Below are 54,847 nucleotides of genomic sequence, written 5' to 3'. Positions count from 1 at the left end.
GGACCTGATCGTCGGCCTGATCGCCTTCATCCCCCTGGCCCCGATCATGGCCCTGATCGCGGTGGCCGTCCGTCTGGACAGCCCCGGCCCGATCCTGTTCCGCCAGCGCCGCCACGGCTTCAACCAGGAAGAGATCGTGGTGTGGAAATTCCGCTCCATGCGGCAGGAGACGGCGGACGCCACCGCCAGCCGTCAGGTCACCCATGACGACGACCGGGTCACCAAGGTCGGGAAATTCATCCGCAAGACCAGCCTGGATGAACTGCCGCAGCTGGTGAACGTGATCACCGGCGAGATGTCGCTGGTCGGGCCGCGGCCCCACGCCATCGGCATGAAGACCGGCCACGTCGAGTCGGCCCGCCTCGTCGCCGAATACGCCCACCGCCACCGCATCAAGCCCGGCATGACCGGATGGGCCGCCGTCAACGGCTCGCGCGGTCCGCTGCACACCGCCCAGGACGTGCGCCGCCGGGTGCAGCTCGATATCGACTATGTCGAGCGCCAGAGCCTGTGGATGGATCTGTGGATCATGGCCGTCACCATTCCCGTCCTGCTGGGCGACCGTTCGGCGATCCGGTGAGCCGCTAGATGTTCTGGAAAGGCGTCTGGGGCTACCTGCCGGCCAATATCGTGCAGGGCGTGGTCGGCTTCCTGACCATCGTCCTCTTCACCCGTCTGCTCAGCCCCGAGGACTTCGGGCGCTACGCCCTGGCCTTCTCGGTCATGACGCTGGCCCATGTGGCCGTGTTCAGCTGGCTGGAAGCCTCGATGGCGCGGTTCTGGGCCGCCGAGAGCGGGGCCTCGCTGCAGGGCCATTTCGCCAGCCTGTACCGCACCGCCTTCGGGCTCAGCGTCGTGTTCCTGGTGGTCATCGGCGTGGGCCTGTGGCTGTGGCCGACGGACCTGCTGTTCAAGACCGCCCTGGCCGTCGGCCTGGCCGGCGCCCCCGCCCGCTGCCTGATGAAGCTGGGCCAGGAGCGGTTCCGCGCCGCCGGAGAGGTGCGCAAGGCCGCCGGCTTCGACATGGCGGTGTCCATCGGCGGGCTGGTCATCGGCGTCGGCTTCGCCCTGGCGGGCGCGGGCGGCGCGGCGCCCCTGCTGGGCCTCGGCCTGGCCCCGCTGGCGGCCCTGCCCTTCGTCCTGCCGGGTGAATTGAAGGAAGCGCGCGGCGGCCGGTTCGAGCCCGAGCGGATGCGGAACTATGCGCTGTACGGCTACCCCATCGCCATGTCGCTGGCGCTGACGGTGGTGCTGTCCTCGACCGACCGCTTCCTGCTGGCCGCCTTCATGGACGAGGCGGCGGTGGGCGCCTATCACGCCGGCTATTCGATCGCGAACCGCACCCTCGACGTCCTGTTCCTGTGGCTCGGTTCGGCGGGCCAGCCGGCGCTGGTCATGGCGCTGGAGCGCGGCGGGGCGGACCGGCTGAAGATCGCCGCCCGCGAACAGCTGTCCACCTTCCTGCTGGTCGGCCTGCCCGCCGCCGCCGGGGTGGCCCTGGTCGCCCGTCCGCTGGCCGAGGTGCTGATCGGCCAGGACCTGCGCGCAGCCGCGGCCTCGATCACCCCGTGGATCGCCCTGTCGGCCCTGCTGTACGGCCTGACGGCCTACTATTTCGGCCAGGCCTTCACCCTGGGCCGCAAGACCAAGCACCTGCTGATGGCCATGGCCATTCCGGCGGGGGCCAATGTCCTCCTCAACCTGATCCTCGTGCCCCGCTTCGGCGTCATGGGCGCGGCCTGGGCCACCGCCGCCAGCTTCGGCCTGGGCCTGCTGGCCACCATGGCCCTCGGCCGCCGGGTCCTGCCGCTGCCGGTGCCGTGGGAGGCGCTGGTCCGCTGCGGCGTCGCCGCCGCCGTCATGGCCGCCGCCGTCTCGGTCCTGCCCCCCATCGGCGGCGTGTTCGAGCTGGCGCTGGACGCCACGGTCGGCGCGGTCGTCTACGCCGCCGTCGCCCTGACCATCAACGCCGCCGGGGTCCGCGATGTGGCCCTGCGCCTGATCGCGCGCCGCCACGCCGGAAAGGTCGCCGCATGACGTCTCCCGCTCCCAAGGCCTCCGCCTCCAAGGCGAAGATCACCGACAACGCCGCGCGCAAGGCGGCCCGTCCGGCGGTCTCGGTGCTGATCCCCTTCCTGCGCGACGATCCGGCTGAGCTGCTGCAACTGCTCGACGAGGAGGCCGCCTCGGTCGACGGGGCCGTCGAAATCGTCGTGCTGGACGACGGCACCGCCGACGCCGATCTGACCGCCCGGCTGGTGGCGCAGGTGAAGGCCATGGCCCTGCCGGCGCGGCTGATCACCCTGCCCGCCAACGAGGGCCGCGCCATTGGGCGCAACCGGCTGGCTTCGGCGGCGCGCGGCGGCAGCCTGCTGTTCCTCGACAGCGACATGCGGCCCGACCATCGCCGCTTCCTGCGCGACTGGGCCGATCTGGTCTCGCGCGAGGATCCGGCCGTCGCCTTCGGCGGCTTCTCCCTGCTGCAGGCCCCGACCGACGCGAAATTCCAGGTCCACCGGGCCATGGCCGCCAAGTCCGAATGCGTGCCCTACACCGAGCGGGCGAAGCAGCCTGAGAAATACGTCTACACCTCCAACCTGCTGGTCCGCCGCGACGTGTTCGAGGCCGAGGCCTTCGACCCGGGCTTCACCGGCTGGGGCTGGGAGGATGTGGAGTGGGCCATGCGCGTGTCGCGCCGCTTCCGCGTCGTTCACCTGGACAACCCGGCCACCCATATGGGCCTGGACACCGTCCAGGCGCTGGCGGGCAAGTATGAGCAGTCGGCCCCGAACTTCGCCCGCATGGCCGCCCGCCATCCCGAGATCGTCGCCGCCTATCCCAGCTACAAGGCCGCGAAACTGCTGAAGACCCTGCCCGTCCTGCCCCGCCTGCGCGCCCTGATGCGTCGGGTCGCCGGGATGGAGCGCCTGCCGGTCGCCGCCCGCGCCTTCTCCCTGCGCCTGTACCGCGCGGCCCTGTACGCGGACGCGGTGTGATGGGCGACGTCGCCGTCATCGTCCCGACCCTGCGCCGGCCCGAAAGCCTGGAGCGCGCCCTGCGGTCCCTGTTCGCCCAGACCGGCGTCGAACAGAAGATCTCGGCCATCGTGGTGGTCGACAACGATCCGACCGCCTCCGCCGCGCCCCTGATCGAGGCCCTGAAGCCGCAGAGCCCCTGGGCGCTGGTCTATGTGTCCGAGCCGACGCCCGGCGTCGCCCGCGCCCGCAACGCCGGGCTGGCCGCCACCGACGCCCCCCTGATCGCCTTCCTCGACGACGACGAGGCCGCCTCGCCCGGCTGGCTGGCCGCCCTGCTGGCCGCGCAGGTTCAGACCGGCGCCGACGCCGTCTTCGGCCCCATCACCGGCCGCGCGCCCGAGGCCCAAGAGTGGTTGAAGCCGTATCTGGAGCGCTTCTTCGGGCGTGAAGGACCGGCGACGACCGGCCTGGTCGATCACCCGTGGGGCTGCGGCAACTCCCTGCTGGTGCGGACCACGGCCCTGCCCGGCGATGCGCCGTTCAGCGCCTCGGCGGACCATACGGGCGGCGAGGACGACGTGCTGTTCGCGGCGCTGGCGGCCCGGGGCGGCCGGTTCGGCTGGGCCGCCGACGCCTGGGTCGAGGAGTTCGCCCCGGCTCACCGCGCCACCCTGACCTACGCCCTGACCCGCGCCTTCGCCTATGGCCAGGGACCCAGCCAGACCGCCGCCGCCGCGCGCGACTGGCCCGGCGTCCTGCGCTGGATGGTGATCGGCGCGGCGCAGACCGTCGTCTGGGGCGGGGCCTCGCTGGCCCTGACCCTGATCGCCAGCCCGAAGCGCGCCGAGATGTACGACCGCACGGCGCGCGGGATCGGCAAACTGTTCTGGATGAAGGGCTTCGAGCCCCAGTTCTACGGAACCGCCGAGGTCGCCCGGCTGGACCGAACGGCCTAGCCCGTCAGGCGCCGCAGGAAGGCCGGCGGATTGTAGGTCGAGCGGTTGACCACCACGCCCGCGATCTTGCCGCCCACGGCCTCGATCTCGTCGCGCAGGATCAGCGGATCGCCCGCCGAGGTGCTGCCCGCCGCCACCACCAGCACCGTCGCGTCGACGAAGGGCGCCAGGGTGATGGCCGTGTCGCTGCGGTCGGCGGCGGGGGAATCGATCACCACGGTGTCGGCATGGCGGCGCAGGGCGTCCCAGTAGCGGGCGTCGCCCAGCACCTCGGCCCGCTGGCCCGATCGCAGGTGTTCACCCGCGAACCGCGTGCCCCACAGCCGCCCGCCCAGGAAGGGCCGCGCCGTCACCAGCCGGGCGGGGTGCACCGGCTTGCCCTCGCGGTCGGTCACGCGCGGGGCGATGGCGAAGAAGATGGAGCCGTCGGGCGTGGCCATGGCGGCCTTGCCGGCGCGGCCGAAGCGGTCGGGTTCGGCGGCCATGGCCTCGACCTGCGCCTGCTGGGCCAGGTCGGCGTCAACCAGCCAGACCGGACGGCGGGCCCGGACGGCGGCCAGGCGGGCGTACTCGCGCGCGACGGTGGAGACGCCCTCGCCGGTGTTGGCGGCGGCGATCTGGATCACGCGGCCGCGATGGCCCGGCGCCGGACCCAGCGCCGCCCAGAGAGCCGCCATTTCGGACGTCAGATCGACCATCGAATCGTTACGCGCCTGTCCTCAGCCTGAACGCTACCACGGCTCCCGCCCGCCTCATCGGGCCTTCACCGGGGCCACGGCCAGAACCGGCATGTCCAGCGTGCGGCCGGTCGACGCGGGGGTGACGTAACCCCGGCGCATGAACACCCGCAGCAGGCCGACGCACAGGGCGGTGAAGCCGGCGAACAGGAAGACAGCGGCCAGCAGCGGAACCTTCAGGCTCTTGCCCTTGGTCGGGGCCTCGGCGCGGGCGATGACGGTGACGTTGTCGGCGCCGGCGGCCACCAGGGCGCTGTCGGCGCGGGCCTCGGTTTCGCGCTGCTGGAACTCGCGCACCTTGGCGGTCAGCACTTCCCGGCTGCCGGCCAGGGTCGAGTTGGTCGATTCCAGCTGGGTCAGGTGGGACTGACGTTCGCGCAGGGTGTTCAGCTGACCCTCCAGCACCGACAGGCGGGCGGCCAGGGCGTCGCGGTCGGCGGCGGCGTTGATCCGGGCGGTCTCGATCTCGGTGAAGATGGTGCTGGGGCCGGTGCGGACCTCCTTGGCCCCCACCGTCGTACCCGTGGCCACATAGGCCTGCAGCTGGGCGATGCGCTGGTCGATGTCGCGCACCGGCTGGGCGTCCTCGGTGTAGCGCGCCAGCAGGTTCTCGCGCTCGGTGCGCAGCGTCAGGATCTGGTCCTGGGCCGAGATGTTCAGGTCCTGCTGCAGCACCACCTCGGCGGGCTGCTGGGCCAGCTGGGCCTCCAGCGTCCGCAGCCGCTGCGAGGCCTGGTTCAGCTGGGCGCGGACCGACAGGGTCTCGGCGAAGGTGGTCTGGTAGGTCGCCGCCAGGGTGACCTTGGCCGTCGCGAAGTCGCCGATGTCGTTGGACTGCAGGAAGGCCTCATAGGCGTTGTCGGCCTCGCCCAGCTCGTTCTCGAAGACCTCGCGCTGGGCGGTGAAGGCCGGGCTGGCGCGGTCGCGGAACACGGCGCGGCGCTGGATCAGATACTGGTCGATCACCGCGTTCAGCACCCGCGCGGCCCGATCGGGATCGCCCGCTTCATAGGAGACCGAGATGATGGCGCTGGCCGGGGTGGTGCCGACGCCCAGTCCGCCGTCCAGCGCCTTCAGCGCGGCGGTTTCCTTCTGGGCCGGCGTTCCCTTGGCGTCCGGCCCCAGGATGGCGTCGGCGCCCAGCACTTCAACGGTGCGTCGCTTGACCTCCAGACTGCCGAGGATCCGCGCCTCGGCCTGGGCCACGGCGGAGGCTTCCAGCGGCTGGCCGGTGCGGTCGCTCAAGCCGACGCGCGGCTGGTACACATATTCCTGCCCCGCGCCCGCATAGACCGTCGAGGTGGCCGTATAGGTCTTCTTGAGCGTCAGCACCGCCGCCGTGCCCAGCGCGAACACGGCCAGGAAGATCACGATCATCAGCAGCAGTTCGCGGAACAGCAGGCCGACGATGTCAGCGAAGCCGTAGCGCGGCCGGACTGTCGTGTAGGCCGTCGTGCGCATTCGGGCGGACTGATTCCATCAAACGGGACTGTGAGTCTCAGACTTCGCCTACCCGCGTTAACCATGGGTTACCCATAACCCCTCACCTTGCCGCCAACGCCGCTTTCGGGAGCGATTCCGCCATGTCCATTGACCGCCGCCTGATGCTTCTCGGCCTGCTCGGCGCGAGCGGCGCCCTGGCGGGCTGCGGCGGGATGTCGGGCGGAGACGATTCGCGCCTGCCCCTGCCCGCTTCGTCCGGCGCCGGCGGCCGGGTCGAGCGGGTCAGCCGCACCTCCTTCCCGGAGATCGGCTTCTCCGACTGGTCGGACGACGAGCCGGAGTACGTCCTTTATCCGGGCGACGAGATCGAGATCGCGACACCGACAGCCGTCGAACTGACCCGCACCCAGCGGATCGGGCCCGACGGCCGGATATCGCTGCCGCTGGTCGGCCAGCTGATGGCCGCGGACCGGACCATCGCCGAACTGGAGGCCGACGCCTCGACCGCCTACGCCAGCCAGCTGCGCCGTCCGACGGTCGAGGTGACGCTGAAGACGGCGGGTCCGATCCGGGTCTGGGTGGGGGGCGAGGTCCGCACCCCGGGCATGATCGAGATGAACGGCGACCTGGACGCCTATCAGGCGATCATCCAGGCGGGCGACTACCTGCCCGGCGCCAAGCAGGACCGGGTCGCCCTGATCCGTCGCGGCCGCGGCGGCGTGCGCATGCTGCGGGCGGTCGATCTGAGGCCCCGGCGCGGCGAGGTCGTGGCCCTGCGGCGCGGCGACATCATCTATGTGCCCCGCACCGAACTGGCCGAGGTCGCCAACTGGGTGACCCAGTTCCGCAACGCCCTGCCTATCGGGTTCACCTACGCGATCGGCGGGCAATACCAGAACTTCTAGGGCCCGATTGAGGGCAGCGCGAAAACCCTCAAAGGTTGTGCGGCGAAGTGATTAGTGGTTAGTGATTGGTGGATCGCAGCCGCAAACCTCCGCACCCATGACGCAAGGAATCGCAAGCTACCGCGACCTCGAAGTGTGGAAGCAGACCCTGAATTGGGCCGAGGCAATCTATGAAGCGACCGCACATTGGCCACGCGACGAACGCTTCGGGCTGATCAGCCAGGTTCGACGAGCCGCCGTTTCGGTAGCTTCCAATATCGCAGAAGGCTCCGCGAGACAGAGCACGGGAGAGCTCGTGCAATTTCTTGGCATCGCCAAGGGATCGCTGGCGGAAGCGGAAACCCAACTCTTGTTGGCTGAAAGGCTGTCCTATTTGGGCAGAGCGGACGCCCGGACGCTGCTACTCGCCTCATCGGACATCAACCGCATGCTGGTCGCGCTGTCCGCGTCGCTGAAGAGGCGCACGGACGGCTGACCCAGCCATCCACTAATCACTATCCACTAACCACTAGCGACCCCGGTGGTCAGTCGTAGCGAGCGCGATCAGGCAGCCAGCTTGACCACGCCGGCGTCGATGTAGCGGCGCGCGGCCTTCTGGGCTTCGCTGATCTCTTCCTGCTCCATCTCCTGGCTCATCTCGCGGCGATAGACGCGCGCTTCGACACTGCCCTTCATGGCGGCGAGGTTGAAGATCATGTGAGCCGAGACGCGGTCCATCGGGCAGCCGTTCTGGCCCGTGGAATACATCATGCCCAGCCGGAACAGGTCGTCCCCGTTCATGTCGGCGGTCGGCAGGGGCAGAGCCTCTTCGACCATTTCAGGCGCCGTTTCTTGCGCGTTCATCACCGTGTCTCCGGTTCGCAGGCCGTTCTGGCCTCGTCCTGTGACCCGAGTGAAAGACCCGCGGTTTGAATACAGAGTTAACAACGCGCGCCTGAAGCGCCTTTTCAGACGAATCCGCCGAACTTTCTGCGCCCCGTAAAGACCTCTGAAATCTCTCGATAATCTCTGATTCAGAGGCCCTAACGAGACGTGACTCGCGTCCTTACAGAGGGTTACCGCGCGCGCTGCCCGAACAGCACCTTGCGGGCGTCCTCGGCCGCCTTTCCGGACGCCGCCAGGTTCCTGCGCAGCTCTTCGCCGAGCGCGCGGCCCTTCTGCACCGCGGGCCGATCGCCCACTCGCGCCAGCCAGGCTTTCAGGTTCGGGAACTCGTCGACGTTCTGGCCCTGCAGCTCGGGCAGGATCCACGGCCAGGCCGCCATGTCGGCGATGGAGTACTCGCCCGCGAGGTAGGCCCGGTCCGCCAGCCGGCGGTCCAGCACGCCATACAGGCGGTGGGTCTCGTCGGTGTAGCGGCGCACGCCGTAGGCGATCTGGCGCTGGTCCTGGACGATCGCGGGCGCGTACTGGCGGAAGTGATGCGTCTGGCCCGCCATCGGTCCCAGGCCGCCGACCTGCCAGAACAGCCACTGGTCGACCTCGGCCTTGCCGCGCAGGTCGTGCGGATAGAATTTGCCCGACTTGGCGCCGAGGTACTGCAGGATGGCCCCGGACTCGAAGATGGCCAGCGGCATGCCGTCCGGGCCGTCCGGATCGACGATGGCGGGCATGCGGCCGTTGGGGCTGATCTTCTGGAAGGCGGGCGCGAACTGCTCGCCCGTCCCGATGTTCACCGGCTTGAGCGTGTAGGGCAGCCCCATCTCCTCCAGCGCAATGGACACCTTCCAGCCGTTCGGCGTGGGCCAGTACCAGAGTTCGATCGGGCGGGTCATGACGGCTCCTGTGACGGTTACGGTCGAGGTGGGCGCCGCCCCTCCCGCGCGCAACCGGCAAGCTGACAGCGATGTTCAGCGGCAGTTCATCGGCCCGGGACGAACCTCGCTCCATGCTTAACGGACGGGCCCCCGCCCCGCTCCGACAGGGAGAAGAAGGATGAACCGTTTCACCAAGGCCGCCGTGATCGGTCTCGCGCTGGCGACGACGGCCGCGCCCTTGGCCGCCGAGGCCCAGAGCCGTGGCGACCGCCAGGAGCGCCGCGACGACCGTCGCGACTATCGCCAGGATCGCCGCGATGACCACCAGGACTTCCGCCGCGAACGCCGCGATGACCGCCGCGACTGGCGTCAGGGCGACTACGACAACCGTCAGGACTACCGCCAGGACCGCCGGGACGACCGTCGCGACTACCGGGCCGAGCGCCGCGATGACCGGCGGGATTACCGCCAGGACCGCCGCTGGGACCGCAACAACCGCGACTGGTGGCGGGGCCGCGACGACTTCCGCGACTATCGCGGGGCGCGCAGCGGCTACTGGTATGCGCCGAGCTACGGCTACTACCGGGTCGAGCCGCGCTATCACGGCTATCGCTGGCAGCGCGGCGGCTACCTGCCGTCAGCCTACCGCGGCTACTATGTGCGTGACCCGTACGTCTACGGCCTGCGCCCGGCCCCGCGCGGCTATCGCTACGTCTACGCCAACAACGACATCGTCATGATCGCCATCGCCTCCGGGCTGATCGCCAGCGTGATGTACGACGTCTTCTAGAACGCCCGCGCCCCGCGCGATGACCGACGCCCCGTGGATCCGTCCACGGGGCGTTTTTCATGACCGAAGCTTAACGTGACGACGCCGTTCGTTCAGTCACCGTTCAGCATGAAAGCACGACCGTGAGACCAAGCCGCCTGACAGGGGCGTGCGGAGAAGCAAACGAGAATGAAACGCTCACTTATGGTCGCCGTGACCCTCACGGCTCTGATGGCGCCGCTGGTCGCGCCCGTCGTGGCGGCGGCGCAGGATCACGGACGCGGCGGCCGCGACGGCGGAGAACTCCGTACGTCCGAGGGGGAGTCCGGCAACCGGGCGGAACGACCGATCTCGGAGCCGCGACCCGACCGCCCGGATCGACCGGAGCGCCCCCCGCAGCCCGACCGTCCGCAGCAACCGCGCCCTGACCGCCCGGACAGGCCCGACCGTCCGGATCGGCCGGATCGACCGGACCAACCCCGCCCGGACCGTCCCGACAGACCGGACCGTCCGGATCGCCCTGACCGGCCGCAACAGCCGCGCCCCGACCGTCCGGATCGTCCGGACAGGCCCGACCGGCCTCAGCAGCCCCGTCCCGACCGCCCGGACCGTCCCGGCTGGCCGGATCGTCCGGGGCAACCCGGCAGGCCCGACCGTCCGGACAGGCCTGATCGTCCGGATCGTCCCGGTCGTCCGGATTGGCCCGGCCAGCCTGGCCGTCCTGATCGGCCGGACCGGCCCGACAGACCCGACAGGCCCGATAGGCCCGACCGGCCTGGACGCCCGGATCGCCCGGATCGGCCCGGACGTCCGGATCGCCCGGACCGTCCCGACCGCCCCAACGGCGGCTGGAACCAGGGCCGGGACCGCGACCGGGACCGCGACGACTTCCGTCGCCGCTTCAACGGCGACCAGTGGCGCCGGGACTGGAACCGGAACCACGGGCGTGACTGGTGGCGGAACGACCGTCGCTGGCGCGACTATCGCGGCGTCCGCTTCGGCTTCTATTTCGCGCCGGGCTACGGCTACTACAACGTGCCCCGCTCGTACTGGAACCAGCGCTGGCATGTCGGCGACTTCCTGCCGTCGATCTTCTGGCGCTACCAGCTGAACGACTGGCGCACCTATGGCCTGGGCTATCCGCCCGCGGGCACGCGCTGGGTGCTGGTCGACAACACCATCTACCTGATCGACGAGTTCGACGGGTACATCATCGACGTCATCTACGACGCCTGGGCCTGGTAAGGGCCCGTGCACGGCGGCGCCGGTTGCTCTCTGAGCGGCCGGCGTCCGCGCGTGGCAAGTGGTTAGTGGCTAGTGATTAGTGCGCAGCTTCGTCGTTAGCGGAAGGGCGGCGCGGACGGCGCGGCCGCACCCCGTCGGCCAGCCACTAATCACTAGCCACTAACCACCCGTCTCCCCGCTCCAAGTCCAAGTGTCATCCCACGAAGGTTGCAGCAAGCCGCGCGGCGCGTCAGAACCGGCGCATGACCGATCCGGCGATCAGCGACAGCACCTCCGGCGAGGAAGTCCCTTCCTCCCGCGCCCCGCAGTTGCACCTGTCGGAAGAGCTGATGGCCTCGCCCGCCCGGTTCTTCAATCGCGAGACGTCCTGGCTGGCCTTCAACGGCCGCGTTCTGGAAGAGGCGGCCAACCCGGCCCACCCGCTGCTGGAACGCCTGCGCTTCCTGTCGATCTCGGCCAACAACCTGGATGAGTTCTTCATGACCCGCGTGGCGGGCCTGAAGGGCCAGGTGCGCGAACGCGTCCGGGTCGTCTCCCCCGACGGCCTGACCCCGGCCGAGGCGCTGGAGCAGGTCAATGTCGCCGCGGGCGGGCTGATGGCCGAGCAGCAGCGCCGCTGGCGCAAGCTGCGCCGCGAGCTGGCGGTCGCCGGGATCGAGGTGGTCGACGCCGCCCGCATCACCAAGACCGAGCGCGACCGGCTGGAGCCGGAGTTCCTGAACCAGCTGTTCGCCGTGCTGACGCCGATGGCGATCGACCCGGCCCACCCCTTCCCCTTCCTGCCCAACCTCGGCTTCTCGCTGGCGTTGAAGCTGAAGCGGCGCTCGGACCGCCGCACCCTGTACGCCCTGGTGCCGGTGCCGACCCAGGTGAAGCGCTTCTGGCCGCTGGCCACCGACGGCCGCTCCACCCCGGGCCGCAGGCGGTTCGTGACGCTGGAGAGCCTGCTGATGCTCTTCATCGACCACCTGTTCCCCGGCTGCGACGTGCTGGAGCGCGGCGTCTTCCGCCTGATCCGCGACAGCGACATCGAGATCGAGGAAGAGGCCGAGGACCTGGTCATGGAGTTCGAGGAGGCGCTGAAGCAACGCCGCCTGGGCTCGGTCGTGCGCATCAAGATCGAGGCGTCCATGCCGGACGACCTGCGCACCTTCATCACCGACGAACTGGACGCCGCGCCGCAGGACACGGTCCTGGTCGACGGCATGCTGGGCCTAGCCCAGCTGTCCGAACTGATCCCGGCCGGCCATCCGGACCTGAAGTTCCCCGGCTATGAACCGCGCTACCCCGAACGGGTCCGCGACAACGGCGGCGACATCTTCGCGGCCGTGCGCGAGAAGGACATGCTGATCCACCACCCGTTCGAGAGCTTCGACGTGGTGGTCCAGTTCCTGCGTCAGGCCGCGCGCGACCCCAACGTGCTGGCGATCAAGCAGACCCTGTACCGCACCTCCAAGGACAGCCCCATCGTGGCGGCCCTGATCGAGGCGGCCGAGAACGGCAAGAACGTCACCGCCCTGGTCGAGATCAAGGCCCGCTTCGACGAGGAGGCGAACCTGAAATGGGCCCGCGCCATGGAGCGCGCCGGGGTCCACGTGGTCTTCGGCTTCGTCGAGTGGAAGACCCACGCCAAGCTCAGCGTCGTCGTCCGGCGCGAGGGCGACGGGTTGAAGACCTACTGCCACTTCGGCACCGGCAACTACCATCCGGTCACCGCCAAGGTTTACACCGACCTGAGCCTGTTCAGCTGCGACCCGGTGATGGCCCGAGACGCCTCGCGGGTGTTCAACTACATCACCGGCTATGCGCCGCCGGACGAGCTGGAGGCGCTGGTCGTCTCGCCCCTGAACATGAAGAAGACGCTGATCGACCTGATCTCGAAGGAGATGTCGGCGGCGGCCCAGGGCAAGCCGGCGGCCATCTGGGCCAAGATGAACGCGCTCGTGGATCCGGAGATCATCGACGCCCTGTACCGCGCCAGCCAGTGGGGCGTGCGCATCGAACTGGTCATCCGCGGCGTCTGCTGCCTGCGTCCCGGCGTGGAGGGGCTGAGTGAGAACATCCGGGTCAAGTCGATCGTCGGCCGCTTCCTCGAGCACAGCCGCATCGTCGCCTTCGCCAACGGCCGCGACCTGCCCAATGACAAGGCGAAGGTCTTCATCTCCTCGGCCGACTGGATGCCGCGCAACCTCGACCGCCGGGTCGAGCTGATGACCCCGGTCCGCAACGCCACCGTCCACGACCAGGTGCTGGACCAGATCATGGTCGCCAATCTGAAGGACGACGCCCAGAGCTGGGTTCTGACCTCCGACGGCGGCTACACCCGGGTGACGCCCGCCGATCCGGAGCGACCGTTCTCGGCCCACCGCTACTTCATGACCAACCCCAGCCTGTCGGGCCGGGGCCGCAAGGTGAAGACCCTGCCAGGCCACCTCAGCTACGTCCGCCCCGAGCGGAAGAAGCGCTGATGCCCAAGGCCCTGCAGGAGGCTATCGGCGCACCCCGGGACGTCGCCGCCATCGATATCGGCTCCAACTCGGTGCGTCTGGTGCTGTACCGGCTCGAAGGCCGGGCGATCTGGACCGTGTTCAACGAGAAGGTGCTGGCCGGCCTCGGCCGCGACCTGTCCGCCACCGGCAAGCTGTCCGTCGAGGGCGCGGCCCAGGCCCTGACCGCCCTGAAGCGCTTCGCCGCCGTCATCGACGGGGTGAAGCCCGCCCACACCTTCGTCGCCGCCACCGCCGCCGTGCGCGAAGCCGCCGACGGCCAGGCCTTCTGCGATACGGTCGCCGCCGAGACCGGGCTGAAGATCCGCGTCCTCTCCGGCGAAGAGGAAGCGCGGTATGCGGCCCTGGGCGTGCTGGCGGGCATTCCGGACGCCGACGGCGTCGCCGGCGACCTGGGCGGCTCCAGCCTCGAGCTGGTCCGGCTGGGCCAGGGCAAGGTCGAGCGCGGCGTCACCCTGCCGCTGGGCCCCTTCGCCCTGATCGATCCCAAAGGCTTCGATCCCGACCGCCACCGCGCCGCCATCGCCAAGCGGCTGAAGCCCGCGGAGGATTTCGCCACCGACACCCTCTACGCCGTGGGCGGCGCCTGGCGGACCCTGGCGCAGGTGCACATGGACATCAGCGGCTACCCGCTGCACGTGGTCCACCAGTACCGGTTCAGCGCCGCCGACGCCCAGGACACCGCCCGCCTGATCGCCCGCCAGTCGAAGGCCTCGCTGGAGAAATGGCCCGGCCTGTCCCGCAAGCGCGCCGAGACCCTGCCCCACGCGGCCCTGGTGCTGGAGGGGCTGATCGACCGGCTCGGCCTGAAGTCCATCGTCCTGTCCGCCTGGGGCGTGCGCGAGGGCCTGCTCTACGAGGCGCTGGACGCCGAGACCGCCGCCGCCGACCCGCTGCTGGCGGGCTCATCGGCCCTGGGCGCGCGTCAGGGCATTTCGCCCACCCTGCCCGCCGCCCTGCGCGCCTGGATCGAACCGGTTCTGGCCGCCCTGCCGCCGTCCTTCGAACGCGGGCGCGACGCGGTGCTGGCCGACGCCGCCTGCCGGCTGGCCGACCTCGGCGCCCGCCTGCATCCCGATCACCGGGTCGAGCTGGCCTTCGACCAGGTGCTGCGCGCGCCGGTGCCGGGCCAGACCCATGCCGAGCGCGCCTGGCTGGCCTGCGCCGTCAACGCCCGCTACGGCGGCCCTTCGGCCACGCCCGAGCCCGCCACGGTCTCTCGCCTGCTGACCGAGGAACAGCGCCTGGGCGCCCGCGCGGTCGGCCTGGCCATCCGGCTGGCCTGCGACCTGTCCGGCCGCTCGCCCCAGTTGCTGGTCAACGCCCGCGCGATGGTGAAGGACGGCGCCCTGCTGCTGACCGCCGCCCAGGGCTATGCCGACGTCCTGCTGGGCGAGCAGACGCGCCGCCGGGGCAAGGCGCTGTCCGAGGCGATGGGGCTGAAACTGCAGATCGACGGCAGGGACTAGGTCAGTCGCCCATCCACCAGCGCAGGCGCACGGCCTGGGCCGGGGCGTCGCCGACCTTCAGCGATCCGGTCAGCACGGCGCCCTCGTCGCCGAGGTTGCGCCGCGCCGTGGCCAGCGCGCCCTGGTCCAGCCGGCCGCTGAACTGGACGACGCCCAGTTCGGGCGAACGGCCCTCGAAGCGGATCTCGGCGTCATTGACGCTGTAGGAGGTCGGCAGCACCCGGGCGGTGACGCTGCGCGCCTCGCCGATCTCGGTGGCGACCATGGGGCTGGTCGTGTCGTCGAACTGCAGCATCACCGGCGCGAACGCCCCCTCGCGCTGCCCGGCCTTCCAGCTTTCGAACTCGGCGGCCTGACCGACGAAGACGTGGTCAAGCGACCACTTGCCGACCCGCGCCTCGTCCATCGGCATGTAGAAGCCGGACAGGTCGCCCGACGCCGTGTTGGTGAAGACCGGAGCCGCCGGCGCGGCCGGACCCGATCCGCCCCCGCTGTCGCACGAGGCCAGGGTCAGGCCCGCGAGGGCCGCGGCGATCAGAAGACGGCGCATAGGGGAAACCTCAGGGCAGATGGAAGATCGGAGCCAGCCAGCCGATGGTCTGCAGCTTCTCCACGGATTCGAACAGCGGCACGGCCAGAATGAACACCAGGCCGTCCCTCAGGGTGGTCAGGAAGAAGCGGGGCCGGATCTCCAGCGTGCCCTCGTCGCGCCACTTCGAGAAGTCGGGACCGAAGCGCGGGGTGCGTGCGACATAGTCAGCGTAGGTCTGACCGAACGCCTCGGCCAGCCAGGCCTCCTCGCGCTTCACGGTGAACCAGAAGACTGCGACGGTCAGGGCCAGGAAGAGCACGGCCAGCGAAATGCTGCCGGTCTGCGCCCCGACGCCGAACGCGCCGATGAAGCTGAACACATAGAGCGGGTTGCGGCTGACCGAATACGGGCCGCGGTTGACGATCTCGTCCTTCTTGCGGCCGCCGATGTAGAGCGAACACCAGGCCCGACCGACGATGCAGATCGCGATCAGCGCCAGGCCGAAGGCTTCCAGCCCCTCATGGAAGCCGGTCTCGCCGCCCAGCGACTGGGTCAGCACCGCCACCGCGACCACGGCCAGGATGCCGAGGCCCATGACCAACTTGCGGATTCTCTGCACCCGACCGAGGTCGAAACTCGCCGTCGCCATCACGCCCACTCCGTTCGAAACCGCATGCTTCGATGCGTCGGCGGAGTCTTGCAACGGCAATCTTGGCGAAATGACGCCGTCAGCGGTCCAGCGCGCGGTCCAGCGCGCGGTCCAGCGCCCGGAACGAGGCGATCGACAGCGTCGTCGCGCTGGTGAACACCGCCGGCGTGATGCGCTCGAAATCGTCCGACGGGCGGTGATAGTCGGGGTGGTAGTTCACGCCCAGGTACAGGAACGGCACCTGCGCCCGGAAGAAGGCGCCGTGGTCCGAAGCCTCGACCCAGTTGTCCTCGCCCTTGTCCTCCGGGGTGTCCTTGCCGAAGGCCAGGGCCACCGAACCGTCCGCCGGAATGGCTTCCAGGATCGGGCGGAACGACGGGTTCTGATAGGTGCCCGTGACCCAGAGCTTACCGTCGGTCTCGGCCCGCGCGGTCATATCGAAATTCAGGTTCATGGTGATCGAGCTCAGCGGCACCGGCGGAGCCTCGACGAAATGCTTGGCCCCCAGCAGCCCGCGTTCCTCGCCGTCCAGGGCGACGATGATGACGCTGTGCTCGGGCGCCTGGCGCTTCAGTTCGGCGGCCAGGGCCAGCATGGTGGCCACCCCCGAGGCGTTGTCGTCGGCGCCGTTGAAGATCTGTCCGTCGTTGGCGCCGACGTGGTCGTAGTGGGCGGTGACGACGATGTATTTGTCCGACACCCGCGTGCCCGGGATCACGCCGATGACATTGACGCCGTTATAGGTCTTGGGACCCGCGCGGGTGCGGCCCGTGGCCTCCCACGGCTGCAGGCGGCCCATGGCCGGCGCGGCGACGCCCAGCGCCTCCAGACGGCCGACGATATAGGTTCGGGCCAGCTCGCCCCCGGCCGAACCGGTGTCGCGCCCCGCCATCTCGTCCGAGGCCAGGATGCGCACATCCTCCAGCAGCTGCGCCTGGAAGGCCGGGACCGCCGGCGTGACCGGCGCCGGGGGCGCGATCACGGTGGGCGCGCAGGCGGCGAGCAGCAGGCTCGCGGCGGCGCACGACAGGAACAGACGGTTGAAGCGGGCCAAGGGATTCTCCTGAGGAACGATCGACGCTAGCGGTCCGCGGACGCGGCGTCAGATTAACTTCCTGTCATGGCGGGGCGACGGACGCCGCCGGAATGCTAGAACGGCGCATCGATTCCGGAGCGACCCATGTCTGACCTGCCCGTCGACCAGCTGAGCGAAAGCGACGCCCGCGCCGAGCTGGATCGTCTGAGCGCGGAACTGGCCCGGCACGACGCCCTGTATCACGGCGGCGACGCGCCCGAGATCAGCGACGGCGAATACGACGCCCTCAAGCGGCGCGCGCTGGAGATCGAGGACGCCTTCCCCGACCTGACCTCGGCCAGTTCGCCCTCGCAGGTGGTCGGCGGTCCGATCTCCAGCCAGTTCGCCGAGGTCCGCCACGGCGTGCCCATGCTGTCGCTGGACAACGCCTTCTCGCCCGAGGAGGTGACGGACTTCGACGCCCGCATCCGCCGTTTCCTCAAGCTGTCGGCGGACGAGCACATCGCCTTCGTCGCCGAGCCCAAGATCGACGGCCTCAGCGCCAGCCTGCGCTACGAGCACGGCAGGCTGGTGCGCGGCGCGACGCGCGGCGACGGCAAGACCGGCGAGGACGTGACCGCCAACCTTCTCACCCTCGACGACATTCCGCAGACCCTGTCCGGCTCCGGCTGGCCCGAGGTCATCGAGGTGCGCGGCGAGGTCTATGCGCCCAACGACGAATTCGACGCCTTCAACGCCGCCGCCGAAGCCGCCGGCCAGCGCACCTACGCCAACCCCCGCAATTTCGCCGCCGGCTCGCTGCGCCAGAAGGACCCGGCCGTCACGGCGACGCGCCCCCTGCGCTTCTTCGCCTATGCCTGGGGCGAGATCTCCGCGCCGTTCGCCGACACCCAGGCCCATGCGCTGGACGCGCTCAAGTCCTGGGGCTTCAAGGTCAACGGCCGCTCGCAGCGGGTCGAGGACGCCGCCGGGCTGATCGCCCTGTACGACGGTCTCCAGACCGACCGGGCGACCCTCGGCTATGACATCGACGGCGTGGTCTACAAGGTCGACCGGCTGGACTGGCAGTCGCGCCTGGGCTTCGTCTCGCGCACCCCGCGCTGGGCCATCGCCCACAAATTCCCGGCCCAGCAGGCCCAGACCATCCTCGAAGGCATCGACATCCAGGTCGGCCGCACCGGCTCCCTGACCCCCGTCGCCCGCCTGCATCCGGTCACGGTCGGCGGGGTCGTGGTCCGCAACGCCACCCTGCACAACGAGGACGAGATCGCCCGCAAGGACGTGCGCATCGGCGACACCGTGATCCTGCAGCGCGCCGGCGACGTCATCCCGCAGATCCTCGGCGTGGTGCAGGAGAAGCGCCCCGCCGACGCCGTCCCCTATGTTTTCCCGACCCACTGCCCGGTCTGCGGCTCGGAGGCCGTGCGTGAGGGCGACGAGGTACGCCGCCGCTGCACCGGCGGCCTGATCTGCGACGCGCAACTGGTCGAACGGCTCAAGCATTTCGTCGGCCGCCGCGCCTTCGACATCGAGGGCCTGGGCGAGAAACAGCTCGTCGCCTTCCATGAGCGCGGCTGGCTGCATGAGCCCGCCGACATCTTCCGCCTGGCCCGCGACGAGGCCCGGCTGGAGGAACTGCGCAACGAGGACGGCTATGGCGAGACCAGCGTCCGCAATCTGATCACGGGCATCGACGCCCGCCGGATCATCGCTCTGGACCGGCTGATCTTCGCCCTCGGCATCCGCGACATCGGCGAACAGACCTCCATCCTGCTGGCCCGCCACTTTGGATCGTGGAGCGCCTTCCACGCGGCCTGCCTGGATGCGGCCGAAGGCATTCCGTCGGCCGAATGGACCCAGCTCAGCGAAGGCCACGGCGTCTCCGAGCGCACCCTGTCCGTCCTCGCCGCCGCCACGCCGCCGGCCGACGATCCCTGGCCCGAGGCGCCCCTGGACCAGAAGCTGTCCCTCGCCTTCCCCGGCGTCGCCTCCCCGGCCCGCCGCGCCCTGGCCCTGCTGGCCCCCGACTGGCCCGCCATCGTGCGCCTGGCCCAGATCGCGCGCGAGGAAGGCCCCTCGATGACCCTGGGCGAGATCGCGGGCATCGCCGGCGTCGGCCCCGTCGCGGCGCGGGCCCTGGCCCAGTTCTTCCACGAGCCGCACAACCGCACCGTGGTCGACGCCCTGATCGCGCAGCTCGACACCGTCGAGGACGCCGAGAGGCCGAAGACCGACACCGCCGTCGCCGGCAAGACCGTGGTCTTCACCGGCGCGCTGGAGCGCTTCACCCGCGACGAGGCCAAGGCCCGGGCCGAGAGCCTCGGCGCCAAGGTCTCGGGATCGGTGTCGAAGAAGACCGACTACCTCGTCGCCGGTCCGGGCGCGGGGTCAAAGCTGGCCGAAGCGCAAAAGCACGGCGTTGTGATTTTGACCGAAGACGAATGGCTGGCCCTGATCGGCGGCTGAAACCTGTTCCGGAGTTCCCCATGCGCCTCGCCCTCCTCGCCGCCGTCCTGACCGCCTCCGCCGCCTTCGCCTCCCCCGCCCTGGCGAGCGATCCGACCGGCCTGTGGCAGACCCCCACCAACGGCGGACAGGTCCGCATCAGCCGCTGCGGCCAGACCCTGTGCGGCGTGCTGGTGACGTCGGATCATATCCGCGCCGAACCCGGCGCACTGGACGAGAACAATTCGGACCGGTCGCTGCGCACCCGCCCCCTGCGCAACCTGCCCATGCTGCGCGGCTTCACCGGCGGCCCGACCGAATGGACGGGCGGCAGCGTCTACAACCCCGCCGACGGCCGCACCTATCGCGGGACCATCACCATGCAGGGCGACAACACCCTGCGCCTGCGCGGCTGCGTCGTCGCCCCCCTGTGCCGCAACCAGACCTGGACGCGGGTTCAGTAATCGCCGGGCGCCAGCGGCCGCATGAAGGTCCGGTCGTATCGGATCACGCAGCCGCTCTCGTCACGGATGCGGTCGGCCGCGATGAAATCGGGATCGCGCCCGAACAGCGCCCGATAGGCTTCATAAGCTGCGAGGCTCGGAAAGCTGAACAGGGCCAGCGCACGATCGCTGGCCCCCTCGCCCGGCAGGAAGTAGCCGTGATGCTGTCCGCCATGGCGGTTCACCAGTTCAATCCATCGCGCGCCGAAGCGCTCGAACGCCTCGATCTTTGATGGATCGATCACATAGTCGATGACGCACGTGATCACGGGACCGACCTCCTCAGCGGTTCAGCGCCGCCCGGCCCGCCGGCGCATAGCGTTCTCCCTGCGCCGCGCCCTTGGGGAAGACCGCTTCGATGCGGCTCAGGTCTTCCGGCGTCAGCACGACCTCCGCCGCGGCGATGTTGTCCTCCAGCGTCGCGATGCGCCGGGTGCCGGGGATCGGAACCAGATGGGGCCCCTGCGCCAGCACCCAGGCCAACGCCAGTTGCGCCGCCGTCACGCCCTTGTCGGCGGCGACGCCCTTCACGGCCTCCACCAGGTCGAGGTTCTTCTGGAAATTCTCGCCCATGAAGCGCGGGTTGGAACGGCGGAAGTCGTCCGCGGCCAGGTCGTCGATCGACCGGATGTCGCCCGACAGGAAGCCCCGGCCCAGCGGGCTGTAGGGCACGAAGCCGACGCCCAGTTCCTCGCAGGTCGCCAGGATCTCGTCCTCGGGCTCGCGGCTCCACAGCGAATATTCCGTCTGCAGGGCGGTGATCGGGTGCGCCGCATGCCCCCGGCGCAGGGTCTCCGGCGCGGCCTCGGACAGGCCCAGGAAGCGCACCTTGCCCTCCTTCACCAGCTCGCCCATCGCGCCGACGGTCTCCTCGATCGGCGTGTTCGGGTCGACGCGGTGCAGGTAGTAGAGATCGACGTGATCCATCCCCAGGCGCTTCAGGCTGCCCTCGATGGCGCGGCGCACATTGGCGGGCGAGCCGTCCACGGTCAGAGCGGTGCGGTCGGCGTTGTAGCCGATGCCGAACTTGGTCGCGACGAAGGCCTTGTCGCGCCGGTCGGCCAGCGCCTTGCCGACCTGGATCTCATTGGTGTGCGGGCCGTACATCTCGGCCGTATCGAAGAAGGTCAGGCCCAGATCGAGCGCGCGGTGGATGACCGCCGTCGCCTGCGCCTCGTCCGACGCCTGCCCGTAGAAGGCGGCCATGCCCATGCAGCCCAGGCCGATGGCCGAAACCTCGGGGCCCGAACGGCCCAGCGTGCGCGTCTTCATCACCGCGTCTCCTGAAATGTGAGGAAGCCGGCGGCCACGCCGCCGGCCCTCAGGAGATGGGCGCCGTTCGGCCTTATTTCAAGTCGGCGATCCGCCAGTCATCCGCCACGCACTCGAAGGTTTCATCCCTGAGGTAGAACAGGAAGTGCCGACCAGCGCTCGTGTCCGCCCCGATGATCTGCCAGTCCTCCGGAGCGTTTCGTTCGGGATCATCTCCGATGATCTCGTAAAATTCACCCCATCGCGGGGCCACATCCGAATACCGGCACTGACCTTCAAACCAGCCTTGATCGTTGGTCATGCCCAGCCGCCAACGGGTGCACCCGGAAAAGGTGAGAACCGCTTCATCGCCTTTGCTGACGCCCTCGTAGGCGAAGGGATTGAGTTCAAAACGGAAGGTCAGAGTGTCGCCGACCCGGTCGACGATTGATTCCGAGCCGTTCGGATACGCGTTCCATCCCTTGTTGAGCTGCTCGAACACCAGCGTCATGGCCGGCCTCAAAGCGCCGCGCAGGCCGTCTCCAGCCACGCCTTCGCCTCCCCGTCCATCAGCGGCCCGACCTTGGTCCACACCTCGGCGTGGTAGGCGTCGACATAGGCGCGCTCGTCCGGGGTCAGCAGGGCCGTATCGATCAGCTTGCGGTCCAGCGGGGCCAGGGTCAGTTGCTCGAAGCCGTGCATGGGCCGCTCGCCGCCGGGGATCGGCTCCGGCGCCGTGACCACCTGCAGGGTCTCGATGCGGATGCCCCAGTGGCCCTCGCGGTAATAGCCGGGCTCGTTGGACAGGATCATGCCGGTCAGCAGCGGCTGGCTGTTCACCGCCTTGGCGATCCGCTGCGGCCCTTCGTGGACGCCCAGATAGCTGCCGACGCCGTGGCCGGTGCCGTGGTCGTAGTCGAAGCCCTGCATCCACAGCGGCAGGCGCGCCAGGGCGTCGATCTGATGCCCGGTCGTCCCGGCCGGGAAGCGCACCACGGCCATGGCGATATGGCCCTTCAGCACCAAGGTGAACATGCGCTTCTGGTCCGCCGTCGGCGTCCCGACCGCCATGGTCCGGGTCACGTCCGTGGTGCCGTCCAGATACTGGCCGCCGCCGTCCACCAGCAGCAGGGAGCCCTTCTCGATCCGGCGGATGGTGCGGGTCACCGGCTTGTAGTGCGGCAGGGCGCCGTTGGGCCCGGCGCCCGCGATGGTGTCGAAGCTCAGGTCCTTGAGCGCGCCGGTCTCCTCGCGGAAGCGCTCCAGCGTCTCGGCCACCTCGCGCTCGTCCGGCAAGGTCTGCTGGGCGACCGTGTCGATCCAGTGCAGGAAGCGGCTCAGGGCCGCGCCGTCGCGGATGTGGGCCTGACGCGAGCCCTCGATCTCCACCGGGTTCTTCTGCGCGCGCGGCAGGGTGCAGGGATCCATCCCGCGCACCACGGTCGCGCCCGCATCGGTCAGCCGGTCGAAATACCAGGCCGAGGACTGGCCCGGATCAACCAGCACCTTCTGGCCCGCCAGCGCGTCCAGCGCCCCGTCAAGCGCCTCGGGCGCCTCCAGCGTCACCGCGTCGCCCAGCCAGGCGGGCAATGCGTTGGTCACCTTGCGCGGGTCCATGAACAGTTGCGCCGTCCCGTCGGTCTTCACGATGGCCTGCGACAGCGGCAGCGGCGTGCGGATCACATCCCCACCGCGGATGTTGAACAGCCAGGCGATCGAGGCCGGGGCCGTCAGCACCGTCGCGTCCGCCCCCGCCTTGGCCACGGCCTCGCCGATGCGGGCGCGCTTGGAGGCGCTGCTTTCGCCGGCGTATTTGTCCTCATGCGGCACGACCGGCGCCATCGGCTGTTCCGGGCGCTCCTCGGCCCAGGCCTGATCAACCGGATTGACCGTCACCGGCGTCAGCTCGGCCCCGGCCTTGACCGCCGCCCGCTTCAGCACCGCCAGCGCGTCCGGGCTGTGCAGCCGCGGGTCGTAGCCGATCACTGAACCCTTGGGCGCGCGCGCCAGATAGGCGGGCACCCCGCCCTCGACGAGGTCCAGGATCTCGAACTGCCCGGCGTCGACCTGGGCCCGCACCTGCACGGTGTAGCGGCCGTCGGCGAACACCGCCGCCTTGTCCTTCAGAACCACGCCGGCCCCGGCCGAGCCGGTGAAGCCGCTCACCCAGGCCAGCCGGTCGTTGGCGGCGGGCAGGTATTCGTTCTGGTGCTCGTCCTCATGCGGGACCAGCATCCCGTCGAGGCCCTGTTCGGCCATCTTGGCCCGCACGCGGGGGAGATGCTTGGCCCCGAAGGACGGATCGGTCGTTTCATCATAGGTCTGGCGCATGGCCGGAGGCATAGCACCGGGCGCGGGCGTTTGGGGAGGGGCGGCATGGTCTCCCTCCCCTCATGGGGAGGGTGGCCGAGCGAAGCGAGGTCGGGTGGGGAGCGGCCGCGCGGACGAGCGTCGTCAAACATCCCCACCCTGTCGTCGCTGACGCGCCGACATCCCTCCCCACTTCGGGGGAGGGAGAGTTCTGCTGCTAGTTCTGCGGGGCGGTGGGGCTGACCACCGCGGGAGCCGTCGGGGCCGACGCGGCCGGGACGGTCCGTTCGATCACCACCGGTTCCGCCGCCTGGGCCTCCGCCGTCCGCGCTTCGGCAGCGGCGCGCGCCGCGTCCGCCCGGGCGATATCGACGCTGGCCTGGGCGCCGGCGACCTGACCGGCGACGGCGGCGCGATCGGCCTGGGCCTGGGCGGCGACCGCGTCCGCCTGGGCTTCCAGCAGGGCGTCCTCCGTGGCCGGGGCCGGCGCGCGCGAGAACAGGATCCACAGCACGGCGATCAGCACGAGGCCGCCGAGGATGCCGGCGATCCACCAGCCGGCGTTCGACTCCCTGACCACGACCGTCTCCACGGTTTCGATCACGGGGCCGCGCGTCACGACGGTTTCGCGGACGGGGTCTAGGTCAGGGTCGTGCTGGGTCACAGGGGCATCCTCCGGTTATGTGACCGGAACACCCCCGCCGGGCGGCTGTTCCGCCGTTAACCCACCCGTCTCAACACCAGCGCGCTCCACGCATCGCGGTGGATGCGGCGCTCCAGCACGAAGCCGCGCGACAGATAGGCCGCCGTCACCCGGCGTTCCTGCGTCCGCAGCAGGCCGGACAGGATGGCCACCCCGCCCAGCTTCAGCGCCTCCTTGATGTCCTGCGACAGGCTGACCAGAGGCGGGGCCAGGATGTTGGCGAAGACCAGGTCGTACGGCCCCTGCCCGCGCACCTTGCGGTCGTTCAGGCCGAAGGCGTGCACGAAGCGGGCGTCGGCCTGGTTCAGCTTGGCGTTCTCGTTGGCGATGCGGACGGAGGGCGCGTCGATATCGGTGCCCACCGCGACCTTCGATCCGGCCCGGGCCGCCGCGATGGCCAGCACGCCGGTGCCGCAGCCGACATCCAGCACCCGTTCGAAGCTTTCCTTCTTCAGCAGCTCGTCGAAGGCCAGAAGGCAGCCGACGGTCGTGCCGTGGTGACCCGTGCCGAAGGCGGCGCCCGCATCGATCTTCAGATTGATCTTGTTGACCGGCACGCGGCCCTGATCGTGGGCGCCGTAGACGAAGAAGCGCCCGGCCTCGACCGGCGGCAGGCCCGACAGGGACATGGCCAGCCAGTCGGCGTCGGCCAGCTTCTCGACCACGACGGTCAGCCCGTCATGCGCCGACAGCGTCTTCTCGATGCCTTCGGCTTCCTCGTCGGTGGTCGGGAAGGCGTCGATGCGCCAGACGCCCTTGTCCTCGTCCTCTTCCAGGATCGAGTAGGTGGCGCCCTCCAGCAGGGGGTCGGCATCCAGCGCCAGGGCGGCGGTTTCAGCGATGACGCGGGGGCCGCGCGCGATTATCTGAACAGCGGACTCGGACATTTCTCAAACGCCGCTATGATCACGAATCGAGACACGCGCTGGCGTGCTCTCCATCGCCAGCAATCGCAACATCCGAGGGGTCGGGGAATTCATGGCCAAAGCACCATCCAAGTCGAGTACCGCCAAACCGGCGACGTCCGCAGCTTCCAAGCCGAAACCGGCCGCGAAGTCGAGCGCCGTTAAGCCCGCGGCCGCAAAACCCGCCGCCAAGGCCGCCGCTCCCAAGCCGGCCGCCAAGGCTCCGGCCAAGCCCGCCGTGAAGGTTTCGGCCCCGGCCAAGGCCGCCGCGCCGAAGGCCGTCGCCGCCAAGAAGCCGGTCGCCAAACCCGCTGCGAAGCCGGCTGCCAAGCCCGCCGCCGCCAAGGCCGCTGCGCCCAAGGCCGCCGCCAAGCCCGCCGTGAAGGCTGCGACCAAGGTCGCTCCGAAGGCTGCGCCGAAGCCCGCCGCCAAGCCGGTCGCCGCCAAGAAGCCGGCCGCCGCGCCGAAGGCTGCTGCTCCCAAGGCCGCCGCTCCGAAGGCCGCCGCTCCGGCCGCCAAGCCCGCCGCCGCCCCGGTCGCGGCCGCTCCGAAGCCGACTCCGGCTCCTGCCGCCGTCGCCCCGGCTGCTGCGCCCGCCGCCGCCGCTCCGGCCGCCGCGCCGAAGCCCGCCGAGAAGACGGGCTTCTTCGCCTCGCTGAGCCGACTGATTTTCGGCAAGAGCTGATCGCGCTGAAATGACGAAGGCCCCGGGGATCGCTCCCCGGGGCCTTTTTCACGTCCGCTGTTCGGCGGCCTATTCCGGCAGGTCTTCCGCCAGGATGGCCATCTCGAACATGAAGCTGCCCGCCTCGTCCTCGTCCTCGAAGACCACGCCGATGAACTCGTCGCCGACATAGACCTCGGCCGAGTCCGCCGGCTTGCCGCGCGGCTTCACGATGATGCCGCCCGTGTTGAAGGTGCGCTTCAGGTGCGTCTCGACGCGCTTCATGTCGTGGGCGTTCATGGGGAAGTCCTCGGTCCGTCTGGAATTGGCGCGGACCCTAGAGAATGGCTCGGCTGAGGGAAACCCTAGATCACGAAGTCATAGACGATGTCGGCCAGCGTATGGTCCATGGTCCGCGCCGGGGCCGCCTCGGTCGGGCAGTTGACCAGCCGCGCCGGCACGCCCGCGACGGTGCAGCCCGCCGGCACCGGCTTCAGCACCACCGAGCCCGAGGCCACCTTGGCGTAGTCGCCGACGGTGATGTTGCCCAGCACCTTGGCCCCGGCGCCCAGCAGGACGCCCTTGCCGATCTTGGGATGACGATCACCGCGGTCCGCGCCCGTGCCGCCCAGCGTCACGCCGTGCAGCATCGAGACCTCGTCGCCGACCACCGCCGTCTCGCCGATGACGATGCCGGTGCCGTGGTCGAGGAACAGGCCCGAGCCGAGCTTCGCCGCCGGATGGATGTCGATCTGGAACAGCTCGGACATCCGGCTCTGCAGGTGGAAGGCCAGGGTGTCGCGCCCCTCGGTCCACAGCCAGTGGGCCACGCGGTGCGCCTGCAGGGCCTGGAAGCCCTTGAAGTAGAGGAAGGGCTGCAGCAGCGAGCGGATCGCCGGATCGCGCTCGGCGACGGCCAGAAGGTCGGCCTCGGCGGCGGCGACGATCTCCGGATCAGCCTCGAAGGCGTCGCGGCACACCTCGCGGATCGACATGGCGCCCAGTTCGGCGTCGCCCATCTTGCGCGCGATCTGGAAGCTCAGGGCCGAGGCCAGGTCGCCGTGCGACAGGATCACGGCGTTCATCTGCGACGCGAGGTGCGGCTCGTCCCGGGCCGCGGCTCCGGCGGCGGCGCGCAGCAGGGTCCAGGCGTCCGGTTCGGCGATGACGACTTCAAGCTTGGGCATCACGGGCTCCATCAGGCGGCCATCATACGCTGGCCAGCATGGCCTTCGCCAGTTCCGGCGGCAGTTCGCCTTCGCGCGCCATATGGTAGGCGCGCAGGACGGTCGCGAGAGTAAACATATCCCGGATCGATCCGCGCCCGATCTCGCGCAGAAGATCGCCGAACGGCACGCGGGCGACGCGGATGATCTCGGTCTCGTCGGGTGCGATCGGAACCTCGTTGAAATCCCACGCCAGCCAGGCCATGGCCCGCTCGTCGGTGATGGAGTTGGTCATCTCGGCCCGATAGGCCAGCCGCCACTGCGCCGCCGCCAGCCCGGCCTCCTCGGCCAGTTCGCGCTTTGCGCCCTCCAGCGGGTCCTCGTCGAACGGCGCGCCGCCTTCCGGCATCTCCCAGGACCAGTTCATCAGGGCGAAGCGCTGCTGGCCGACAAGGGTCACCGTGCCGTCCGCGTGCAGCGGCAGCACCCCCACCGACATGTTCCGCGGCCGCATGACGACATAGTCCGCCTTGTGCCCCGTCGGGGCCGTGGCGTCGTGGCGGGTGAGCCGCATCCACGGGTTCTCGAACAGGATCGTCGCGCCCGCGTCCCGCCAAGGCGGCGGACGGTCGCGTCCGTCATCCCAGATCGGCAGCGGGCGGTCGGCGTCGAAAATATCGCGGGAGTCGGTCATGATCCGGGTATGGCGCAGAGCCGGCTGCGCGCCTAGCTACGCCCCATGACCGACACCGATCTGGGCGCCGCCCTCCCCCTCCCCGTCGCTTCCGAAGATTTCGCCGACCGCCTCGCCCGCCGCCGTTCCGCCCCGGCCCAGAGCCTGACCGGCCCCGGCCCCTCGCGGCAGGAGATCGAGCGCATCCTGACGCTGGGCGCCCGCAGCCCCGACCACGGCAAGCTGTTCCCGTGGCGCTTCGTGGTGATGGGCCCGCAAGGTCGCGCCGACCTGGCCGACAAGCTGCTGCCGCTGGCCGACCGCCAGCCCGGCGCGGACAAGGCCCGCAAGGTGCTGATGAAGCTGACCGCCGCGCCCCTGACGATCCTGGTCGTCTCCGTCCCGGTCGACAGCCAGAAGGTGCCGGTCTGGGAGCAGCAGCTCTCGGCGGGCGCGGTCTGCATGAACATCGAGCACGCGGCCAACGCCCTGGGCTATTCGGCCAGCTGGATCACCGACTGGTACAGCTACGACGCCGAGGCCGTGGCCCTCTATGGCGTCAAGGACGGCGAACAGGTGGCGGGCTTCATCCACATCGGCACGTTGGCCGAGGCCCCGCTGGAGCGGCCGCGCCCCGATGTGGCGGCGATCACCGAATGGCGTGATTAGCGAATACGCCCGCGACCTGCAGGCTGACGCACAGGCCATACAGGATCGTTGTCGCGATGGTGGCGACGACCAGTCCGAACTCGACCAGATCGCGTTTCATCCCCGGATTGTGCGGGGATTCGCCTTAACAAACTACCTATGCGCGCTCGCCTGACACGTAACGCGCGTGCAGCAGCGGCTTGCCCAGCCAATAGCAGAGCTCGGCCGGACGGCTGATGTCCCACACCGCCAGATCGGCCGTCTTGCCGGCCTCGATGGTCCCGACATCGGTCAGGCCCAGCGCCTTGGCCGCCACCCGCGTCGCCCCCGCCAGCGCCTCTTCCGGCGTCAGGCGGAACTGCACGCAGGCCAGGTTCAGCGCCGCCGTCATCGACGCCACCGGCGAGGTGCCGGGATTGCAGTCCGTCGCCACCGCCATCCGCACGCCATGCTGTCGGAACAGCGCGATGGGCGGGGGCGTGGTCTCGCGCAGCATCAGGAAGGCCCCCGGCAGCAGCACGGCGACCACCCCCGCCTTCGCCATCGCCGTCACGCCCGCCTCGGTCGTGTGCTCCACATGGTCCGCCGACAAAGCGCCGTATCTCGCCGCCAGCGCCGCGCCGCCGCCGTCCGACAGCTGGTCGGCATGCAGCTTGACCGGCAGGCCCAACGCCCTGGCCTTCTCGAACAGGCGGCTGACCTCGTCGGTCGTGAAGGCGATGGGCTCGCAATAAGCGTCCACCATGTCGACCAGCCCCTCGGCGTGGGCGTCCGGCAGAATCCGGTCGATGGCCAGGTCGACATAGGCGCCCCGGTCCGTCGTCAGCTCGGGCGGCACGGCGTGCAGGCCCAGATAGCTGGTGCGCACCCGCACCCCCGCCTCGCGCCCGATCCGCCGCGCCACGCGCAGCATGGCCAGCTCCGAGTCCCGGTCCAGCCCGTAGCCGGACTTGATCTCCACGGTCGTCACGCCCGTGGCTTTCAGACCGTCCAGCCGGGTCAGGGCCGAGGCGTAGAGCTCATCCTCGCTCGCCGCACGGGTCGCCTTCACCGAGGAGACGATGCCGCCCCCGCCGCGCGCGATCTCCTCATAGGTGGCGCCGCCCAGCCGCTGCTCGAACTCGCCCGAACGGTCGCCGCCGAACACCAGGTGCGTATGGCAGTCGATCAGCCCCGGCGTGACCCAGCGCCCGTCCAGCCGCTCCACGACATCGGCCGCCGGCGCCTCGGCCCGCGGCCCGACCCAGGCGATCCGGCCGTCCTCGATCAGGATCGCCGCGTCCTCAATGGCGCCATAGGCGGTCTCGCCCGCCATCGTCGCCACATGGCAGTCGGTCAGCAGGCGGGTCATCGGGCCTCCGGTCGGGCGGGAGAGAAGCGGGCGACCAGATCATAGGCCTGCCCCGGGAAGGTCTGCCACGCCCAGGTCACGCCCAGGCCGTCCGCCCAGGTGCGGCGCTCCAGCTTGAGGCAGGCCTCGCCGGGCGTCAGGTCCAGCCGCAGGGCCGTCTCCCGGTCCGCCGCCACCGCCGCGATCCGGTGCTCGGCCTCGGTCCATGGCGCCCGCTTCAGCAGCCAGCCGCCGGGCGAGACCGTCTCGAACCGCTCGTCCGCCGCCTCGGGCGTGGCCTGAAGGCCGATCAGCCGCCGTTCCAGCGCGAAGGGCGCGCCGTCGGCCCGGTGCAGGCAGGCGAGGGCCACGACCCGTGCGCCCAGCCACGCCTCCTCGTCCGTCGCCGCCCGTTCGGACCGCTCCAGCAGTTCATAGCCATAGGCCATGCCGCGCGCCTCGATCTCGGCGGCGATGTCGGGAATGTCCAGCACGGCGGAATGCACCGGCGGACGCGCCACCACGGACCCCGCCCGGCGCCGGCGCAGGATCAGCCCGCGCGCCGACAGGTCGGTCAGGGCCTTGGACACCGTCATCCGCGCGCAGCCGTATTCCGCCTGAAGCTCGGCCTCGGTCGGCACCCGCGCGCCGGGCGGCCACTCGCCCGACAGGATCCGCCGCTCAATGTCCGCGCCGATGCGGCGATGCAGGGCGCTCATCCGCCCAGCACGGCGTCCAGCGCCCGGCGATAGCGGGCCTCGATGGCGTCCCGGCCCACATGGCGGCCGTTCTCGACCACCACCCGGCCCCGCCGCCAGACCGTGCGGATCGCCCGCTTCGGCCCGGCGAAGACCAGGCTGTCCAGCAGGGCGTCGTCCGTCCGCCCCGCATAGGCCAGGTCGTCGGTCTCCAGCGTCACGAAGTCCGCCGCCTGGCCGACCGCGATGCCGGTGGTCCCGCCGGTCGCCTGCGCTCCGCCCGCCAGCGCACGCCGGTACAGGGTCCCGCCGGTCGAGGCTTCCTTGTCCGCCAGCACCGCCCGGCCGCGCCGGCTCAGCCGCTGGCTGTACTCCAGCGCCCGCAGCTCTCCCGCGGCGTCGATCAGCACATTGGAGTCCGTTCCCAGGCCGAAGGTCCCGCCCTGGGCCAGGAACTCCACCGCCGGGAAGACGCCGTCGCCGAGGTTGGCCTCGGTCACAGGGCACAGGCCCGCCACCGCCCCACTCTTCGCCATCCGCGTCGTCTCGTCGCCGGTCAGATGGGTCGCGTGGATCAGGCACCAGCGCCGGTCCAGCCCGACATTGTCCAACAGCCACTGCACCGGCCGCGCGCCGGACCAGGCCAGGCAGTCGTCGACTTCCTTGGTCTGCTCGGCCGCATGGATGTGGACGGGCCCGTCGCCGGCCATCGGAACCACGGCCGCGATCTCCTCCGGCGTCACGGCCCGCAGGCTGTGCGGGGCCACCCCGACGACCGCGTCCGGCAGGGCCGAGACGATCCGCCGGCTCTCATCCATCAGCTTCGCGAAGCCGTCGATATCATTGATAAAGCGGCGCTGTCCGTGCGCGGGCGGCATCCCGCCGAAGCCCGCATGGGCATAGAAGACCGGCAGCAGGGTCAGGCCGATCCCGGTCCCGTCCGCCGCCGCCGCGATCCGCCCCGCCAGTTCGCCCCGGTCGGCGTACGTCCGGCCGTCGGGATCGTTGTGCAGATAGTGGAACTCCCCCACCCGGGTGAAGCCGCCCTCCAGCATCTCGGCGAAGGCCAGCGCCGTGATCGCCTCGATCTCCTCGGGCCCGCCCCGGTCGAGGAAGCGGTACATCAGCGCCCGCCAGGACCAGAAGTCATCGCCCTCGTTCGGTCCGCGCTCTTCGGTCAGCCCGGCCATCGCGCGCTGGAAGGCGTGGCTGTGCACGTTCGACAGGCCCGGCAGGACGACGCCCAGATCGGCCTCGCCCGCGCCCTGCACGGCGTTGGTCTCCACCCCCGTGACCGCCCCGTCCGTGACGGCGATCCTCACATTCGCCGTCCAGCCCTGCGGCAGCAGGGCGCGGCGGAAGAACAGGCTGTGGGCGGCTTGATCCGGCACTGGACAACTCTCCATCGTCGCGAATATGTCTATACATAATCGAGAAACTGGCAAGGAGGCGGAGATGACGGACTGGCTGACGGTGGCGCCCGGCGACGCCCCCCTGATCATCGCCTTCCCCCACACCGGAACCGACATCCCGGCGGCCATCGAGGCGCGCATGGCCGACCCCTGGCGGGCCCGCAAGGACGCCGACTGGTGGATCGACCGCCTCTACGCCTTCGCGACCGAACTGGGCGCGACCACGGTCCGCACCGCCATCTCGCGCAGCGTCATCGACATGAACCGCGACCCGTCGGGCCAGTCCCTCTATCCGGGCATGACCACCACGGGCCTGTGCCCCACCGAGACCTTCGACGGCGAGCCCCTCTACAAGCCCGGCCAGGAGCCCGACGCGGCCGAGATCGAGGCCCGCCGCGCCGAATTCTTCGATCCCTACCACGCCGCCCTGACCGCCCAGATCGCGCGGCTGTCGGCCGACGGCCCCGTCGTCCTCTACGACGCCCATTCGATCCGTTCGCACGTGCCGCGCCTGTTCGACGGCGAACTGCCGCAGTTCAACATCGGCGACAACAGCGGCGTCACCTGCGATCCCGCCCTGACCGCGGCGGTCGAGGCCGCCTGCATCGCCTCAGGCGACAGCCATGTCGTCAACGGCCGCTTCAAGGGCGGCTGGACCACGCGTCACTACGGCCGCCCCGAGACCGGGATCCACGCCATCCAGATGGAGCTGGCCTGCCGCGGCTATATCGACGAGCCCGCCGTCATGGACGCCTCGACCTGGCCCACCCCCTTCGACGCGGCCCGCGCCGCGCCCATCACGCGCACCCTGCGCGCCGTCCTCACCGCCGCCCGCGACTTCGCGATCAGCCAGCGAGCCTGACCCCATGACCAACAGCAACGCCCGCATCGTCCGCTCTCCGCGCGGACCCGAGATGACCGCCAAGACCTGGGCCGCCGAGGCGGCCCTGCGCATGCTCATGAACAACCTTGATCCCGAGGTGGCCGAGCGTCCGGAAGACCTCGTCGTCTACGGCGGCATCGGCAAGGCGGCCCGCAACTGGCAGGCCTTCGACCGCATCGTCGAGGAGCTGCGCAACCTCGAGGCGGACCAGACCCTGCTGGTCCAGTCGGGCAAGCCGGTCGGCGTCTTCCGCACCCACGCCAACGCCCCGCGCGTGCTGATCGCCAACTCCAACCTGGTGCCCAAATGGGCGACCTGGGAGCATTTCAACGAGCTCGATCGCAAGGGCCTCATGATGTACGGCCAGATGACGGCCGGGTCGTGGATCTACATCGGCACCCAGGGCATCGTTCAGGGCACCTATGAGACCTTTATGGAGGCCGGTCGCCAGCACTACGGCGGCGACTGGTCGGGCAAGTGGATCCTGACCGCCGGCCTCGGCGGCATGGGTGGCGCCCAGACCCTTGCGGCCACCATGGCCGGCGCCTCCTGCCTCGCCGTCGAGTGTCAGCGCAGCCGTATCGAGATGCGCCTGAAGACCCGCTACCTCGACGTCATGGCCGAGACGCTGGACGAGGCCCTGGCCCTGATCGAAGACGCCAGGACGACCGGAAAACCCATTTCTGTCGGGCTGTTGGGCAATGCGGCGGATGTTCTGCCTGAGCTGGTGAAGCGCGGCGTTCGGCCCGATCTGGTCACCGACCAGACCAGCGCCCACGACCTGGTCAACGGCTACCTGCCCAAGGGCTGGACCGTCGCCGAATGGGAGACGAAGCGCCAGTCCGATCCCGACGCCGTCGTCGCCGGGGCCCGCGCCTCGATCGTCGACCACGTCAACGCCATGCTCGCCTTCGAGAAGATGGGCGTCCCGACCACCGACTACGGCAACAACATCCGCCAGGTCGCCTTCGACGCGGGCGTGGCTAACGCCTTCGACTTCCCGGGCTTCGTCCCGGCCTACATCCGCCCCCTGTTTTGCCGCGGCGTCGGCCCGTTCCGCTGGGCCTCGCTGACCGGCGATCCGGAGGATATCCGCAAGACCGACGCGGCGATGAAGAAGCTCTTCCCCGACAACGCGGGCCTGCACCGCTGGCTCGACATGGCGGGCGAGCGCATCGCCTTCCAGGGCCTGCCCGCCCGCATCTGCTGGATCGGCCTGGGCGATCGCCACCGCGCCGGCCTGATGTTCAACGACATGGTCGCCTCGGGCGAGCTCTCGGGCCCTATCGTCATCGGCCGCGACCACCTGGACAGCGGCTCCGTCGCCAGCCCCAACCGCGAGACGGAATCGATGATGGACGGCTCGGACGCCGTCTCCGACTGGCCCCTGCTCAACGCCCTGCTCAACACCGCCTCGGGCGCCAGCTGGGTGTCGCTGCACCACGGCGGCGGGGTCGGCATGGGCTACAGCCAGCATTCCGGCGTGGTCATCGTCGCCGACGGCACGCCCGAAGCCGCCGCCCGCCTCGAACGCGTCCTGTGGAACGACCCCGCCACCGGCGTCATGCGCCACGCCGACGCGGGCTACGAGATCGCCAAGCAAGCCGCCCGCGACCATGGGCTCAACCTGCCGAGCCTGAAGGCCTGACCATGACCACCATCACCATTGGCTCCGCGCCCCTTTCCCTTGCGCAGCTCCGCACGGTCCTCGACGGCCCCGTCACCGTCGGCCTGACGCCCGACGCCTGGGCCGATGTCGAGAAGAGCGCGGCCGTCGTCGCCGCCATCCTCGCCGAGGGGCGCACCGTCTACGGCATCAACACCGGCTTCGGCCTGCTGGCCAACACCAGCATCGCGCCGGAAGACCTTGAAACCCTTCAGAAGAACCTCGTCCTCAGCCACGCCTGCGGCGTCGGCGCCCTGCTGCCGGACGCGGTCACCCGCCTGCTGATGGTGCTGAAGATCGCCAGCCTCTCCAAGGGCGCCTCGGGCGTCCGGCGCGGCACGCTGGAGGCCCTGATCGCCCTGGTGAACGCCGACGTCCTGCCCTGCATCCCGTCCAAGGGCTCGGTCGGCGCCTCGGGCGACCTGGCCCCGCTGGCCCATATGTCCTGCGTCCTGATCGGCGTCGGCGAGGCCCGCCACAACGGCGAAACCCTCTCCGCCGAAGCCGCCATGGCCAAGGTCGGGCTCAAGCCCGTCGTGCTCGGCCCCAAGGAAGGCCTGGCCCTGCTGAACGGCACCCAGTGCTCCACCGCCCTGGCCCTGGCCGGCCTGTTCGCGACCGAGGCCGTCTTCGCCGCCGGGATCGCCGCCGGCGCCCTGTCGGTTGACGCGCTCAAGGGGTCGGACGCGCCGTTCGATCCGCGCATCCACGCCCTGCGCGGTCAGCCCGGCCAGATCGACGTCGCCGCCCGCCTGCGCGCCCTGATCAGCGGCTCGGCCATCCGCGACAGCCATCGCCACGACTGCGCCAAGGTGCAGGACCCCTACTCCCTGCGCTGCCAGCCGCAGGTGATGGGCGCGACCCTGGATGTGCTGCGCAACGCCGCCGCCATGCTGGAGCGCGAAGCCAACGCCGTGACCGACAACCCGCTGGTCTTCATCGAGGACGGCGACGTCATCTCGGGCGGAAACTTCCACGCCGAACCCGTCGCCTACGCCGCCGACCAGATCGCCATGGTCCTGTGCGAAATCGGCAATATCTCCGAGCGCCGCACCTCCATCCTCGTCGATCCCAAGATGAGCGAGTTGCCGGCCTTCCTGGTCAAGGAAAGCGGCCTGAACTCCGGCTTCATGATCGCCCAGGTCACCGCCGCCGCCTTGGTGGCCGAGAACCGCATGGTCGCCCACCCCTGCGTCATCGACACCGTGCCGACCAGCGCCAACCAGGAAGACCACGTCTCCATGGCCACCCACGGCGCCCGTCGCCTGCTGGAGATGGCCGAGAACACCGCCACCGTCGTCGGCATCGAACTGCTGGCCGCCGCGCAAGGCCTGGAGTTCCACCGCCCCCTGACCAGCTCGCCTGATCTGGAACAGGTCTGGGGCATCGTCCGCGAAGCCGCCGAGCCCTACGTCTCGGACAAATACTTCGCCCCGGACATCGAACGCGCCACCGACGGCGTCCGCGCCGGCCGGTATCGGGCGTTCGCCGGAGACCTGCTGCCGTCGGCCTAGTTTCCGTCCCGTTCCCGATGGAGAGGGCTTGAGCTTCCAAGAGCGCAGCGATTGGTCAGGCGAAAGGGTAAGGGTCGCCCTTCGGCATTCGGCGATGAGGGGCGGCGGCTAAGGCCGACTGAACCCGCCGACCCTCATCCGACGGGGCTCCGCCCCGCCACCTTCTCCCATCGGGAGAAGGGAGCAGAACCCACGCCCAAATCTGACGCCTCGACCTGCTAGGGTTCCTCCCCTCGGGTCTTTGACAATCTACCGGTGGAACCTCGCCCCGCAGCCCCCGCCTCACGGGAAAAAGTGCACGATGTGCACTCCATTTTTTCCGAGTGCGCTTTTTCAGTCCTGCAGCGGCGCCCGCGCCAGCGCCGTCAGATTGGCCGAGCCGGTGCAGAAGCAGACGGTCTTCAACTGGCGGATCACGGTCTGGAAATGGGCCACGACGGCCTCGGTCGAGACCGTCGCCGCGGCCAGGACGCCCGCCGCCTGACCGACCATGTCGGCGCCCAGCCGGATCACCCTGGCCGCATCGACGCCGTCGCGGATCCCGCCCGAGCCGATGATCAGCGTCCGGGGACAGGCCGCCCGCGCCTCGGCGATCGCCCGCGCCGTGGGGATGCCCCAGTCGCCGAAGGCGGCGGCATGGGCCTTGTCCGCCGGGCTTTCCGCCCGCTCGCCCTCGACCAGGGCCCAGTTCGAGCCGCCCGCCCCGGCCACGTCCAGCGCCGCCACCCCCATGGCCGCCAGCCGTCTGCACGTCGCCGCCGACAGGCCCGCGCCGGTCTCCTTGACCACCACCGGGAAGTCCACGGTCCGGATCAGGGCCTCCAGGGCCGCGCCCACGCCCCACCAGTCCCGGTCGCCCTCGGGCTGGCAGGCCTCCTGCAGCGGGTTCAGGTGCACGATGAGGGCGTCGGCGGCGACCATGTCCACGATCCGGCGCGCCTCGTCAGGCCCCACGCCCCGCGTCAGCTGGGCCGCGCCGATATTGGCCAGGATCGGGGTGTCGGGCGCCTTCAGCCGCAAGGCCATGTCCAGCCCCGGCGCCCCGCCCGCCTCCAGCGCCGCGCGCTGCGAGCCGACGGCCAGGGCGATGCCCAGGTGCTGCGCGGCTTCGGCCAGCCGGGCGTTGATCGCCTCGGCCCGCGCCGGCCCGCCGGTCATCGAACTGATCAGCAGCGGCGCCTTCAGCCGCCGCCCCAGGAAGTCCGCGCCCAGGTCAATCTTGCCGTAGTCCAGATCGGGCAGCGCCTCGTGCACGAAGCGCACCGCGTCCAGCCCGCCGTCACGCCCATGCCGCCCGCGGCCGGACAGGATCACGTCCAGATGCTGGTCCTTGCGGTTGACGATGTCGGACATGCGGGACCGCTCCGCGCGGCTTAAGGCTTCTTCTCGACGATCAGGGCATAGGACCCGGTCTGGCCCTGCTGGAAGGTGCCGGCCCGGATCTCGTAGGTGCCGTCCTCGGGCGCCGTCCATTCCAGCTTCGCGTGGGTGTCCGACAGGCTGTCGTCGTCCGAGGCCAGGCCCTCGAAGGTCCCGCCCTCGTTCTCGCGCCCGACGACCAGATAGCTGTCGACCTCGTTGGAGACCATCATGATGACCAGCTTCTCGTCGGCCTTCACCGTCACCCGATAGGCGTCATAGAAGCTGTTGTCGTCGGCGGTGGCGTCGCTTTCGGTCAGGACGCCGTGGGCGCTCGTGCCGATCAGCAGGCTGCCCGGTTGCGGCTGCGGACCGCGGTCCTGCAGTTCCAGCGAATACAGGCCCTTGCCGTCCGCCCCCAGCGGCGAGGCGCGCAGCACATAGCGGCCGTCCTCCGGCAGGGTGAAGCTCAGCCGCGAATCCGTGCCCTCGCCCAGGCCGTCGTCGTCCTGCGCCAGCGGGGTGAACTCGCCTTCGGCGTTGCCGATCTGCAGATAGGTGTCGAAGTCGCCCGAGCGCATGATCGCCCGCACGCGCTGGCCCTTGTGGCCGTCGAAGACAAAGGCGTCGTAACCCCGGTCGTCGTTGTCCCGGGAATCGGTCTCGCCGATCTCGCCTTCAAGCTTCGCGCCGAAGGCCAGCGGCTGCGGCGGCTTGTCGGGCTCGACCTCCGAGATCGCCAAACTGTAGCGCCCGCGCGCGTCGGAGAAGGCCCGCGCCTCGATCACATAGGAGCCGTCGCGCGGCAGGGTGAAGATCAGCCGCGAATTGGTGCCCTCGGGCCCGCCGTCGTCGTCCGTCGCCAGGCTGACCTGGTTCTCGTCGAACAGTTCCAGATAGGTGTCGAAGGCCGTCGAGGTCATGTCGATGCGGACCCGCTGCCCCTCCTTCCCGCTGAACCGGTAGGCGTCGGCGTGCTCCTCGTTGGCGCTCAGGCCGTCGTCGTCGGTCAGCTCGCCGCGAACGGTGTCGCCGATACGGATGGCGGTGGCCTGGATCGGCGCCGGGCCTTCGGACAGCGTCAGGCTGTAGGCCCCGGTCGAGCCGGCGCTGAGCGGCGTGGCGCGGATCACATAGGTCCCCGCTTCCGGCAGGGTGAAGACCAGGCGCGAGTTCAGGCCGGCGTCCCCGCCGTCGTCGTTCATGCCCAGCTCGGTGAACACGCCGTCCGCGATCCGGCCCACGCGAACCACCGGATCGAAGGCCTCGCTGTCCAGGCCGATCTGGACGCGGTCGCCCTGGCGGCCGGTGAAGGCCCAGTCCTCATAGGCGGCGCCGGCGTCGGTCTCGGCGTCGTCGTCGCTCAGCTCGCCCTGCACGGTCGCGCCCAGGGCGATCTGGCCCGGCTCCGGCGCGGGCTTGGCGGGCGGGCGCTCGGTCAGGCTCAGGGTGTAGGCGCCGCCCTCCGTCCCCGACAGGGTCCGGGCGCGCAGGACATAGACCCCGTCCTCCGGCGTGGCGAAGCGCAGGCGCGAGTTGGTGCCTTCACCCAGACCGTCGTCGTCGCTGGCCAGCGGCTCGTCGTCCCCGGCCTCGCCCTGCGGCTGGACCTGCAGGAAGGTGTCGAAGCCCTCGGCGCGCATCACGGCCTCGAACCGCTGACCGGCGGTCGCGGTGATGGCGTAGCTGTCATAGCGGTAGGCGTTGTCGGGACCATTGGAATCGCCGTCGGCGATCTCGCCCTCGACCTGGTCTCCGGGCGCGAGCGGCCGGGCGTCCTGGGCGAAGGCGGGCCCCGCCAGGGCGGCGGCGAGCGCCAGGCTGCTGACGGCGGCGAAAATGGTCTGACGGCGCATGCGTATCCCCTGGGAGTCGACAGTGATCATAGACGCCGAACGCGCCCCTCTGTAAATCGCGCGGACCGCACGATTCCTGACGACCGGAGCCGAAACCCATGACGGCCGAACCCACCCGCGCGACCCTGATCGACGGCAAGGCCTTCGCGGCCGGCCTGGTGGACCGCGTCGCCGCGGCCTCGGCCCGGCTGGAAAGCGCCCATGGCGTGAAGCCCGGACTGGCCGTCGTCATCGTCGGCGAGGACCCCGCCAGCCAGATCTATGTGCGCAACAAGGGCGAGACGACCCAGCGCGCGGGCATGCGCTCCGACACCCACCGCCTGCCCGACACGACGACGCAGGCCGACCTGCTGGCCCTGATCGCCGATCTGAACGCCGATGCCGGCATCCACGGCATCCTGGTCCAGCTGCCCCTGCCCGGCCACATCGACAGCACCGCCGTGCTGGACGCCATCGACCCGGACAAGGACGTGGACGGCTTCCACGTCGTCAACGCGGGCCGTCTGGCCGTCGGCCTGCCGGGGCTGGTGCCCTGCACGCCGCTGGGCTGCATCATGATGCTGCGCGCCGAACTGGGCGACCTGACCGGTCTCAACGCCGTGGTCGTCGGCCGCTCCAACATCGTCGGCAAGCCGATGGCCCAGCTGCTGCTGGCCGAGAGCTGCACCGTCACCATCGCCCACTCGCGCACCCGCGACCTGCCCGCCCTGTGCCGCACCGCCGACATCATCGTGGCCGCCGTCGGCCGTCCCGAGATGGTGCGCGGCGACTGGATCAAGCCCGGCGCCACGGTGATCGACGTGGGCATCAACCGCGTGCCCTCCAGGGATCCGGTCAAGGCCGCCGAGGGCAAGACCAGGGTGGTCGGCGACGTCGCCTTCGAGGAGGCCGCCGCCGTCGCCGGACGCATCACCCCGGTCCCTGGCGGCGTGGGTCCGATGACCATCGCCTGCCTGCTGGCCAACACCTATTCGGCCGCCTGCCGCGCCGCGGGTGTGGACGCCGAGTCGCTGGACGCTTGAACCTGGGCCGCTCCGGCCCAATAGTCCTTCTCAACGCAGTCTGAGGAGACGCCCATGATCCGGATCCCGCCCCGCCTTGCGGCCGTCGCCGCCGTGGTCGTTCTCGCCCCCGCCGTGGCCAGTTGCGGCATCAACAGCATTCCGACCAAGGAAGAGGCGGCCAAGGCCCGCTGGGCCGACGTCCAGTCGCAGTACCAGCGCCGCGCCGACCTGGTGCCCAACCTGGTGGCCACCGTTCAGGGCGCGGCGGTGCAGGAACGCACCACCCTGACCCAGGTGATCGAGGCCCGCTCCCGCGCCACCGCCGTCCAGGTGACGCCCGAGACCCTGAACGACCCGCAGGCCTTCCAGCGCTTCCAGGCCGCCCAGGGCGAGCTGTCCCAGGCCCTGTCCCGCCTGCTGATGGTGACGGAAAACTATCCCCAGCTTCAGTCGAACCAGAACTTCCTGGCCCTGCAGTCGCAGCTGGAAGGCACCGAGAACCGCATCGCGGTCGCCCGGCGCGACTACAATGAGGCCGTGCGCGACTACAACACCTCGCTGCGCACCTTCCCGACGGTGATCTGGGCCAAGACCATCCACGGCGGCTCGCAGCCGATGCAGTCGTTCAGCGCCACCGAGGCCGCCCAGTCCGCGCCCGGCGTCAATTTCGACGCCCTGAACCCCGCCGCTCCCGCGCCTTCGGCGGCGCCGGGCTCCGCACCGCCGGCCGCGCCCGCCCGGTGATCCCGCGAGGTCTTGAGGGACTGACCACCCGCGCGGCCGCGTTCGTCGCGGTCCTGCTGGCCGCCGTCTGGCTGGCGGCGAGCCCCGCCTCGGCGCAGAACGGCCCGCGGTTCCCGTCCCTGACCGGGCGGGTCGTCGACGGGGCCGACCTGATCTCGCCCGCAACCGAGGCCGCGCTGACGACGAAGCTGGAAGCGCTGGAGCGCGACACCACCGATCAGGTCGTGGTCGTCACCGTGCCGGACCTCCAGGACTATCCCATCGAGGACTACGGCTATCAGCTGGGCCGCGCCTGGGGGATCGGCCAGGCGGGCAAGAACAACGGCGTCCTGCTGATCATCGCCCGCGATGAGCGCAAGGTCCGGATCGAGGTCGGCTACGGTCTCGAGCCGGTGCTGACCGACGCCCTTTCGGCCCTGATCATCCACAACGACATCCTGCCGCCCCTGCGCGAGGGCTCCTACGACCGGGGCGTCACCGCGGGCGTGGACGCCATCGACGCGCAGCTGCGGCTCGACCCCGCCGAGGCGCAGGCGCGCGCGGCGGTCGCCGAGCGGCCCAGGTCCAGCCTGCCGATCGGCCCGGCCGTGCTGATCGCCGTGGTCTTCCTCTTCCTGCTGCTCGGCCTGCTGGGCGGCGCGTCCGGCCGGGGCCGGCGACGCAGCAGCGGCCTAGGCCCGATCCTGATCTGGGCCGCCAGCGAAGCCATGCGCAACAGCGGGCGCGGCGGCGGCGGCGGAGGCTGGGGCGGCGGAGGCGGTGGAGGCGGCGGCTTCGGCGGCGGCGGCGGCGGATTCGGCGGCGGAGGGGCCTCGGGCGGATGGTGATGCAAGCGACCTCCGAAGCCCACGCCCGCATCGCCGCGGCCATCGCGGCGGCCGAGCAGACCACCTCGGGCGAAATCTTCTGCGTCCTGGCCCGGCGCGTCTCGTCCTATCGCGATGTTTCCTTCGGCTGGGCCGCGGCGGCGGCCCTGCTGCTGCCGCTAGGGCTGATCCCGCTGGGGTTCGAGCCGGACTGGATCCCGGGCCTGACCGACAGCTGGGAGGCCGCCCACCTGGCCGCCCGCGAGACCACCATCGGTCATGCGCTGACCGCCTACGCCCTGATCCAGTCGGCGATCTTCCTGGCCGTCTTCCTGCTGACCTCCCTGCCCGTCGTGCGCCGCTGGGTCACTCCGCGCAGCGTGCGCCGCGCCCGGGTGCACAAGGCGGCGATGCAGCAGTTCCTCGCCCACGGCCTGCACGTGACCGAGGCGCGCACCGGCGTGCTGCTGTTCGCCTCGCTGGCGGACCATCAGGTCGAGGTCATCGCCGACGAGGGCATTCACTCGAAGGTCGACCAGACCGTCTGGGCCGACGCCGTCGAGGCTCTGGCCCGGGGCCTGAAGCGCCGTGATCCGGCGGCCGGGTTTGAGGCCGCCGTCGGCCTGTGCGGCGCCGTGCTGGCCGAACATTTCCCGCCGTCGCCCCGCGACCGCAACGAAATCGAGGACAAGCTGGTCATTATCTGAGCGGGCGGCGCCCCTTTGGAGTCGCATTCAGGGCGGAAATGCCCTTGACCATTTTTGCTTCAGGTCGGCTCGACCTGAATCCAACCAATGGTCCAACATCAAACTCGAGCGAAATCTGAGCCGAGTTGGACGCCGTCCAACTCAACCGGTTTCGCTCTAGCCCGCCCGCGAAGCCGACCGAACCGTCATGCCCCGCCTGATGACCTACAATGTGCACCGCTGCGTCGGTGTGGACCGCAAGCTGGATGTCGGCCGCATCGCGGGCGTCATCGCCGAGCATGAGCCGGACATCGTCTGCCTGCAGGAGCTGGACGTGGGCCGCGCCCGCACCGGCTTCGTGGACCAGGCCCGCTCGATCGCTGACCAGCTGGCCATGAGCTACCACTTCCATCCGGCCATGCGGGTCGAGGCCGAGCTGTACGGCGACGCCATCCTGACCCACCTGCCCGAGCGTCTGATGCGCTCAGGCCCGCTGCCCTCGGTGCGCGGCGTGCCGGGGCTGGAGCCGCGCGGTGCCCTGTGGGTCGCCATCGAGATCGACGGCGTGACCCTGAACGTCTTCAACACCCATCTGGGCCTGGTCCCGCGCGAGCAGCGCCTGCAGGCGGCGGCCCTGGTCGGCGAGCAGTGGGTGGGGCATCCGGACTGCGTCGGCCCGACGCTGCTGACCGGCGATTTCAACGCCACCTCGGTCACCCGCCCCTACCAGACGCTGGCGCGCCGGCTGGCTGACTGCCAGCGCTCGCTCGGGCTGAAGCCGTCGGTGAAGACCTTCCCGTCCAGCTTCCCGGCCATCCGCATCGACCACTGCTTCACCAGCCCGGAGATCGTGGTCACGGCGGTCAAGGCGCCCTTCTCGCCGCTGGCGCGGATGGCCTCGGACCACCTGCCGCTGATCGTCGACTTCGAGATCAGGCGTCCGTAATCGCCCGCCGGCGGTGCGAGGTCGCCCGCCGCCGCCACGGACGGAAGGCGTCGCGGACCGAGGTCGGATCGCCCAGCTGGAACTCGGCGATGATCTGTTCGACGCTGGACGGCGGCGTGGCGCCCAGCAGACGCATCCGGCCGTTGCCGAACTGCTGCACCGCCGTTCCGACCGACTCCGCCAGAGCCTCCGCGGCGGCGAAGACCTCCCCCTCGACGCCGATCCAGTGGCCCAGCGTCCGGTGCCGGAAGGCGCGGATGGTTTCCCGCCCCGCCGCCGTCCCAGGCTCCACGGCCACGTCGCACTCGGTGTCGAAGCCCAGCGAGCGGTTGTTCAGGTTCGTAGACCCGATGCGCAGGACCTCGTCGTCATAGATCGACATCTTGGCGTGCACGATGATCCGCTCCCCCTGGGCCGTGTGCGGGGCGAAGGCGAAGAAGCGGTTGTTGCGATCCGCCTGCTCGAGCCGGAACAGCACCTCGGACCGGGCCGTGTCCATGGTCATCTTGTCGAACCAGCTCGGGCTGCCGCCGGTCGAGACCAAGACCACCTCCGGTCCGTCCCATTCGGCCAGCCGCTCGGCCAGGGCTGCGGCGATGACCGGCGAGGTGAAATACTGGTTCTCCAGATAGATCAGCTTCTTGGCCCTGCGAATGGCGTCCAGGTGCAGGGCCTCGTTCTCACGCACCTCGGTGCGCTGACCCCAGCCGGGCTCGGTGCGGGCGATGGCGAAGGGCGTGTCCGTGAGGTCCGGCTCCACCCCGTCCGGCCAGGGATCGCCGGGGGCCTCGTCGACGATGGTCTGTTCGTCCGTCGCCAGCCGCCAGCGCTCGCGGGCCAGGTCGCCCAGGGCGCGCGCGGCCGGGCCATCGACCACGCACATCACCTCGTGCCGGGGTGATGCGATCAGGCCCGAGGGCATGCAGCGGCGCGGATCGTCGTCCAGGTGCTCACAGGAATCCCAGCGGTCGACCGAGATGTCCCCGCCGCCGCAGAAGGCCACCGCGTCGTCGATGATCACCACCTTCTGGTGATGGCAGGCGCCGGGCGCGGGCGGCGGATCCAGCCGGAACTCGACCATCCGCTTGCGGAACCACTGCTGGGCCCGTTGCGGGAAGAACCCCTGGGAGGCGGCGATGACCAGCGGCGACTTCCAGATGAGCAGCCGCACGTCCAATTCGGGGCGCGTCTTCACCAGCATGCGTAGAAGATGGCCGATCTCATCCAGCGGACCGGCGTCCGCGATGTCCGGATGCAGCCGGGTGCGCGGGTCAAACTGCCAGCCCAGCACCACGACGGACCGCTGCGCCTTGTCCAGCGCCGAGCGCAGCGCAGCGAAATAGGCGGCGTTCTCCATCAGGACGGCGAAGCGGTTCGCCGTCTCCACGCGCCAGCAGTTCCGGCCGGGCGCAAACAGTCTGTCGTGCTCTTCCATGCCGCTACGCCTGACCGATTCGCATGACGGCGGCATGCGCCTCCCCCATCAGGAGACGCGCGCCACGCCTTTCCGTTCCCACGCGAAGCCGGGAACGGTCAATGGTGACGCTTTGTTCATGTGCGCCGCATTGTTTCAGACGAGATTTCGGCGCATAACAGCGTCCGTCATTCGGACAAGGGGGATCGGCGATGCAAGCGCTGATCGAGATGATCGCCAGCTTCGTCGCCATGCTCGCCGCTGCGGCTCTGTCGCAGTTCGGCCTGGATCTCAGCGCCCCGCAGAAGCCCGAACGCGAAATCCACCGCGTCCGCGACTGTGGCGGCTCCAACACCCCCTCCACCGTCATCACCGTCTCGGGCGACCGCAAGCACGAGTGCTGAAGCCCGCCGGAATCGTCCGGGCTCGCCTTTGCTCTGCGCCTTTGAGTCGCTAGGGTTCTGTCGTCCCCCAGCGGGCGTCCCCATGACGCCGTTCGAGACGAGATCACCGCCTGATGAAGCCTCCCCGCCAACGGTCGCCGCTTAATCTGTCCGATCCCGTGTCGGAACCCGCGACCGAGTCCGCCGTCGAGACCCCCGCCGTGGCGGAGGACGCCCCCGCGCCCGCCGGCCGTTCGGCCGAGCGCCCCATGTCCGAACGTCGCCGCCGCCGCCTGGCCGAGGAACAGCGCCTGGCCGCCGAGCGCGCCGCCGCCGGCAGCGAAGTCGCGCCCGAGCCCGCGCCGATCGCCGCCCCCGAACCCGCCGCCTTCGAGATCCGCGCCCTGGCCGAAAGCGCCGAGGCGCCGCCGGCCGCCTATGATCCGCCGCCCGCTCCGGCGTCGACCCTCGCCCTGCGCCGCCGCGAGACTCCGCAGCCGTCGGGCCGTCACGCCTATCTGGTCGCCGGCGTCGCCGCGGCCCTGTGGATCGGCGGCGTCGCCGCCTGGGCCGCCTTCGAGATCGGCTCGGGCGCGGTCGACCTGGAGCCGCTGCGCCTCGCTGTCTACGCCCTGATCGCCCTGGCCCCGGCCGGACTGGCGATCATGCTGGCCCACGCCGTCCGCCAAGGCGCCGGACTGGCCGCCGAGACCAAGCGCGCCCGCGACCTGTCGGAGGCCCTGATCGCGCCCACCGCGCTGGCCGCCCAGCAGACCGGCGAGGTCCTGCAGAGCCTGCGCATGGATATCGACCAGGCCTCGCTGGCCGCCGAGCGCGCCCGCAACGACATGGCCCTGCTGCGCGAGGCGCTGGCGCAGGAGACCACCCGCCTGAACGAGGCGGCCGAGGTGGCCGGCCGCACGGCCCGCCGTCTGGTCGAACAGCTGGGCGGCGAACGCGACCAGATGCAGACCCTGGGCGACAAGCTGGACACCCAGGCGACCGGCGTCCTCGACGCGGTCGAACGGCAGTCGCGCATGGTCGTGGACGCCTCGGACCTGGCCCAAACCCAGCTTCGGGAAGCGGAAGCGGCCCTGGCCGCCCGCGCCGCGGACCTGGCCGCCGCCGCCGGCGAAGCCCAGGACGCCGCCCGCGTCGCCGCCGACGACCTGGCCCGTCAGACCCTGCGGCTGGAGAACGCCGGCTCCGGCGTCGCCGAACAGATCCAGTCGGTCGAGGAAGGCCTGGGCCAGCAGCGCGCCGCCCTGGTGACCGCCGCCTACGCCCTGCGCACCGATCAAGAGGACTTCTCCGCCCAGGTCGAGAGCCAGCGCGCCCAGCTCAGCGAACAACTGTCGGCCGCCCGCACCGCCGCCGGCGAACTGGGCGAAACCTCGACCCGCACGACCGAGACGGTCAAGGATCTGGTCGAGGCCGCCACCGACCAGTTCAAGGCCCTGGTGGAAATGTCCCAGCGCGAGGCCGACGGCTTCGACGCCGCCACCAAGGTGGCGCTGGACCGCTTCGAGGCCTTGGCCGCCGAGGCCCGCGACGCCCTGGTCGAGGAAACCCGGCGGGCGCTGGCCGCCCTGCAGGCCACCGCCGAGGACTCGCGCATCGCCGCCAGCGAGGCCGCCGATCAGGCCCAGCTGCGCGCCGACCGGCTGGGCGAGGCCCTGTTCGACGCCGCGCAGAAGGCCGACGCCGCCGCCGACTCCCGCGTCGAGAGCGCCCGCCGCATCGTCGCCGAGACCGGCAATCTGGTCGATCAGGCCGGCGACCGGGCGATCGAGAAGCTGGAGCTCACGGTCGAGCGCATGGACGCCGCCCTGTCCCGCATCGACGAGGCCATCGGCGACCTGGACGACCGCGCCGGACGACTGCCCGAAGAGGCCCGCAAGCGGGTCGAAGAGGTGCGCAACACCGTCGAGGAAGGCCTCGCCGCCCTGTCCGCCGCCTCGCAGAAGGCCGCCGCCGACACCGAGGCCCTGGACGCCGGGTTCCAGGAACGGGTGCGCCGCAACTACGACATGCTGACCGAGGCCGTGCGCCTGATGGGCGTCGTGTCCGGCGAGACCCCGACCACCCGCCGCCGCGAGGCCGCCGCCGGCGCTCCGCCCCCGTCCGAACCGCCCCGCGCCGCGCCGAAGGTCGACGAGGGCAAGGGCTTCGGCTTGCGCGGCCGCCTCAAACTGGAGCCGACGCCGGGGACCGCCTCGCCCACCAGCCCGCTGGACTGGGCCGATCTGGTCGACGACGGCCCCGGCGAGACCCCGCTGGACCTCGACACCCCGGTCATGCCCACGGGCGGCGGCGAAGCCGGCCTGGAAGCCCTCGGCCAACGGGTCGTCGCCGCCATCCGCCGTATGGGCGTCGATCCCAATGCGCTCCTGCCCCGCTCGCGGGTCGAGGAAGCCGCCCTGGCCGTCACCGAACGAGACCCCGACCGGGCCCGCCAGATCGTGCGCCGGGTCGCCCCGGCCGCCGTGCGCAGCGTCTCGCGCCGTGTGCTGACGGATCCGGACCTGCGCGCCGACGCCGAGTCCTATGTCCGCGCCTTCGGTCGCGAACTGGCGAACCACGCGGCGAGCGGCGACGGTCCCGCGGTGCTGGGACGACTGACCTCGGACGGCGGACGGGCCTTCATGCTGCTGGACGCCGCCATCGGCGATCTGGCCTGATCACAGGGGTTCGCGTGGCCGTTGAATCTGCCTCCCGCCAAGCTTGGAAAGGGTGTTTTCGCCTTGACGGCGGGGTCGCGATAACGACACCGTTCGCTCTCGTCACGTAATTGTCACGCAATAGTCCGGGTTCATGGCCGACATCGATCAGACGCTGACGGACACCCGCCCCGGGATCGTCATCTGCGCATGGGACGCCGGAGAATCCGGCTGGGACCCGATCGAAGACCTGTCCGGAGAGCCGTGGAGCCCCTCGGGCGCGCGCACCGTGCCGGTGCCCTCCGCCGATCCAGACACCCTGGCCGCCACCCTTTCCGCCCATCTGACCGATCGCCGCTGCCGCGCCCTGCTGCTGGTGGGCCGGACCCGCGGCCACGAGGGCTTCCGCCTGCAGATGCGGGCCGAGAACCGGGCGCTGGACGGCGCCCAGCGTCCGGACGGCGTCGGTCCCAGCGTGGCCCGGGCGACGGCCCCGGTCGCTGAGATGGTCCGTGCACTGAAAGAGGCCGGCCTGGCCGCCGACGCGACCTCGGAAGCCGAGGACGACGCGGGCAGCTATCTGCTCTATCGCGTGCTCGCCAACCTGCCGGACGGATCGGACACCCCCGCCGTGGGCCTGCTGCGGGCGCCCGAGAACGAGACCCACGACGCCGTGCAACGCGCCGTGAAGACCGCCGCCCAGGCCATGGCGCGGCATCTGTCGCCCCTGCCCCGCTCGCGCGCGGTCTGAGGCTTCAGGCCCGGAACGTCAGGCCAGCCGTCGCCGCAACGGCAGGGCGGCCAGCAGACCGACCGCCGACATCATCGCCATCGCCGCATAGCCGCCCGCGCCGAACCGGTCGTACAGCGGTCCGGACAGGGCGGTGGCGACCCCGATCAGAACGCCGGCCGACAGCACCGAACTGAGCGTCTGCGCCGCCGTCTGGCTGTCGCGCGGGGCCAGTTTCTCGACGATCTGGACCCCCGCCAGGAAGGTGGCGGCGAAGGTCAGGGCGTGCAGCGCCTGCAGCGGCCACAGCAGCCACAGCGGAGGGGCGAAGGCCATGGCGGTCCAGCGCAGGACGGCGGCGACCGCGCCGATGACCAGCAGCACCCAAGGCCCCACGCCCGCACGCCGCCGCCACGGCTCGACCAGCCACATCAGGGCGATCTCCACCACGACGCCGAAGGCCCAGAGCTGGCCGGTGACTGCCGCGCTGATCCCCTGCGCCTTCCACAGCAGGGCCGAGAAGCCGTACTGGAAGGCGTGCGCCGCCTGCACCGCGCCGACGGCGAAGATGGCGGTCATGAACACCGGATCGGCCAGCAGCCGGCCCAGCCCCCGGAACCGCTCGCGCCCGCGCAGCGGCGCCCCGTCGCCGACGGGTTCGCTGGGCAGGACCAGGGCGGCGACGGCGGCGATGGCCAGGCCCATGCCGGTGATCCAGATCACGATCACATCGACCGGCGCGTTCAGCAGCGCCGCGCCCATGCCGATGTTGACCGCCACGAAGGCGGCCGAACCACAGCCGCGCGGCAGGGCGAAGGTGAAGCCGTCGCGCGCCGCCAACCGCAGGGTCAGCACGTCGCTGAGCGGGATCAGGGCCGCCGCCGCCGTGGCTCCGACGAACCAGCCCAGCGCCTGGAGCGCGAACACCTCGGTCAGCCCCGCCCCGCCGTACCCCAGCGCCATGACCAGCCCCAGCAGGGCGATCGGCGCGCGTCGCGTGCGGAAGCCGTCGGCCCAGACCGCCAGCAGCGGCCCGGTCGCCACCCGGCCCAGCATCGGCGCCGCCAGCAGCACGCCGATCTGCGCCCCGGTCAGGCCCTGGGCCCGGAACCACAGGCTGGCGAACGGCAGGCTCACGCCACTGGCGCCGAAGAGCAACACGTACTGCAGGCCCATGCGCGCGGCGGAATTCATGTCAGGCAGATAGCAGACGGCGGGGTTTCTGTCGGCTAGCCTCGGAGCATGACGGTGAATCGCAATCTGGCGGCCTTCGCGGCTGTGAACGGCGCGGTGGCGGTGGCTCTGGGAGCCTTCGCCGCGCATGGGGCCGGGCCGCAGATCAAGACCCTGCTGACCACCGGCGCCCAGTACCAGCTGACACACGCCCTGCTCGGCCTCGCCTGCGCCCTGTGGCCGGCGCGGACCGGGCTGGTGAACCTGGCCGGCTGGCTGGCGACCGTCGGTGGACTGATCTTCTCACTGTCTCTAGCCCTGCTGGGCCTGCTCAGTCTCCCGGCCCTCGGCGCGATTACCCCGATAGGGGGAGTGCTGATGATCCTGGCTTGGCTTTTGCTCATGCTTGCCGCATTGCGAATCAACCCCTCCAACGCCTGATACGGGCGAGCAGAAAGACCGGATTACTGTATGGCCTTCCCCCTGCCCGAAACCCCGCGCCGTGACCTCTTCCCCGAGATCGAGGCCTACGCCTCCGGCTATATGAAGACCGATAGCGTGCACGAGGTCTGGTATGAGGAGTGCGGCAATCCGCAGGGCCTGCCGGTCATCGTGTTGCACGGCGGTCCTGGCGGCGCGGTCAATCCGGGCATGCGGCGCTATTTCGATCCGGCCAAATACCGGATCGTCCTGTTCGACCAGCGCGGCTGCGGCAACAGCCGTCCGAACGCCTCACTGGAAGACAACACCACCTGGACCCTGATCGAGGACATCGAGCGCCTGCGCGAGCTGCTGGGCATCGACAAATGGGCGGTGTTCGGCGGCAGCTGGGGTTCGACCCTGGCGCTGGCCTACGCCATCACCCACCCGGAGCGGTGTACGGCCCTGCTGCTGCGCGGCATCTTCCTGCTGACCAAGCCGGAACTGCACTGGTTCTATCAGGACGGCGCCTCGCAGATCTTCCCGGACGCCTGGGAACGCTTCCTGGCTCCGATCCCCGAGAATGAGCGCCACGACCTGATGGCCGCCTACTACAAGCGGCTGATCGGCGACGATCAGGCCGAGCGCGAACGCTGCGCCATCGCCTGGTCCAGCTGGGAAGGCGACACCGTCAGCGTGCAGGGCCCCGCCGCCCGCCCGGACAAGTTCGCCGAGCCCGATTTCGCGGTCGCCTTCGCCCGCATCGAGAACTGGTACTTCACCAACGGCGGCTTCTTCCCCGAGGAAGGCTGGTTGCTGAAGAACGTCCACCGCATCCGCCACATCCCGTGCTGGATCGCGCAGGGCCGGTTCGACGTGGTGACGCCGATGACCAGCGCCTGGGCCCTGCACCGCGCCTGGCCCGAGGCCAAGCTCGACGTCATCGGCGATTCCGGCCACGCCTCCAGCGAACCGGGCATCATCGACAGCCTGGTCCGCGCGACGGACTGGGCCGCTTCGCTCTGAAGGCGGCAGGGAATAGGCAGTAGGCAATAGGGCGACGGAGAACGCCTCCGGGACCGCTTCCCTACTGCCTACTGCCTACTGCCTACTGCCTACTGCCTCCCCTTCACTTCGGGTTCGTCTTCTCCACCAGCTCCGACAGCTGGAAACCGATGCGGCGCGCCTCGCGCTCCTCCGGCTTGCGGCGGGCGTCGAGCAGGACGTTGATCTGGGCGTAGTGCTGGATCAGGCGGACCGGGCGGCCCTCGCTGTTGCGCCCCAGGAACAGGATGAAGTCCGGCCCCCAGAAGCCGACGTCCTCGATCTGCATGACGCCGTCGCCGGGCAGGCCGACGACGCGCGCGGCCACCTCCTCGTCCTTGTCGAGCCCCTTCTCATAGTCCTCGATCAGCTTGGAGAGGCGCACGAAGGCCCATTCGGCGGGGTTCTCGCGCATCCGCACGCCGTCGGTCAGGGCGGCGGCCTGCTCCGGCGTGGCGCTGGGCAGGACGGGCTCGGGACAGGGCTTGTCGCCGCAATCCGAGAACATCGAGGGCGGAGCGACGACAGGGGCGTCGGGAGCGGCGGCGTCAGAAGCGGGCGTGTCGGGCATGACCCCAATCTAGGGAGTTCGAGCGCCCTAGAACAGGCTGTGGCCCTTCGGCAGTTCGGCGTAGCGGTTCACGCGGGTCGCCAGCACCAGGCCGAAGCCGATCATCACCGTCAGCATCACCGTGCCGCCGTAGGACAGCAGCGGCATGGGCACGCCCACGACCGGCGCCAGACCCATCACCATGGCCCCGTTGATCAGGACGTAGAGGGCGAAGGTCGCCGTCACCCCCGCCGCGCCCAGACGGCCGTAGTGGCTGTGCGACAGGGAGGCGATGCGCAGCGCGATCAGGATGATGGCGATGTAGCAGGCGATCACGGTGAAGGAGCCGAGGAAGCCGAACTCCTCCGACAGGGCCGCGAAGATGAAGTCGGTGTGCTTCTCGGGCAGGAACTCCAGCTGGCTCTGGCTGCCCAGGCCATAGCCCTTGCCCAGCAGACCGCCCGAACCCATCGCGATCTTCGACTGGGTGATGTGATAGCCGGTGCCCGTCGGATCGCCTTCCGGGTTGAGGAAGGTCAGCACGCGGTGGCGCTGATAGTCGTGCATGCCGAACATTACATAGAAGGGCACGGCCACCAGGGTGGGGACCGTGACCCCCGCGATGATCTTCCAGCTCAGGCCGGCCATGAACATGATCGCCGCGCCGGTCAGGCCCAGCAGCATGGCCGAGCCCAGGTCGGGCTGGTGCGCCACCAGCAGGAACGGCAAGCCGATCATGGCGGCCGGAACGATCAGCTTCCAGTGGAAGCTGGCCTCCTTGGCGGAGGCGCTGTGGTACCAGCGGGCCAGGGCCAGCACGAGGCCGATCTTCATGATCTCGGACGGCTGGATGCGAGTGACGCCGACGTCCAGCCAGCGGGTCGCGCCCATCGCGGTGTAGCCCAGGCCCGGCACCTCGATCGCCGCCAGCATCAGCAGGGCGACGCCGTAGATCGGATAGGACAGGCGGAACCACCACTTCAGGTGAACCATCGACAGCGCCAGCATCACCACCAGCAGGACGCCGAAGCGGATCAGGTGGCGGGCCGCCCAGGGCTCCCAAGAGCCGCCGGCGACCGAATACAGCATCATCGCGCCGATGCCGGCGATCACGCACAGCAGGCTGGTGAAGCGCCAGTCGATCTGGCCGATCTTGACGACCAGCCGCTCGCGCTCGCCGGGACGGGTCAGGGCCGAGGCGGTCATTGCGAAGCGTCCGGATTGTAGGGGCGCGGACCGGAGGTCGCGCTGGGCGCCGCGGCGCGCGGAGCCTGGGGTTCGGGCGACGCGGGGATGTCCGGCTCCGGCGCGGCGCCGATGTCGCCCTCGTCGATCTGGGGCCCGGTGGGCTCGGGCGGCAGCGGCCGGGTGATGCGGTCGCGCATCTCCGGGTCCTTCAGCAGCGCCGTACGCATCACCTCGCGGGCGCGCGGCGCGCCGGCGGTGCCCCCGCCGCGGCCGCCGTGCTCGATGATCACGGCCACGGCGTAGCGCGGCGCGTCGATCGGGGCGAAGGCGATGAACAGATTGTGGTCTTTCTCAGCCCAGACGTTCGACTTGCGCGACTGGCCGGGACGGTAGTCGCGCGACTGCGCGGTGCCGGTCTTGCCCGCCATCTGGATGTCGCCCAGGCCCAGCTGGCTCTGGCGATAGGCGGTGCCCGAGGTGTCGTTGGCCACCGCGATCATGCCCTGGCGCACGATCTCCAGGTGTTCGCGCGAGAACTCCAGATCCGGCACGTCGCCGCCGCTCGGCCGCTCCACGCCGCCGACCGACTTGATAAGCCGGGGCTGGATCGCCTTGCGTCCGTTGGCCAGGCGCGAGGTGTAGACCGCCAGTTGCAGCGCATTGACCAGCACCGCGCCCTGGCCGATCGCCACCGAGGTCGTCTCGCCCGGATGCCAGACGGGATCGCGGGGGAAGGTCCTGCGCTTCCACGCCGTGGACGGCAGCAGGCCCTTGCGCTGGTTGCCGACGCCGATGTCGAACTCATGCTCGAAGCCCAGCTTCAGCGCCGCGTCGCGGATGCCGTCCACGCCCGCGCGGTTGCACATGGAATAGAAGTAGACGTCGCACGAGTTCTTGATGGCGTTGTGCATGTCCTGCGAACCGTGCACGCCCCAACAGCGCTGCGTCCGGTTGCCGTTCCGGAAGCTGCCGGTGCACACCACCCGCTGGGCGGGATTGACCCCCGCCGCCAGCAGCGCCAGCGCGGTGGCCGGCTTGAACGTCGATCCCGGCGGGAAGGTGCCGTTGATCGCCTTGTCCAGCAGCGGCTTGCGCTCATAGTCGGCGAGCGCCCGATAGATCGAGGTCGGCACGCCGCCGACGAACAGATTGGGATCGAACGACGGCGACGAGGTCATGCACAGGATGTCGCCGTTGCGCACATCCATCACGACGCAGCTGCCGCTCTCGTCGTCGAACACTTCCAGCGCGCGGTTCTGCACGTCGGCGTCCAGCGTCAGGACCACGTCCTTGCCCGGCACCGCCGGGCGCGAGCCGCCGATGTCCTCGGCCACCACCCGCCCGCGCGCGTCGACCTCGACCCGGGTGCCGCCGGCCTCGCCGCGCAGGTCCTTGTCGAGCGACTTCTCCAGGCCCTGCCGCCCGATACGGAAGCCCGGGTTGTAGAGGATCTGGGGCGGTTCTTCCCCCTTGTCGCGGATCGCCTTGATGTCGCGGTCCGAGACCTTGGCGACATAGCCGATGACGTGGGCGAAGGCGCCGCCGAACGGATAGAAGCGCGCCTCGTTCATGTCGGCCATCACGCCGGGCAGCTCGTTGGCGTACAGGTTGACCCGGGCGAACTCCTCCCAGGTCAGGTCGCTCTTGACCGGCACCGGCGAGAAGCGCGGCGCGGCGTTGACGTCGCGGATGATCGTGCGGCGGCGGTCCAGGGTGTCGGGCAGCAGCCGGCCCAGCAGGTCCAGGGTCTGGTCCAGGTCCTTGGTCTCGTCGCGCACGACAAGCACGCGGAAGCTGGGACGGTTGCCGGCGATGACCACGCCGTTGCGGTCCAGCACCCGCCCGCGCGGCGGCGGCACCAGGCGGAAGTTGAACTGGTTCTGGCTGGCCAGGGTCGAATATTCGTGCGCCTGGAACACCTGCAGCTGGGCCAGACGGCCGGTCAGGGCCAGCCCCCCAAGCGTCGTCAGGCCGCCCAGCACGAAGGTGCGGCGCAGGAACGAGCCCTGACGCTCGTTCGGATCCGAGAAGATGATGGACGGTTCCGAGCTCATCGGAACCTCACATCGCCGTCGTCGAACCGCTCGATCATGGTGTTCGCGAACGGGAACAGCAGCAGCGTCGGCACGA

The 54,847-nt window shown here is 70.4% G+C and carries 54 protein-coding genes (2 of these 54 only partly in view); 27 read left to right on the top strand and 27 right to left on the bottom strand.

The genetic code is table 11. The features are described 5' to 3' along the window. The 4 genes in view from AC07NB_RS01460 to AC07NB_RS01445 are tightly spaced (at most 8 nt apart) and all read left to right on the top strand, a layout consistent with a single transcriptional unit that may run on beyond the window. On the top strand, positions 1–580 hold the final stretch of the coding sequence (locus AC07NB_RS01460; RefSeq protein ID WP_494572418.1) for an exopolysaccharide biosynthesis polyprenyl glycosylphosphotransferase. 986 nt of this gene lie to the left of the window's left edge; 580 of the gene's 1,566 nt are visible here — the last part of the coding sequence; the start codon falls outside the window, past its left edge; the stop codon is at positions 578–580. A gap of 8 nt (positions 581–588) precedes the next feature. Further along, complete coding sequence (locus AC07NB_RS01455) at positions 589–2,037, top strand: lipopolysaccharide biosynthesis protein (protein ID WP_494572419.1); 1,449 nt, start codon at positions 589–591, stop codon at positions 2,035–2,037. Then, positions 2,034–2,996: a glycosyltransferase family 2 protein gene (locus AC07NB_RS01450; protein ID WP_494572420.1), complete on the top strand. Its 963-nt coding sequence runs from the start codon at positions 2,034–2,036 to the stop codon at positions 2,994–2,996. Before AC07NB_RS01455 ends, AC07NB_RS01450 begins: the two co-directional genes overlap by 4 nt. Continuing rightward, complete coding sequence (locus AC07NB_RS01445; RefSeq protein WP_494572421.1) at positions 2,996–3,934, top strand: glycosyltransferase family 2 protein; 939 nt, start codon at positions 2,996–2,998, stop codon at positions 3,932–3,934. Before AC07NB_RS01450 ends, AC07NB_RS01445 begins: the two co-directional genes overlap by 1 nt. Here the strand turns inward: AC07NB_RS01445 and AC07NB_RS01440 are convergent. Both AC07NB_RS01440 and AC07NB_RS01435 read right to left on the bottom strand, forming a co-directional pair. Next, complete coding sequence (locus AC07NB_RS01440; RefSeq protein WP_494572422.1) at positions 3,931–4,632, bottom strand: P-loop NTPase family protein; 702 nt, start codon at positions 4,630–4,632, stop codon at positions 3,931–3,933. The genes AC07NB_RS01445 and AC07NB_RS01440 overlap by 4 nt on opposite strands. A gap of 54 nt (positions 4,633–4,686) precedes the next feature. Then, entirely contained in the window at positions 4,687–6,132 is a 1,446-nt protein-coding gene (locus tag AC07NB_RS01435) for a GumC family protein (protein WP_291836373.1), read from the bottom strand. 122 nt (positions 6,133–6,254) lie between these two features. On the opposite strand from AC07NB_RS01435, the gene AC07NB_RS01430 reads away from it, so the two are divergent. Both AC07NB_RS01430 and AC07NB_RS01425 read left to right on the top strand, forming a co-directional pair. Continuing rightward, complete coding sequence (locus AC07NB_RS01430; protein ID WP_291836375.1) at positions 6,255–7,019, top strand: polysaccharide biosynthesis/export family protein; 765 nt, start codon at positions 6,255–6,257, stop codon at positions 7,017–7,019. A 97-nt stretch (positions 7,020–7,116) separates the two neighbouring features. After that, entirely contained in the window at positions 7,117–7,494 is a 378-nt protein-coding gene (locus AC07NB_RS01425; protein ID WP_494572423.1) for a four helix bundle protein, read from the top strand. 68 nt (positions 7,495–7,562) lie between these two features. On the opposite strand, the gene AC07NB_RS01420 is transcribed toward AC07NB_RS01425, so the two are convergent. Together AC07NB_RS01420 and AC07NB_RS01415 are read right to left on the bottom strand one after the other, a co-directional pair. Beyond that, entirely contained in the window at positions 7,563–7,862 is a 300-nt protein-coding gene (locus AC07NB_RS01420; RefSeq protein WP_291836381.1) for a sel1 repeat family protein, read from the bottom strand. A 212-nt stretch (positions 7,863–8,074) separates the two neighbouring features. Continuing rightward, the gene (locus tag AC07NB_RS01415) at positions 8,075–8,794 is read right to left on the bottom strand and encodes a glutathione S-transferase family protein (RefSeq protein ID WP_291836384.1); all 720 of its coding nucleotides are present in this window, start codon (positions 8,792–8,794) and stop codon (positions 8,075–8,077) included. 160 nt (positions 8,795–8,954) lie between these two features. Between AC07NB_RS01415 and AC07NB_RS01410 the strand changes: the two genes are divergently transcribed. From AC07NB_RS01410 to AC07NB_RS01395, 4 genes are all read left to right on the top strand, one after another. Then, positions 8,955–9,566, top strand: coding sequence for an RcnB family protein (locus AC07NB_RS01410; RefSeq protein WP_494572424.1), 612 nt, complete (start codon positions 8,955–8,957; stop codon positions 9,564–9,566). Between the two features lie 168 nt (positions 9,567–9,734). Next, on the top strand, positions 9,735–10,790 hold the full coding sequence (locus AC07NB_RS01405; RefSeq protein WP_492313392.1) for an RcnB family protein: 1,056 nt from the start codon (positions 9,735–9,737) through the stop codon (positions 10,788–10,790). Positions 10,791–11,032: 242 nt separating this feature from the next. Beyond that, complete coding sequence (locus tag AC07NB_RS01400) at positions 11,033–13,258, top strand: RNA degradosome polyphosphate kinase (RefSeq protein ID WP_492313393.1); 2,226 nt, start codon at positions 11,033–11,035, stop codon at positions 13,256–13,258. Continuing rightward, entirely contained in the window at positions 13,258–14,766 is a 1,509-nt protein-coding gene (locus AC07NB_RS01395) for a Ppx/GppA phosphatase family protein (protein WP_494572425.1), read from the top strand. Before AC07NB_RS01400 ends, AC07NB_RS01395 begins: the two co-directional genes overlap by 1 nt. Before the next feature lies 1 nt (position 14,767). Here AC07NB_RS01395 and AC07NB_RS01390 read toward each other — a convergent pair whose 3' ends face one another. From AC07NB_RS01390 to AC07NB_RS01380, 3 genes are all read right to left on the bottom strand, one after another. Further along, positions 14,768–15,316 (bottom strand): hypothetical protein, encoded by a 549-nt coding sequence (locus tag AC07NB_RS01390; RefSeq protein ID WP_492313395.1) that lies wholly within the window; start codon positions 15,314–15,316, stop codon positions 14,768–14,770. Between the two features lie 10 nt (positions 15,317–15,326). Then, positions 15,327–15,947: a methyltransferase family protein gene (locus AC07NB_RS01385; protein WP_492313396.1), complete on the bottom strand. Its 621-nt coding sequence runs from the start codon at positions 15,945–15,947 to the stop codon at positions 15,327–15,329. Positions 15,948–16,026: 79 nt separating this feature from the next. After that, a complete protein-coding gene (locus AC07NB_RS01380; RefSeq protein ID WP_494572426.1) occupies positions 16,027–17,001 on the bottom strand; it encodes a M28 family peptidase in 975 nt (324 codons plus the stop codon). Positions 17,002–17,127: 126 nt separating this feature from the next. On the opposite strand from AC07NB_RS01380, the gene ligA reads away from it, so the two are divergent. Together ligA and AC07NB_RS01370 are read left to right on the top strand one after the other, a co-directional pair. Beyond that, positions 17,128–19,449 carry an NAD-dependent DNA ligase LigA gene (ligA, locus tag AC07NB_RS01375; protein ID WP_494572427.1) on the top strand — a complete coding sequence of 774 codons (2,322 nt, stop codon included), beginning with the start codon at positions 17,128–17,130 and terminating at the stop codon, positions 19,447–19,449. A 20-nt stretch (positions 19,450–19,469) separates the two neighbouring features. Next, positions 19,470–19,892 (top strand): DUF2147 domain-containing protein, encoded by a 423-nt coding sequence (locus tag AC07NB_RS01370; protein ID WP_494572428.1) that lies wholly within the window; start codon positions 19,470–19,472, stop codon positions 19,890–19,892. On the opposite strand, the gene AC07NB_RS01365 is transcribed toward AC07NB_RS01370, so the two are convergent. From AC07NB_RS01365 to AC07NB_RS01340, 6 genes are all read right to left on the bottom strand, one after another. Further along, positions 19,886–20,200, bottom strand: coding sequence for an NIPSNAP family protein (locus AC07NB_RS01365; RefSeq protein WP_492313400.1), 315 nt, complete (start codon positions 20,198–20,200; stop codon positions 19,886–19,888). The genes AC07NB_RS01370 and AC07NB_RS01365 overlap by 7 nt on opposite strands. A 13-nt stretch (positions 20,201–20,213) precedes the next feature. Next, positions 20,214–21,203, bottom strand: a complete 990-nt coding sequence (locus tag AC07NB_RS01360; protein WP_494572429.1) for an aldo/keto reductase — start codon at positions 21,201–21,203, stop codon at positions 20,214–20,216. 73 nt (positions 21,204–21,276) lie between these two features. Next, positions 21,277–21,693 carry a hypothetical protein gene (locus AC07NB_RS01355; protein ID WP_494572430.1) on the bottom strand — a complete coding sequence of 139 codons (417 nt, stop codon included), beginning with the start codon at positions 21,691–21,693 and terminating at the stop codon, positions 21,277–21,279. Between the two features lie 8 nt (positions 21,694–21,701). After that, entirely contained in the window at positions 21,702–23,513 is a 1,812-nt protein-coding gene (locus tag AC07NB_RS01350; protein WP_494572431.1) for an aminopeptidase P family protein, read from the bottom strand. Between the two features lie 196 nt (positions 23,514–23,709). Then, positions 23,710–24,156 carry a hypothetical protein gene (locus AC07NB_RS01345; RefSeq protein ID WP_494572432.1) on the bottom strand — a complete coding sequence of 149 codons (447 nt, stop codon included), beginning with the start codon at positions 24,154–24,156 and terminating at the stop codon, positions 23,710–23,712. Positions 24,157–24,212: 56 nt separating this feature from the next. Beyond that, on the bottom strand, positions 24,213–25,082 hold the full coding sequence (locus tag AC07NB_RS01340; RefSeq protein WP_492313405.1) for a 50S ribosomal protein L11 methyltransferase: 870 nt from the start codon (positions 25,080–25,082) through the stop codon (positions 24,213–24,215). Between the two features lie 91 nt (positions 25,083–25,173). Between AC07NB_RS01340 and AC07NB_RS01335 the strand changes: the two genes are divergently transcribed. Further along, a complete protein-coding gene (locus AC07NB_RS01335) occupies positions 25,174–25,785 on the top strand; it encodes a hypothetical protein (RefSeq protein WP_494572433.1) in 612 nt (203 codons plus the stop codon). 69 nt (positions 25,786–25,854) lie between these two features. On the opposite strand, the gene AC07NB_RS01330 is transcribed toward AC07NB_RS01335, so the two are convergent. From AC07NB_RS01330 to AC07NB_RS01320, 3 genes are all read right to left on the bottom strand, one after another. Beyond that, the gene (locus AC07NB_RS01330) at positions 25,855–26,064 is read right to left on the bottom strand and encodes a DUF3126 family protein (RefSeq protein ID WP_439471403.1); all 210 of its coding nucleotides are present in this window, start codon (positions 26,062–26,064) and stop codon (positions 25,855–25,857) included. Positions 26,065–26,129: 65 nt separating this feature from the next. Beyond that, positions 26,130–26,951, bottom strand: coding sequence for a serine O-acetyltransferase (gene cysE / locus AC07NB_RS01325; RefSeq protein WP_494572434.1), 822 nt, complete (start codon positions 26,949–26,951; stop codon positions 26,130–26,132). 22 nt (positions 26,952–26,973) lie between these two features. Next, positions 26,974–27,624, bottom strand: a complete 651-nt coding sequence (locus AC07NB_RS01320) for an NUDIX domain-containing protein (protein WP_494572435.1) — start codon at positions 27,622–27,624, stop codon at positions 26,974–26,976. A gap of 45 nt (positions 27,625–27,669) precedes the next feature. Here AC07NB_RS01320 and AC07NB_RS01315 point away from each other — a divergent pair, with 45 nt between their 5' ends. Continuing rightward, positions 27,670–28,272, top strand: coding sequence for a nitroreductase family protein (locus AC07NB_RS01315; protein ID WP_291834030.1), 603 nt, complete (start codon positions 27,670–27,672; stop codon positions 28,270–28,272). A 136-nt stretch (positions 28,273–28,408) separates the two neighbouring features. Here AC07NB_RS01315 and hutI read toward each other — a convergent pair whose 3' ends face one another. From hutI to AC07NB_RS01300, 3 genes are read right to left on the bottom strand one after another with little or no spacing between them, the layout of a single operon-like run. Beyond that, the gene (hutI, locus tag AC07NB_RS01310) at positions 28,409–29,602 is read right to left on the bottom strand and encodes an imidazolonepropionase (RefSeq protein ID WP_494572436.1); all 1,194 of its coding nucleotides are present in this window, start codon (positions 29,600–29,602) and stop codon (positions 28,409–28,411) included. Beyond that, the gene (gene hutC, locus AC07NB_RS01305; RefSeq protein WP_494572437.1) at positions 29,599–30,300 is read right to left on the bottom strand and encodes a histidine utilization transcriptional repressor HutC; all 702 of its coding nucleotides are present in this window, start codon (positions 30,298–30,300) and stop codon (positions 29,599–29,601) included. Before hutC ends, hutI begins: the two co-directional genes overlap by 4 nt. Next, positions 30,297–31,685, bottom strand: a complete 1,389-nt coding sequence (locus AC07NB_RS01300; RefSeq protein WP_494572438.1) for a formimidoylglutamate deiminase — start codon at positions 31,683–31,685, stop codon at positions 30,297–30,299. The genes hutC and AC07NB_RS01300 overlap by 4 nt, the downstream gene beginning before the upstream one ends. A gap of 49 nt (positions 31,686–31,734) precedes the next feature. On the opposite strand from AC07NB_RS01300, the gene hutG reads away from it, so the two are divergent. Genes hutG through hutH form a run of 3 tightly spaced genes read left to right on the top strand, consistent with a single transcriptional unit; the run spans position 31,735 to position 35,754 of the window. Next, entirely contained in the window at positions 31,735–32,553 is an 819-nt protein-coding gene (gene hutG / locus AC07NB_RS01295; RefSeq protein WP_494572439.1) for an N-formylglutamate deformylase, read from the top strand. 4 nt (positions 32,554–32,557) lie between these two features. Next, complete coding sequence (gene hutU / locus AC07NB_RS01290; protein WP_494572440.1) at positions 32,558–34,222, top strand: urocanate hydratase; 1,665 nt, start codon at positions 32,558–32,560, stop codon at positions 34,220–34,222. Positions 34,223–34,224: 2 nt separating this feature from the next. Beyond that, positions 34,225–35,754 (top strand): histidine ammonia-lyase, encoded by a 1,530-nt coding sequence (gene hutH / locus AC07NB_RS01285; protein ID WP_494572441.1) that lies wholly within the window; start codon positions 34,225–34,227, stop codon positions 35,752–35,754. A 333-nt stretch (positions 35,755–36,087) separates the two neighbouring features. Here hutH and fni read toward each other — a convergent pair whose 3' ends face one another. Continuing rightward, positions 36,088–37,107: a type 2 isopentenyl-diphosphate Delta-isomerase gene (gene fni / locus AC07NB_RS01280; protein ID WP_494572442.1), complete on the bottom strand. Its 1,020-nt coding sequence runs from the start codon at positions 37,105–37,107 to the stop codon at positions 36,088–36,090. A 20-nt stretch (positions 37,108–37,127) separates the two neighbouring features. Beyond that, complete coding sequence (locus AC07NB_RS01275) at positions 37,128–38,969, bottom strand: PPC domain-containing protein (protein ID WP_494572443.1); 1,842 nt, start codon at positions 38,967–38,969, stop codon at positions 37,128–37,130. A 98-nt stretch (positions 38,970–39,067) separates the two neighbouring features. Between AC07NB_RS01275 and folD the strand changes: the two genes are divergently transcribed. The 5 genes from folD to AC07NB_RS01250 all read left to right on the top strand — a co-directional run bounded on the left by folD (position 39,068) and on the right by AC07NB_RS01250 (position 43,155). Beyond that, positions 39,068–39,991: a bifunctional methylenetetrahydrofolate dehydrogenase/methenyltetrahydrofolate cyclohydrolase FolD gene (gene folD, locus AC07NB_RS01270; RefSeq protein ID WP_494572444.1), complete on the top strand. Its 924-nt coding sequence runs from the start codon at positions 39,068–39,070 to the stop codon at positions 39,989–39,991. Between the two features lie 54 nt (positions 39,992–40,045). After that, positions 40,046–40,717 carry a LemA family protein gene (locus tag AC07NB_RS01265; RefSeq protein ID WP_291834001.1) on the top strand — a complete coding sequence of 224 codons (672 nt, stop codon included), beginning with the start codon at positions 40,046–40,048 and terminating at the stop codon, positions 40,715–40,717. Next, entirely contained in the window at positions 40,714–41,544 is an 831-nt protein-coding gene (locus AC07NB_RS01260; RefSeq protein WP_494572445.1) for a TPM domain-containing protein, read from the top strand. The genes AC07NB_RS01265 and AC07NB_RS01260 overlap by 4 nt, the downstream gene beginning before the upstream one ends. Beyond that, positions 41,544–42,230, top strand: a complete 687-nt coding sequence (locus AC07NB_RS01255; protein WP_291833994.1) for a TPM domain-containing protein — start codon at positions 41,544–41,546, stop codon at positions 42,228–42,230. The genes AC07NB_RS01260 and AC07NB_RS01255 overlap by 1 nt, the downstream gene beginning before the upstream one ends. A 187-nt stretch (positions 42,231–42,417) precedes the next feature. Continuing rightward, complete coding sequence (locus AC07NB_RS01250) at positions 42,418–43,155, top strand: endonuclease/exonuclease/phosphatase family protein (RefSeq protein ID WP_291833991.1); 738 nt, start codon at positions 42,418–42,420, stop codon at positions 43,153–43,155. Here the strand turns inward: AC07NB_RS01250 and AC07NB_RS01245 are convergent. After that, on the bottom strand, positions 43,142–44,590 hold the full coding sequence (locus AC07NB_RS01245) for a phospholipase D-like domain-containing protein (RefSeq protein WP_291833989.1): 1,449 nt from the start codon (positions 44,588–44,590) through the stop codon (positions 43,142–43,144). The two genes, AC07NB_RS01250 and AC07NB_RS01245, sit on opposite strands and share 14 nt — an antisense overlap. Before the next feature lie 191 nt (positions 44,591–44,781). Here AC07NB_RS01245 and AC07NB_RS01240 point away from each other — a divergent pair, with 191 nt between their 5' ends. From AC07NB_RS01240 to AC07NB_RS01230, 3 genes are all read left to right on the top strand, one after another. Continuing rightward, positions 44,782–44,973 (top strand): hypothetical protein, encoded by a 192-nt coding sequence (locus AC07NB_RS01240; protein ID WP_291833986.1) that lies wholly within the window; start codon positions 44,782–44,784, stop codon positions 44,971–44,973. Positions 44,974–45,086: 113 nt separating this feature from the next. After that, positions 45,087–47,633 carry a tipN gene (locus AC07NB_RS01235; protein WP_494572446.1) on the top strand — a complete coding sequence of 849 codons (2,547 nt, stop codon included), beginning with the start codon at positions 45,087–45,089 and terminating at the stop codon, positions 47,631–47,633. A gap of 133 nt (positions 47,634–47,766) precedes the next feature. Continuing rightward, entirely contained in the window at positions 47,767–48,363 is a 597-nt protein-coding gene (locus AC07NB_RS01230; RefSeq protein ID WP_494572447.1) for a C15 family peptidase, read from the top strand. An 18-nt stretch (positions 48,364–48,381) separates the two neighbouring features. Here AC07NB_RS01230 and AC07NB_RS01225 read toward each other — a convergent pair whose 3' ends face one another. Next, positions 48,382–49,536 carry an MFS transporter gene (locus AC07NB_RS01225; protein ID WP_494572448.1) on the bottom strand — a complete coding sequence of 385 codons (1,155 nt, stop codon included), beginning with the start codon at positions 49,534–49,536 and terminating at the stop codon, positions 48,382–48,384. A gap of 48 nt (positions 49,537–49,584) precedes the next feature. Between AC07NB_RS01225 and AC07NB_RS01220 the strand changes: the two genes are divergently transcribed. Both AC07NB_RS01220 and pip read left to right on the top strand, forming a co-directional pair. Then, on the top strand, positions 49,585–49,956 hold the full coding sequence (locus AC07NB_RS01220; protein WP_494572449.1) for a DUF423 domain-containing protein: 372 nt from the start codon (positions 49,585–49,587) through the stop codon (positions 49,954–49,956). Between the two features lie 30 nt (positions 49,957–49,986). Continuing rightward, positions 49,987–50,961, top strand: coding sequence for a prolyl aminopeptidase (gene pip / locus AC07NB_RS01215; RefSeq protein WP_492313426.1), 975 nt, complete (start codon positions 49,987–49,989; stop codon positions 50,959–50,961). Positions 50,962–51,064: 103 nt separating this feature from the next. On the opposite strand, the gene AC07NB_RS01210 is transcribed toward pip, so the two are convergent. The 4 genes in view from AC07NB_RS01210 to AC07NB_RS01195 are tightly spaced (at most 27 nt apart) and all read right to left on the bottom strand, a layout consistent with a single transcriptional unit that may run on beyond the window. After that, complete coding sequence (locus AC07NB_RS01210; protein WP_494572450.1) at positions 51,065–51,550, bottom strand: DUF6173 family protein; 486 nt, start codon at positions 51,548–51,550, stop codon at positions 51,065–51,067. 27 nt (positions 51,551–51,577) lie between these two features. Beyond that, positions 51,578–52,735, bottom strand: coding sequence for a rod shape-determining protein RodA (gene rodA / locus AC07NB_RS01205; protein ID WP_291840198.1), 1,158 nt, complete (start codon positions 52,733–52,735; stop codon positions 51,578–51,580). Next, positions 52,732–54,771: a penicillin-binding protein 2 gene (mrdA, locus tag AC07NB_RS01200; protein ID WP_492313427.1), complete on the bottom strand. Its 2,040-nt coding sequence runs from the start codon at positions 54,769–54,771 to the stop codon at positions 52,732–52,734. Before mrdA ends, rodA begins: the two co-directional genes overlap by 4 nt. Beyond that, positions 54,768–54,847: the end of a hypothetical protein gene (locus AC07NB_RS01195; RefSeq protein WP_291840191.1), read on the bottom strand. Its footprint extends 445 nt past the window's final position; only the last 80 of its 525 coding nucleotides appear in the window; its start codon lies beyond the right edge, outside the window — the gene reads right to left on this strand; its stop codon occupies positions 54,768–54,770. Before AC07NB_RS01195 ends, mrdA begins: the two co-directional genes overlap by 4 nt.

It is taken from the genome of Brevundimonas sp. GW821-FHT09G01 (genome assembly GCF_059416065.1).
The sequence above is the reverse complement of the archived record's forward strand: the minus strand, read 5'-3'. Positions and strand labels throughout refer to the sequence as shown.

Bases quoted from the DNA above. Each gene is read 5' to 3' on its own strand.
- AC07NB_RS01455 (WP_494572419.1), top strand. From the start codon at position 589: ATGTTCTGGAAAGGCGTCTGGGGCTACCTGCCGGCCAATATCGTGCAG.
- AC07NB_RS01450 (WP_494572420.1), top strand. From the start codon at position 2,034: ATGACGTCTCCCGCTCCCAAGGCCTCCGCCTCCAAGGCGAAGATCACC.
- AC07NB_RS01445 (WP_494572421.1), top strand. From the start codon at position 2,996: ATGGGCGACGTCGCCGTCATCGTCCCGACCCTGCGCCGGCCCGAAAGC.
- AC07NB_RS01440 (WP_494572422.1), bottom strand. From the start codon at position 4,632: ATGGTCGATCTGACGTCCGAAATGGCGGCTCTCTGGGCGGCGCTGGGT.
- AC07NB_RS01435 (WP_291836373.1), bottom strand. From the start codon at position 6,132: ATGCGCACGACGGCCTACACGACAGTCCGGCCGCGCTACGGCTTCGCT.
- AC07NB_RS01430 (WP_291836375.1), top strand. From the start codon at position 6,255: ATGTCCATTGACCGCCGCCTGATGCTTCTCGGCCTGCTCGGCGCGAGC.
- AC07NB_RS01425 (WP_494572423.1), top strand. From the start codon at position 7,117: ATGACGCAAGGAATCGCAAGCTACCGCGACCTCGAAGTGTGGAAGCAG.
- AC07NB_RS01420 (WP_291836381.1), bottom strand. From the start codon at position 7,862: ATGAACGCGCAAGAAACGGCGCCTGAAATGGTCGAAGAGGCTCTGCCC.
- AC07NB_RS01415 (WP_291836384.1), bottom strand. From the start codon at position 8,794: ATGACCCGCCCGATCGAACTCTGGTACTGGCCCACGCCGAACGGCTGG.
- AC07NB_RS01410 (WP_494572424.1), top strand. From the start codon at position 8,955: ATGAACCGTTTCACCAAGGCCGCCGTGATCGGTCTCGCGCTGGCGACG.
- AC07NB_RS01405 (WP_492313392.1), top strand. From the start codon at position 9,735: ATGAAACGCTCACTTATGGTCGCCGTGACCCTCACGGCTCTGATGGCG.
- AC07NB_RS01400 (WP_492313393.1), top strand. From the start codon at position 11,033: ATGACCGATCCGGCGATCAGCGACAGCACCTCCGGCGAGGAAGTCCCT.
- AC07NB_RS01395 (WP_494572425.1), top strand. From the start codon at position 13,258: ATGCCCAAGGCCCTGCAGGAGGCTATCGGCGCACCCCGGGACGTCGCC.
- AC07NB_RS01390 (WP_492313395.1), bottom strand. From the start codon at position 15,316: ATGCGCCGTCTTCTGATCGCCGCGGCCCTCGCGGGCCTGACCCTGGCC.
- AC07NB_RS01385 (WP_492313396.1), bottom strand. From the start codon at position 15,947: ATGGCGACGGCGAGTTTCGACCTCGGTCGGGTGCAGAGAATCCGCAAG.
- ligA (WP_494572427.1), top strand. From the start codon at position 17,128: ATGTCTGACCTGCCCGTCGACCAGCTGAGCGAAAGCGACGCCCGCGCC.
- AC07NB_RS01370 (WP_494572428.1), top strand. From the start codon at position 19,470: ATGCGCCTCGCCCTCCTCGCCGCCGTCCTGACCGCCTCCGCCGCCTTC.
- AC07NB_RS01360 (WP_494572429.1), bottom strand. From the start codon at position 21,203: ATGAAGACGCGCACGCTGGGCCGTTCGGGCCCCGAGGTTTCGGCCATC.
- AC07NB_RS01355 (WP_494572430.1), bottom strand. From the start codon at position 21,693: ATGACGCTGGTGTTCGAGCAGCTCAACAAGGGATGGAACGCGTATCCG.
- AC07NB_RS01350 (WP_494572431.1), bottom strand. From the start codon at position 23,513: ATGCGCCAGACCTATGATGAAACGACCGATCCGTCCTTCGGGGCCAAG.
- AC07NB_RS01340 (WP_492313405.1), bottom strand. From the start codon at position 25,082: ATGTCCGAGTCCGCTGTTCAGATAATCGCGCGCGGCCCCCGCGTCATC.
- AC07NB_RS01335 (WP_494572433.1), top strand. From the start codon at position 25,174: ATGGCCAAAGCACCATCCAAGTCGAGTACCGCCAAACCGGCGACGTCC.
- AC07NB_RS01330 (WP_439471403.1), bottom strand. From the start codon at position 26,064: ATGAACGCCCACGACATGAAGCGCGTCGAGACGCACCTGAAGCGCACC.
- cysE (WP_494572434.1), bottom strand. From the start codon at position 26,951: ATGCCCAAGCTTGAAGTCGTCATCGCCGAACCGGACGCCTGGACCCTG.
- AC07NB_RS01320 (WP_494572435.1), bottom strand. From the start codon at position 27,624: ATGACCGACTCCCGCGATATTTTCGACGCCGACCGCCCGCTGCCGATC.
- AC07NB_RS01315 (WP_291834030.1), top strand. From the start codon at position 27,670: ATGACCGACACCGATCTGGGCGCCGCCCTCCCCCTCCCCGTCGCTTCC.
- hutI (WP_494572436.1), bottom strand. From the start codon at position 29,602: ATGACCCGCCTGCTGACCGACTGCCATGTGGCGACGATGGCGGGCGAG.
- hutC (WP_494572437.1), bottom strand. From the start codon at position 30,300: ATGAGCGCCCTGCATCGCCGCATCGGCGCGGACATTGAGCGGCGGATC.
- AC07NB_RS01300 (WP_494572438.1), bottom strand. From the start codon at position 31,685: ATGGAGAGTTGTCCAGTGCCGGATCAAGCCGCCCACAGCCTGTTCTTC.
- hutG (WP_494572439.1), top strand. From the start codon at position 31,735: ATGACGGACTGGCTGACGGTGGCGCCCGGCGACGCCCCCCTGATCATC.
- hutU (WP_494572440.1), top strand. From the start codon at position 32,558: ATGACCAACAGCAACGCCCGCATCGTCCGCTCTCCGCGCGGACCCGAG.
- hutH (WP_494572441.1), top strand. From the start codon at position 34,225: ATGACCACCATCACCATTGGCTCCGCGCCCCTTTCCCTTGCGCAGCTC.
- fni (WP_494572442.1), bottom strand. From the start codon at position 37,107: ATGTCCGACATCGTCAACCGCAAGGACCAGCATCTGGACGTGATCCTG.
- AC07NB_RS01275 (WP_494572443.1), bottom strand. From the start codon at position 38,969: ATGCGCCGTCAGACCATTTTCGCCGCCGTCAGCAGCCTGGCGCTCGCC.
- folD (WP_494572444.1), top strand. From the start codon at position 39,068: ATGACGGCCGAACCCACCCGCGCGACCCTGATCGACGGCAAGGCCTTC.
- AC07NB_RS01265 (WP_291834001.1), top strand. From the start codon at position 40,046: ATGATCCGGATCCCGCCCCGCCTTGCGGCCGTCGCCGCCGTGGTCGTT.
- AC07NB_RS01255 (WP_291833994.1), top strand. From the start codon at position 41,544: ATGCAAGCGACCTCCGAAGCCCACGCCCGCATCGCCGCGGCCATCGCG.
- AC07NB_RS01250 (WP_291833991.1), top strand. From the start codon at position 42,418: ATGCCCCGCCTGATGACCTACAATGTGCACCGCTGCGTCGGTGTGGAC.
- AC07NB_RS01245 (WP_291833989.1), bottom strand. From the start codon at position 44,590: ATGGAAGAGCACGACAGACTGTTTGCGCCCGGCCGGAACTGCTGGCGC.
- AC07NB_RS01240 (WP_291833986.1), top strand. From the start codon at position 44,782: ATGCAAGCGCTGATCGAGATGATCGCCAGCTTCGTCGCCATGCTCGCC.
- AC07NB_RS01235 (WP_494572446.1), top strand. From the start codon at position 45,087: ATGAAGCCTCCCCGCCAACGGTCGCCGCTTAATCTGTCCGATCCCGTG.
- AC07NB_RS01230 (WP_494572447.1), top strand. From the start codon at position 47,767: ATGGCCGACATCGATCAGACGCTGACGGACACCCGCCCCGGGATCGTC.
- AC07NB_RS01225 (WP_494572448.1), bottom strand. From the start codon at position 49,536: ATGAATTCCGCCGCGCGCATGGGCCTGCAGTACGTGTTGCTCTTCGGC.
- AC07NB_RS01220 (WP_494572449.1), top strand. From the start codon at position 49,585: ATGACGGTGAATCGCAATCTGGCGGCCTTCGCGGCTGTGAACGGCGCG.
- pip (WP_492313426.1), top strand. From the start codon at position 49,987: ATGGCCTTCCCCCTGCCCGAAACCCCGCGCCGTGACCTCTTCCCCGAG.
- AC07NB_RS01210 (WP_494572450.1), bottom strand. From the start codon at position 51,550: ATGCCCGACACGCCCGCTTCTGACGCCGCCGCTCCCGACGCCCCTGTC.
- rodA (WP_291840198.1), bottom strand. From the start codon at position 52,735: ATGACCGCCTCGGCCCTGACCCGTCCCGGCGAGCGCGAGCGGCTGGTC.
- mrdA (WP_492313427.1), bottom strand. From the start codon at position 54,771: ATGAGCTCGGAACCGTCCATCATCTTCTCGGATCCGAACGAGCGTCAG.